Origin of the sequence: Kitasatospora sp. NPDC056651 (assembly GCF_042792155.1) — a bacterium.
GTDB lineage: Bacteria > Actinomycetota > Actinomycetes > Streptomycetales > Streptomycetaceae > Kitasatospora.
The window spans coordinates 1-50306 of the sequence record NZ_JBHTWX010000066.1 but is presented as its reverse complement, the minus strand read 5'-3'; the positions used below and the strand labels follow the sequence as shown (position 1 = coordinate 50306).

Here is a 50306-nt window from a genome sequence, read left to right as displayed (position 1 = left end):
GGCCCGCGCTTGCGGCGGGCCGGCCTTCCGCTATCCGGATCGGCTCAGAACTCCGTCGGGGTCCAGGCCTGGACCGGGGTGCGGAGCAGCAGGTCGGCCGCGGCTGCCGCGCCGGGGCGGAGTTCGGTGAGGAGGGCGGCCGAGGCGAGCTTCGACGCCGTCTCGGCGCCCAGGTAGAGGGAGCCCAACTGTGAGGCGTCGAGGGCGATGTCGGCGTCGTCGGTGGTGCGGACGCAGCGGCCGGTGCCGTCCTGGGCCGCCTCCAGGGCCCAACGGCCTGACGCGTAGCCGAGCTTGTCGTCGATCTCCAGCACCACCCGGCCGGGGGCGCCGTACGTCCGGGCGGCGAAGGCGGCCTCGACGTCGAGCACCCGGAGCCACAGCATGTCGGAGTTGTCCTCGTGCGGGGTGGCCGCGCGCGGGTCCTGGAGCAGCAGCGGCAGCGGGTCGCTCGGGCCGAGCTTGCGCACGTCGACCCGGGCCACCCAGTCGACCGACAGGACCAGGCGCCAGAGTTCGACGGCGGTGGGCAGGTCGAGGGCGATGAACTCGTCCACGGTGAGCGTGCAGTCGGGGTAGGCGTGGTCCCACTTGTTGGTGATCCGGTAGGTCACCAGGCCGGTGACCGTGCCGTCGGCGTCCCGGTGGACGGCGGCGAACGGTTCCTTGAACTCGTCGCCCGGTACCGGAATCTTCCCGACGTTGCGCTCCCACCGGACCGGGCTGCGGTTGATCGCGCCTGGCTGGGTGCGCCGCCAGCGCTCGTACAGGTCGGCGCCCAGCTCGCGCAGTTCCGCCATGGTCACGAAGTCGATCCGGCCGCCGGGGACGCCCGGCAGGCCGTCGCGCAGGCCCCGGCTACGGCGCAGGTCGATGTTCCAGCCGCCGCCCCGGGTGGCCGGGCCGAAGCCGAACCGGCCGTAGATGTTGTACTCGGCGGCGAGCAGGATGGCGACCGCGCTGCCGCGCCCGGCGGCGGCCGCGAGGTCCCGGCGCATCATCGCGCTGAGCAGGCCGCGGCGGCGGTGGGTGGCGCTCACCGTGACGTTGGTGATGGCATCGGCCGGCACGACGGCCCCGCCGGGGACGGTCAGCTCGGCGTCGAAGCTGCGGAAGGTGGCGATCTGGCGCTCGCCGTCGAATCCGGCCAGCATCCGGCCCGGCTCGAACAGTCGGTGGAGCAGCTCCGACGCGGGGCCCACATCGGGGCGCAGGAAGCCGAAGTTGAGCGCCCGGCTCCACTCCGCCACCTCGTCCGCCGAGACGGCCCGCACCTGGATGCCGCTCACGGTGTCGACGGTCGTGTGATCGATGCTGTTGCCCATGGGGCCACCGTACGGCGGCCGTTGGGAAGTGGCATCCGATTTATTCCGTGCCCGACCCGTGGTGCTCGCCCGGCGTCACCACCCAGTGGTTGACGTGCAGGACGCGGTCGGAGAAGTCCAGGTCCCGGTCGCCGAGCAGCCGGAAGCCCAGCGCCCGGCAGATCCCGTTGGACGGCCCGTTGGTGACCCCCGGGTTGGCGTGCACCTCGCCCCAGCGGCCGTCCTCGGCGGCGGCGTCCAGCACCAGGCGGACGGCCGCCTTGGCGAGGCCGCGCCCCTGGTGCTCGGGCAGCACCATCCAGCCGATCTCGGAGACCGTCTCGCCGTCCTCCTCGTCCGACCAGAGCGTGATCGTGCCCGCCGCCTCGTCGCCGTCGGCGCCGTCCGCGCCGTCCGGCACGATCATCCTGATCCAGGAGCTGTCGGCGGCCACCTCGGCCACGTCCTTGCGCAGCCGCGCCTCCACCGCCGCCTGGGGCAGCGGCCCGCCCAGCTCGGCCATCATCACCGGGTCGCAGCGCATCCGGACGTACGCCTCGACGTCCCCCGCCCGAACATCCCTCAGCCGCACGGTTCCTCCTCGGTGCCGGTCCGGGCGGCCACGCTAGCGCGGCCCACTGACATTGGCGTCCGGCGGCGCGGGCTGGCATCCTCGTGCCGGTTCAGGTACGGACGATTCCGTTTTGGGGGGAACCATGGAGACCGAGTACTCCCGGCAGCTGAAGGACGTCGAGGGCTGGTCCCTGGCCGCGAAGCTCGTCGGCGGGCTGACCGTCGCCGTCTGGCTCTTCGCGCTCTGGCAGGTCTTCGTCCCGGGCAACGGGACCTGTGACGCGCCGGCCTTCTACCAGCCGAAGAGCTTCCACCTGCAGGAGGTCTGCGACTCCGAGGCGATCGGCCGGATCGGCGGCGCGGTCGCGGCGGTCCTGGTGGCCCTGCCGCTCGCAGCGCTCTGGGGCTGGGCCTTCGTGCGGCTGCGTGCGAGCCGTGCGGCGCTGGACGCCATGAGCAACCGGTAGCGGGCGCTGACCGGCGGGCGCCGAACAGGCCGCGATCAACGCGGAGGTCCCCGGGGCGGAACGCCGCCCCGGGGACCTCGGCACAACCGGATCAGCCGTTCTGGTAGTAGCCGAAGACGTCCACGACCAGGTCGAGCGGCCCGTCGCTCTCGTTGAAGAAGTCGACGATGCCGTGGGCCGGCACCGCCTGGGCCATGTTCGGAACCGTCTCGCCACGACGCCAGTTGAGCGTCGAGACGTTCGGCGCCGTCTGCGGGTACGCCGTCCCGTTCTGGTAGGCCTCCCAGGTGTTCCCGTCCCCGCCGATCGACAGGTGCCCGGCGTCGCGGGTGTTGGTGACGGTGGCGTTGAAGACGAACGCCCGGATGTCGTCGCGGTTGGTCAGGTGCAGCGGGACGTAGTAGCGGCCGCCCAGCGGACCGCCGCGCCAGGTCGACGCGTCGCGGGTGTCCAGCAGCCGCTCCGGCTCGACCGGCATGTAGGCGGACCCGCCGTACGAGCCGTAGTAGCCGACCACGTCGACGATCACGTCGGCCGGGGCCCAGGCGCCGTTGTACACCTGGATCCTGCCGTCCGCGCCGACCGGGACGACGACCGCGTTGGCCACGGTCTGCCCGGCGGTGAAGTTGACGTTCGAGGCGGTGGGCAGCGCCTGTCCGCTCGGGTACACCGTCAGGTGGCCGTCGCTGCGCGGGTCGGTGACGGTGATGTTCAGCGCGACCGCGTTGACGCCGGAGTAGGGGATGCCGGGGGCCGAGTCGGCGATCTGCACCGGGATGGAGCGGTAGGCGCCGACCTGGCCGCGCGGCGCGCCGGTGCCGTCCCGGGTGTCGACCAGGCGCCGCGACCCGACCTCGAAGTAGCCGTTGGTGTTGGACTGGGTGAAGTAGCCGGTGATGTCGGCGATCAGGTCCACCGCGCCCCAGCCGCCGTTGTACAGGTCGACGTAGCCGTTCGCGCCGACCGGCACCGTCACCAGGTTCGGGACGGTCTGCCAGGCCTGGTAGTTGACGTTGGAGGTGGCCGGCCGGGTGCCGCCCTCCGGGTAGGCGTCGATGTGGCCCGCCGTCGCCGGGTTGGTGACGGTCACGTTCAGGACGGCCGCGGTGACGCCGGTGGGGATGCCGCCGCTGCCGCCGACCTTCACCCGTGCGGTGCCGCCGGCCGGGATCTTGGCGACGGTCGCGCCGGTGCCGTCGCGGGTGTCCAGCAGCCGCTTGGGCCCGTAGGGGGTGTACCGCGAGCCGAGGGTGCTGACGTTCACCGTGTTGCGGGCGGTGTTCCCGCTGCGGTCGTAGTCGGTGGCGGTGACGGTGTAGTCGCCCAGCTGCTGGTAGCGGTGGACCAGCGTCGACTTCACCGGCTTGTCGCCGGCGAAGTTCACGATGTCCGTGGCGCCGTCGCCCCAGGTGACGTACAGGTCCTGGGCCACCGGCTTGCTGGTCACGTCCACGGACAGCGTGACGCCGTACGCGCTGGTGTTCCGCGCGGTGAGGGCCATGGCCATGCCGGGGTTGGTGCTCAGGTACTTCACCGCGCCCCGGTCGGTCATCGGGCCGTTGCCGAAGAAGTCCGTGGTCAGCGCGCCGGGGGCGTTCGGGTTGGCCGCGCCGATCGCGGTGGAGCCGGGCTGCAGCGCGTAGGCCACGCCGTACTCGTAGCCGCTGCCGACCGTCGACGGGGCCACCGCCTCGACGGTGTCGTGGGCGCCCTGGGGCGTGGCGGCCCGGAACGCGGCGAGCGTCGGGTACGCGGTGCCGGCCCAGCGGTAGGGCCCGGCGCCGTTGGCGACGGCGGAGTAGAAGTCGTTGTAGTCGGTGGTGGTCCCCGCGGCCGACTCGGCGGCCACCGTCACGGCCGGCGCGCCGGAGTCGCAGGCGGCCGCGGTGGTGGACTCCACCAGCAGGTTGTTCTGGATCGACACCGCCGTGGCGGCGCCGTCCACGGCGACTGCCGGGCGGCAGCCGCGCTGGATGGAGTTGCCGGTGACCTTCAGCCCCTGCACCCCGGTGGCGGCGATGCCGGAGGAGGCCAGCAGGTTTCCGGCCAGGGTGACGTCCCGCGCACCGGCGTCGACGGTGATGGCCGTGCCGGCGACCATGATGTCGGGCGACACGTGGGTGCGGGTCACCGCGACCGCGCTGGAGGCGCCGTCGATGGCGATGCCGACGCTGGCGGCGCTGCCGGCCGAGACGTGGTTGGAGTCGAGGGTGATCCGGCTGGAGCCCTTGACCGCCACGGTGCCCGAGGTGACGTTGGCGCTCAGGTAGAGGTGGCTGATCGTCACGTCGCTGACGCCGTCCAGGGTCAGCGTGGGCTGGTTGCCCGCGGTGACGACCTGCGGGGTGTTGTCGCCGCCGACGATGGTCAGCCCGGAGGTCCGGACGACCACCGATTCCCTGGACTGGGCCGGGTTCCCGTACTCGATCTTGCCGGACACCTTGACGGTGTCGCCGGGCGCGGCCGCGTCGACGGCGTGCTGGAGGCTGCAGAACGGCGTGGCCTGGGCGCCGGTGCCGGTGTCGGTGGTGCAGGTCGAGGCGGTGATGGCGTAGATCGTCCGGCCGGCGGCGCGCGGGGCGGCCGCGGCCTTCGGGGCGGCCGCGGCCTGTGGGGCGGGCCGGTCCTGCACCCGGTAGGACTTGTCCGCCGGGCTGGTGAAGGTCCTGGGCGTGGACGGCCCGGTCCCGGTGAGGGCCGGGGCCTCCACGGCGGGCGGTACGGCGGGCTGGGCCGGGCCGGCGGCGAACGCCTGGCTCGGCAGGAAGGCGAATCCGGCGGCGATGGACGCGGCGGTCGCGATGAGACGGCGGTGGGACACCAACACCCTCTAGGTCTGAAAGTCTGATGATCGCCTTAATGGCCGCGTCAGATTACCGACCTGAGGTAGCGCCAACAAGCGGGATTTCTACGGTGATCGAACTTCGGGACGGACAGCCACCGGTCCTCACGGCCGGGCGTAGAAGTTCGGCGTGCCCATGATCCAGAGACTGGCCTGCTTGATCGGCTTGCCGGCCCGCGGCGCCTCGACCATCTGGTCGTCGCCGATGTACAGCCCGACGTGGAAGATGTCGGCGGCGCGCCCGGTGTCGCTCCAGAAGACCAGGTCGCCGGGGCGCAGGTCGCGGTAGCCGACCGGGGTGCTCTCGGCGTACTGGTCGGCGGCGAAGTGGTTGAGCCGCCGGCCGCCCTCGCGCCAGGCCATCATGGTCAGCCCGGAGCAGTCGTAGCCGCCCGGACCCTCGCCGCCCCAGACGTAGGGCAGGCCGATCTTGGACTTGGCGAAGGCGACGGCGGCGGCCGCGCCCTCGGCCGACCACGGGCGGGCGGGCGGCGGCGGCAGGGCCTGCGCGGCCTTGGCGGCGGCCTCCTCGGCCTCCCGGGCGGCCTGTTCGGCGGCGGCGCGGGCGGCCGCCTCGGCCTCACGGGCGGCGATCGCCTCCAGGGCCTCGCGGCGTTCACGCTCCAGCTCGACGGTGGTGTCCCGGGCGACGGCCAGCTCGGCGAGCAGCCGCTCGCGGCGCCGGTCGGCGGCGGCCACCTCGCCCTGCTGGGCGGCCAGCCGCTGCTCCGCCCGGAGCTTGGCCGCGCCGACCTCGGCGGCGGCCTTCCCGGCCGCCCCGGTGGCGGCCCGGGCGGCGGCGGAGGCGGTACGGGCGGCGGCGGCCGTGGAGGTGGCGGCGTCCAGGATCTGCCGGGTGCGCTCGCTGACCTGGCCGATCGCGACGACCCGGTCGCCCGCCTCGCGCGGGCCGTGGGCGCCGAGCAGCGCGTTGAGGGCGGACAGCTCGGCGCCCGCGCCCTGCCGGTACGTCTCGGCGGCGAGCCGGGCCGCGTCCTCGGCGGCGGCCGACCGCTCGGCCTCGGCGGCGGCGGCGCGCAGCGCGGCGGCGGCCTCCTCGGTACGGGCCCGGGCGAACGCGAGCTGGGCGCCGTTGTACGCCTCGACGGCCCGTTCGGTGGCGCGCCCGGCCCGGTCCAGCTCGGCCCGGGCGGCGGTGAGCGCGGCCTCCAGGGCGTCCACCGAGGACGCCTTGCCGTCGGCCTCGGCGCGGGCCCGGTCGATCTCCTCGGTGGTCGGGTACGGCTCCTCGCCGCCGGCCCGGCCCGCCGAGGAACCGGGGTCCGCCGGGGCCGGGTCCGCCGGGACGGCCCGGGCGGCGGGGAGCAGCCCGAGCACGGCGGTGAGGGACAGCAGGAGGGTCAGCAGGAGCCTGCGCGCCACGGGACATCCCCTTCTGACGGGTCCGGAGGGGACGGCGTCGGACGGTGCGGCCTCGGGGGGGTGCTCGGCGGACCGGCAGACGGCGGTGCCGGGAGGGGGTGACACCGGGAGGGGGTGGCACCAAGAAGGGGAGGCGGAAGTCCGATGAATCATCCCATCACGTGACAGAACGGTCACATGACGCTCATGTTCTCAATTCCGGCGGGCTTCACACCTGGAACATGCGCCGCCGGTCGAGTGACTGTCAGATCATCTGATGAATCGCCGGTTCCAGGAACCCCCGAACGGACCCCCCGAACGGACCCCCCGAACGGGCCCGCGTACTACCGGCCGATCCGGCGGGTGTGCGTCCGCAGCCGGGGGTTCCGCTCGGGGCGGCTCTCCAGCCCGGTCGGGCCGACCGCGACGGCCCGGCTGCGCCCGGCCCGGACGGTACGGCGGCGCTGCTGCGCCAGGCGGGAGCGGGCCTCGCCGGCGCCCCCGGCCGCCTGGTCCGCCGCGCCCGCAGGCCGCCCCTCCGCTCCGGCGGCGGCGGCGGCCGAGCGGCGGTCGGCCAGCCTGGCCCGCCGACGGGCCAGCGCCCGGGCGGCGTGCGCGTCCAGGTGGGCGGTGGCCCGGGCGGCCATCCGCTCGGCCACCCGGTGCGCGGCGGGGTGGTTGGCGGGCACCTTGTCGGGGGCCCCGGCGATCAGGTCGAAGAGCCAGGTGCGGGCCCGGTCCGCGCGCCGGTGCAGCAGGCGCTCGCGCCGCAGCGCGCGCGCCCGGCGGCGGGGGCGCTCGGCGTACCGCCAGCGGGCCCACGGACTGCTCGGCCGGGCCAGCCGGATCGCCCCGATCCAGGACAGGCCGGGGACCATGATCCCGAGCAGGCCGGTCCACACCTTGCCCTTGAACAGGGTGATCACCGAGGCCAGGGAGTTCACCGAGATGATCGTGATCAGGCCCCACCTGGTCTCCTCGCCGGGCACCACACCGAGCGGCACGTACCCGACCAGCAGCAGGGAGGTGAACAGGATGCCGAAGATCACCGCGTCCACCGACTTGCGGCCCTGCTCGCTCCAGTACACGTCGTCCAGGTGCAGGATCAGCGCGAACTCGTCCAGCACCAGGCCGCAGCCGATGCCGAAGGCCAGCCCGAACCAGTCCATCCACGGCTGCCCGCCGTAGGTGGCGAACACCCCGATGCCGCCGAGCAGCAGGAAGCCCAGGCCGAAGACCATGTGGTGGATGTGCAGGCCGCCGGGGGTCACGTTGCCGGGCCACCAGCGGACCTGGGCGCGGATCATCCGGACGCTGAACCGGATGAAGACGAAGGAGGTGATGAACCCGACCAGCAGCAGGAACAGCGGTTGCTTGTGCGTGTTGACGATGTGCTCGCGGTAGCTGTCCAGCAGGGTCGTCATGGGTCTTACCTTCGTTCCTGGTCCTGCGTGCTGGAGCCTGCGCGGCGCGGCCCGCGTGCGCGGCGGGCCGGCGCCCGGTCAGAACCCCCGAGTGCGCTTGGCCGCCCGGCGCGGCATCGCCGGGTAGAGCGACGGGCGCTCGCCGCCGACCGGCAGCTTCATGAACAGCCGGGCGATCTCCCCGCCGAGGTTCACCCCGACCGCCAGCGCCATCGCGATCGCCGCCGCCCGGAAGACCGACACCAGGCCGGCGCTGGAGTGCCCCTGGGCGAAGGCGAGCATCCCCAGGTAGAGCGCCGAACCGGGCATCAGCGGGCCGATCGCGGCGGTCACGTACGGCAGCGCCGAACCGTTTCGGTAGCGCGCCATCAGCTGGCCGAAGAGGCCGACCAGCCCGGCCGCCACACCGGTCGCCGCGATCGGGTTGACGCCCGCGTTGTACACCAGCGCGCCGTAGCTGGCCCAGCCGATGCCGCTGTTGACCGTGACCAGGGCCAGCGAGCGGCGGTCGGTCTGGAGCAGCGTCGCGAAGGCCAGGGTCAGCAGCATCGCGGCGGCCATCTGGACCGGCGGGTAGTTGACGCCCACCAGGCTCTCGTCGGGGCGCAGGTTCGCCTCGAAGCCGACCCCCAGGTAGAGGATCACCATCACCCCGATCACGATGCCCGCGACCAGGTAGACCACTTCCAGCAGCCGGGCCGCGGCGGTGATGTAGAAGCCGGTCAGGCCGTCCTGCACGGCGGCGACCAGGGCCCGCCCGGGCAGCAGGGCGAACAGTCCACCCGTGATCACGACCGAGCCGCGCAGGCCCCAGTCGTTGAGCGAGAGGATGATCCCGGAGGCGGCGGCCGGCATCGCGGCCGCCACGAACTGGTAGAACTCCGGCAGTCGGCGCTTGGCCAGCGCCGAGGCCAGCCGGTCGCCGAGGACGGCCGCGACGAAGGCGCTCACGAACACCAGCCAGCCCTTGTCGTCCGCCTTCCCGCCGACCAGGAAGGTCGCCGCGCCGGCCAGCAGGCCGGTGGTCAGGGCGAGGAACCAGGCCGGGTACGGGTGCCGGTTGCGGCGGATCAGGGCCAGCCGGCGGTAGGCGTCGTTGACCGACACCTTCTCCGCGGTGATGTCCGCGACCAGCTCGTACACCGCGTCGAGCCGGGTGTAGTCGGAGGTGCGGCGGCGCACCACCCGGTCGGCGGTGACCGGGGGCTCGACCAGCGAGGGCTGGTACGAGATGCCGATCAGGGTGAAGGTGACCTGCGGCTCGCAGCGGTCCAGGCGGTAGGCGTGCGCGATGCCGAGCATCGCCGCCTCGACGTCCTCGGCGGCCTCGCCGCTGGCCAGCAGCAGCTCGCCGATGCGCAGCGTCAGGTCGAGGATGCGCGGGACGTTGCGGGTGACGGCCGACGAGGGGTGCATCTCGCGGGCGGTGCGCTCGAAGGCGGGGCGCTCGGACATCGGGGTGCGCAGCAGCGTGCGCATCCGGTCCGGCCAGGGCGCCTCGCCGGGGGCGCCGACGGTCAGGTCCGGGATCGGGATGCCGGCGGGCGGGGTGTAGCCGGCCGCCCGCCACTCCTCGGGGGTGAGGGTGTCCTCGGCCACCGAGCGGCGGCGGACCGGGCGCTCGGCCTCGGGGCGGGCCGCCGGCTCGGGCTCGGGGGCCAGCAGGCCCCTGGTCTCCGGGACGGGCGGGGCGAGCGGGACGACGGTGGTGGGCTCGACCGGCGGCGCGGGGTGACCGAGCAGACCCTCGGTGGGCGGCGCGTCGGCGGGGTGCACCGGCTTCGGGAGCGCCTGCCGCGTCTGTCGTACCGCCCGGCCTCCCCTCGCCCGCTTGCCCGCACCCGGTCGGCCCCGCTTAGGCACTTCCGCTCCTTGCCGCCCCTGGTGGCCCTCGGCCACCGTTCGATCTCGGGTTACACCTTGCCTGATCAGGACGCCTGACGCACATGTACGCGACGTCCCGTGGAAGGTGCGGCGAGCGCCTACCCGGCGCGGTGGTCCGCGGCGGAGCGGCCGGCGCGGCGGGCCCGCAGCAGTTCGATCGCCACCGGGACCACCGAGACCAGCACGATGCCGACCAGGATGGCCTCGATGTTGTCCCGGACGAACGGGATCTGCCCCAGGAAGTAGCCGAGCACGGTGACGCCGCCGCCCCACAGCACGCCGCCGACCAGGTTGAACACCACGAAGCCGCGGTAGTTCATCCTGCTCACGCCGGCCACGACCGGGGTGAAGGTGCGGACGATCGGCACGAAGCGGGCCAGCACGATCGCCTTGGGGCCGTGCCGGTCGAAGAAGGCCGCGGCCTTCTCCACGTTCTCCTGCTTGAAGATCCGGGAGTCGGGGCGGCGGAAGAGGCTCGGGCCGACCTTGCGGCCGAAGAGGTAGCCGACCTGGTCCCCGGCCATGGCGGCGACCACGACCAGCGCGCAGACCAGCCAGAGCGGCTGGTGCAGGTAGGTGCCGCCGGCCACCAGCAGACCGGTGGTGAACAGCAGCGAGTCACCGGGCAGGAAGAAGCCGATCAGCAGGCCGGACTCGGCGAAGACGATGGCCAGGATGCCGATCAGGCCGAAGGTGGAGATCAGGGTGGTCGGATCGAGCCAGGAGGGGCCGAGGGCGAGGCTGGTCACGGTGCGGGCACTCCGGAAGGTCGAGTCTTGGCAATGGAAGGGTAAAGCATTGACAAAGACTCGACCGGGGGCCGTACGGTCGGGGCGCGCGGTCGAGGGCGCGCGGTCGGGGCCTCGCGGTCGGGGGCGGTCAGAGCCCGTAGCGTTCGACGATCTCCTCGTGCCGGTCGAGGTCCACGCCGGCCGCCTTGGCCAGGGCCGGCCAGGCGAGCGGGTGCGGCCAGTCGCCCGTCAGCCGGTGCAGCAGGGCGTCCGCCTCGGCCGCCGAGGCGGTCGGCGGGACGCCGAGGGCGGCGTAGACCCCGGGCAGGGTGTCGCCGTCCTCGGCCGGGTCGGTGATCCGGTACTGGTCCCCGCTGTACGCCCAGAGCGCGTAGCCCTCCTGGACGAGGTCCTCGCGCAGGCGGACCCAGGGATCGTCGCCGGGCCAGCCTCCGTCGATCCAGTACGTGGTGTACCCGGCCGGGTCGAGCAGGGTCAGGAACCCGAAGACCGGGCGCCAGCGCTCCCGCTCCTCCTCCGGGGCGTCCTCGCCGGGCGGGCTCTCCAGCAGGGCCGGGCCGAAGACCACCACGTCGCCGTGGTTGAGCGTCAGGTCCTCGCCGAGCACCGGCAGGATGCGGGCGGTGGCCGGGCCCGTCCGGACGGCGGGCAGGTCGGCCGTCGTGCCGTTGGTACGGGTGGCGCGGATGGTGACCAGCTGCCACCCCTCGTCCACCGGGCCCTCGGGCTCGTCGAACTCGATGTCGAGCAGCGCGCCGGTGGAGCGGACCACGGCCCAGTCCCGGTTGGCGGTGGCCGCGGTGATCAGGTGCCACAGGTCGGGCACCTGGACCGCCCGGTGGCCGCCGTCCTCGTCGGTTCCCTCGGCGGGGCCGCCGTCCTCGTCGGTGCCGTCGGCGGTGGCACCGAGGGGGGTCGCGCGCTCCAGCAGTTCCAGGTAGTACCGCTGCGCGGTGGCGTGGTCGCCCAGCTCGGTCGCGGCGTGGGCGGCGAGGCGGCGGGTGTTGAGCACCTCGTCGTCCAGCGCCAGGATCGCCCGGCACTGCTCCAGTGCCTCGGCCCAGCGGCCCTCGGCACCGGCCCAGCGGGCGCGTATCCAGTGCCCGTCGGCCGGGGCGGTCAGGGAGAGCAGGTCCGCGAGGCGGCGCACCCCCTCGCCGTCCCGGGCCTCGATCAGCATCTCGCCGAGCGCGCCCGTCAGCTCCTCGTCCCCCGGGGTGGCGTCCAGACCCCGCCACAGCAGGTCGGCGGCCGCGCGGGCGTGCCCGAGGCTGCCCAGCACGGTGGCCAGGAGCACCGTCAGGTCGGTGGCGCCGGCCTGCTCACCCCGGTACCGGTCCAGAGCGACGGAGAGCAGGTCGGCGCCGGTCTCGAAGGGCACCCGGGCCTCGGCCAGGTGCGCCGCCAGCTCGCCCGGCGGGACGGGCAGCTCGGGCCGCGGCAGCGCCTCGGCGGCCGTGCGCAGGGCCGCGACCTGCTCCGCCACGCCGTCCGTGCGCCGCAGCCGGGTGAGCTTGCGCTCCCCCGCCGCGGCGAGGGTCAGCGCCACCGTGCGGGCGCCGCGGGCGAGCGCGAGCCGGCCCGCCGTCAGCAGGAGGTCCACGCAGGGGCGGTGCGCGCCGACGTCGTCCAGGTAGCCGACCCAGCCGGCCAGCACGGCGCCCAGCTCGGTGTCGTTCTCCCAGGCGCCGGCCGCGACCAGCAGCTCGACCGTCTGCGTCCAGGCGCCGCGCAGGTCGGCGTGGAGCTCGGCCTCGGACCGCTCGGGCAGCAGGGCGAGCGCCTCCTCGGTGCGACCGAGCCCGGCGAACGCCCGGGCCCGCAGCAGGGCGCCCCAGCGCTCGTCGCGCTCGTCCAGCGGGCTGCCCTGCGCCTGCTCGGCCCGCTCGGCGGTGTCCAGCAGCTCCAGCACCTCCTGGTGCCGGCCCAGCAGGTGCAAGGTGCCGGCCCGGGCCTGCTGGAAGCGGAGCGAGACCTGCTGGCCGGCCGCCCGCATCCGGTTGGCCGCGGAGTCCAGGTAGTCCAGCGCCTCGGCCGCCCGGCCGTCGTCCTCCAGGGCGTCGGAGTACTCGCGGGAGAGGCAGTCGTAGCAGGCCCGGGCGGGCTCGATGCGCTCCAGCGTCTCGCCGACCACGGCGAGGCGCTCGGCGACGTACCCCGGCCCGTCGACCCGGGCGTGGCAGATCGCGAAGTCCTGCACCACGCAGACGGACTGCGGGCAGCTCGCCGTCTCCTCGCGGTGCGCGAAGTCCAGCAGGTCGACCGCCTCGGGCAGCACCGTCTCGCCCTGCTGGCGCTTGTTCAGCAGGTTCTGCATCCGCCAGTGCCGCAGGTAGACCTCGACCCAGGGCAGGCCGAGCGACCGGGCGGCGGCCACCGCCTCCGGGTAGAGCGCGTCCAGCTGCTCGTTGCGCCCCTGGGTGGCGTGCCCGGGCAGCTCCACGATGGCGTCGGCCAGCCGGTGGTGACCGGCCTCGGCCAGCTGCCGGTGGGCGTCCCGCACCCAGGCCCAGATGTCGGTGGTCATTCCCGTTCCCCCTGCGTCGTACTGATGAGTTGTCTACCGCACCCCACTGACAATCCGTCCGTCACGCCTCCTCCGAGAGGGCGCCGGGGCTGTCCGGGACGTCCGGCAGGCCGGCCGGCACGGCGGCGGTCAGGGCGGAGACCGCGGTGCCGATGCCGGCCAGCGCGGCGGTCAGGTCGCCCTCGGAGGGACCGGCCGAGGCCGCGGCCATGATCACCTTGAGCGAGCGGAGCAGCCCGGCCGCGGTCGCGCTGCCGGTGTGGCCGGCCCGGTAGGCGGTGAGCAGGTCCTGGACCGCCGGGCTGGCCAGGTTGAGGTAGAGCCGGGCCCGGACCTCGCCGTCGGTGCGGGCGGTGAAGGCCCGGGCCAGCCGCAGGGCGGCGGAGGGGATCCGGGCGTCCGCCTGGTCGTCCTCGATCCGGGCCTTCAGCTCGGCCTCGCGGTCCGGCACCAGCACCAGCGGCAGGCCGGGCGGGTCGAAGCGGGCCGGCACGAGCTGCTCGCCCCGGTCGGCGAGGGCGCCGGCCAGCCAGGCGGACTCGTGCTCCGGCAGCGGGCGCTCCGGGTCGCGGAACAGCTCGCGGTTGCCCTGCTCGCTGCCCAGTTCGACCAGCCGGCAGCCGCGCAGCTGGGCGTAGCGGCGCAGGAACGGCAGGACGGCGTAGCGGTCGCCGCGCGCGATCGGCACCCGCATCGCCCGGTACAGCATCTCCTCGAAGCCGCCGCCGCTGCCCAGCGCGACGTGCACCGCTCCCCCGCCGGCCGCGCGCAGCGCACCGGCCGTGAGGTCGCCCTGGGAGGTGGGCACCGGGACGTCGTCGGCGAGCAGGGTGAACAGCCGCTCGTCGCAGAGCGCGGCGCCGAGCAGGTCCTGGCCGTGCCGGGTGAGGACGCGGCGCCAGGCGGCGGGCCGCAGCCGGGCGGTCTCGTACAGGCCCTCGACGATGGCGTCGGTGAGGGCCCGCTGGAGCGCGCGGTAGTGCTCGTCGCGCTGGAGGTCCTCGCGGCTGGCGGTGGGGGTGAGCCGGCCTGACTCGACCACGCCGCCGATGAACCCGGCCCAGCCGGGCAGCAGGTCGCGGGCGTCCTCGGCGAGCAGCATGCCGCGCAGGTACACGGCGAGGTCGCGGTTGTCGCTGCTGCCGTAGGTGCCGCCGTCCTGGACCCAGAGCAGGCCGACCGCGTCGGTGGCGCCCTCGACCGGCTGGACCGGGAAGGCGGTGAGCGGCTCGAAGCGGCGGCCGAAGGCGGTGGCGAAGCGCATCCGGGCGTCGTACCGGTCGCCGTCGGAGGGGCGGCGCGACGCGTCCCTGCCGGGGGTGGCGGTGGGCGACGGGTCGGCCTGCCGCCAGGGCACCTCGACGGAGTTGACCGGCCGCTCGTCCTCGCCGACGAAGACCGGGATCGGCAGCAGCACGCAGTACCGGCCGAGCACGTCGCGCAGCACGTCCTCGTCGGCGAGGTGGCCGTGCTCGGTCTTGAGCGCCAGCTCGACCACCGTGCCCGGGGCGGGCCGGGCGGGCACCGGCTCGACCCGGTACTGCTCGCCGCCGCGGCTGCGGTAGCGGTGGCCGAGGTGCGGCTCGCGGTGCGAGGTGGTGGTGACGGTGACCTCGTCGGCGACCGAGAAGGCGGAGAGGAAGCCCAGGCCGAAGGCCCCGATCAGCTCCTGGTTGCCGGTCAGTTCGCGCAGCATCCGGGTGTAGCCGGTGCCGACGGTGGCCAGGTAGGAGTGGATCTCGGGTTCGGTGAGGCCGGCCCCGGTGTCCTCGATGGCGACGGTCCGGCGGACGGCGTCGGCGCGCACCCGGATCTGCGGGCGGTGGTCGCCGTCCGGGTCCTCCAGGAGCCGGCGGGTGTGCGAGTCGTGCGCGTTCTGGACCAGTTCGCGCAGGGCGACCAGCGGGGTGGAGTAGAGGTGGGTGGCGAGGACGTTCACCAGGCCGCCGAGATCGACCTCGGTCGTCCGCAGCTCCTCGGCGGGAATGGGCTCGGGCGGGACACCTTCAGACATGGGTCCTCAGTGTGCCAGTGCGACAATCGGGCGACCATTTCTTTCCTCTTATTGCCTACCCCAGGGCGACTTCCTGGGGAAATGACGGAATGCCGTCAACTCGAAATCGACCCGGTCTCCACCATCGGGCGAATTGCCACCCGTTCGGTGGAGTTCGTCCACATCGCCGGTGAATGCTGGGCGGGCGCCGTCAGGCCACGGCCCTCCGGAGCGGCCGCTCCGGGCGCCGCCACCATTCCCACGCCCAGCCAGGGAGACCAGCGTGTCCCGTCATCGCGCAGCCGCAGCCGTCACCGCCCTCGGGGCGTTCCTCCTGGTCGGCCTCGGCGCCGCCACCGCGCACGCCGGCACCGGTGCCGGCTCAGGTGCTGGTTCCGGCTCAGGTTCCGGTGCCGGTACGACCGCCGGCTCCGGGACGGCCGCCCCCGCCACCGGCAGCGCGGTGGACAACGCCGGCTCCGGCAACGTCCTCGGCCCCGTGCACGGCAACGTGGTCAACACCCAGCAGACGGCCACCGGTTCGGGCGCGAGCAACCAGCACAACGGACTCGCGGCCGTCGGCAACACCGGGAACGCCGGCGCCTTCCAGGGCCAGGGCGACATCGGCGTCCAGTTCCACTGACCGGGCGGGAGCGCGGGCGGAGCGCGGGCCCTCGGCGAGCATGGACAGCCGAAGCTACTCCCGATTAACTTGTGGAGCCATCACCAGGCACGTTCCGCCCCGGCCGGCCGTCCCGGCCGGAGCCGTCGAAGGGAGCCCGCCGTGCGCCGCACCGTGTTCACCGAGGACCACGAGGCCTTCCGGGAGACCATCCGGGACTTCATCGCCAACGAGGTCGTCCCGGTCTACGAGAGCTGGGAGGCCGAGGGCCACCCGCCGCGCGACTTCTACCGGCAGCTCGGCGCGCTCGGCGTCTACGGCATCGAGGTGCCGGAGGAGTACGGCGGCGCGGGCGAGAGCGGGTTCAAGTACCAGGCGGTGATCGCCGAGGAGACCGCCCGGGCGGGCGTGAGCTTCGGCTCCTCCGGTGTGCACACCGGCCTGGTCCTGCCGTACCTGCTGGAGTACGCGAACGAGGAGCAGAAGCGGCGCTGGCTGCCCGGCTTCGTCTCCGGCGACATCATGACCGCGATCGCGATGACCGAGCCCGGCGCCGGCTCCGACCTCGCGGGCATCACCACCACCGCCCGGCTCTCCGAGGACGGCACCCACTACGTCCTGAACGGCGCCAAGACCTTCATCACCGGCGGCGTGCTCGCCGACCTCGTCCTGGTGGTCTGCCGCACCGCCCCGCACGACCCGGAGAACCGCCGGGCCGGACTGTCCATCCTCTGCGTGGACACCGCCTCCGAGGGCTACACCGTCGGCCGCAAGCTCCAGAAGATCGGCCTGCGCACCTCGGACACCGCCGAGTTGGCGTTCAGCGACGTCCGGGTGCCGGTGGAGAACCTGCTCGGCGAGGAGGGCCGGGCCTTCTCCTACCTGACCCACAACCTGGTGCAGGAGCGGCTGGCGATCGCCGTCGGCGCGTACGCGGCGGCCGCGGCGGCGGTGCGGTTCGCGGTGCGGTACGTCAAGGACCGCAAGGTGTTCGGCAAGGCCGTGGCCGAGTTCCAGAACACCAAGTTCAGCCTGGCCGACTGCGAGGCCCAGGTGGTGGCGCAGCAGTCGATGGTGGACCGGGCGCTGGAGCTGTACCAGAAGGGCGAGCTGACCGTCGCGGACGCGGCCGCGACGAAGCTGTTCTGCACCGAGTCGGCCTCCACCGTGATCGACAAGTGCCTCCAGCTGCACGGTGGTTACGGCTACATCCTGGAGTACCCGATCGCCCGGCTCTACACCGACAACCGGGTGTTCCGGATCTACGGCGGCACCAGCGAGGTCATGCGCAGCATCATCGCCAAGTCGCTCGGACTGTAGGGGCGTTCGGGCCACCGGGCGTTCGGTCCCGCCGGGGCGTTCGGTCCCGCCGGGTCGTCGACTGGCGGGCCCGGAGGCTCAGTTGGGCGATCCGTGCTCGGCCCGCCAGGCCTCCCAGCCGGCCGTGGACGCCACCCGCGCCTCGCGCAGGGCCCGTTGGGCGAGGGCGGTCGGCGCGGTCTCCAGGCCGCGCACCCAGCTGCGGCCCGCGGTGACCAGCGCCACGCAGACCATCGTGGCCCCGGCCGCGCTGAGCACGGTGCCGATCGCGGTGAGCAGCGCGCCGCCGGTCAGCACCGCGCGGTTGACCTGGAACCCGCTGAAGACTCTCTGGTTGGTCGCCATGCCTCCACGATGCGGGCAGTCGGCGGGGGCCGCACCCCGGACTGCTCCAGGTTGCTCCGGGTGCGGGGCGCCGCCGCGTCCGCGACCCTGGGCACACGGAGCGCTCCCGGAGCGCCCCCGGAGCGAGGAGGAGGCGCGCGGTGCCCGATCTCGAACAGCTCGCCGTGGAGCACGCCGCCCGGGCGGCCGAGAGCCCGCACGGGCGCAGCGCCCATCTGGTCCTGCACGACGGGATCCTGCGGCAGACCGTGATCGCGCTGACCGCGGGCACCGCGCTGGACGAGCACAACCCGCCCACCGCGGGCAGTGTCCAGGTGCTGCGCGGCCGGGTCTCGCTGACCATCGCCGGACGGCGGCTGGAACTCCCGGCCGGACGGCTGGAGCCCGTCCCGCAGGAGCGGCACGGGCTGCTGGCGCACGTCGACTCGGTGGTGCTGCTGACCGCCGTCACGGCGTGAACCGCCCCTGGACTAAGCCGAGTCGAACACGCCTTCGCCGACCAGCCGCAGCCCGCGCAGGAAGTCCTGTCCGCTGGGGGTGAGTTCGGGCGCGGCCAGCCACTGGGCGCAGTAGCCGGTCAGCAGCGCCTGGTAGAAGGCCCCGCGGGCGATGTTCTCCTCGGTCTCCGGCACCTCCGGCAGCCCGCGGAACACCGCGGCCAGGCCGAGCCGGCCGTCCTTCTGCGCCCCCGCGAAGGCGTCCGCCAGTTCGGGGGCGTGCCCGGCCAGGGCGAGTGCCTCGAACTGGGCCGCCCAGAGCCCCCGGTGCTTGACGAAGACGTCCCGCAGGCCGTCCCAGACGGCCGCGAAGCGCGCCGCCGGGTCGTCCGACACCTGGTTGGCGGCGATCACCACCTCGCCCATGGCCTCGCCCATGTCCCCGATCGCCTCGATCATCGCGGCGTTGAGCAGCGCGTCCTTCGAGCCGAAGTGGTAGCCGATCGCGGCCAGGCTGACGCCGGAGGCGGTGGCGATGTCGCGGGCGGTGGTGCGCCCGTAGCCCTTCTCGTACAGGCAGCGCTTGGCACCGGCCATCAGGTCTTCGCGGTTTCCCATGCCCCGATCCTACGGAACTACTGGACGAACGTCTCGAACGTCCGTCTTGCACATCTGTACTAGACAAGCGTCTGACACACCCGTACCGTCTTCCCCATGACCGCAACCACCGGCCGCGCGGGCCGTCGTGAATGGATCGGCCTGGCCGTCCTCCTGCTCCCGACCCTCGTCCTCACCATGGACATGGGCGTGCTCTTCTTCGCCGTCCCGTACATCTCCGCCACGCTGGCGCCGAGCGGCACCCAGCAGCTGTGGATCCTGGACATGTACTCGTTCCTGCTGGCCGGGCTGCTGCTCACGATGGGCGCGCTGGGCGACCGGATCGGCCGCCGCCGGCTGCTGATGATCGGCGCCGCCGGCTTCGCGGGCGCCTCGCTGCTGGCCGCCTGGTCGCAGGACGCCGGCCAGCTGATCGCGGCCCGCGCGGTGCTCGGCGCCACCGGGGCCACCCTGATGCCCTCGACCCTCGCGCTGATCCGCAACATGTTCCACGACGCCAAGCAGCGGCAGCTCGCGCTCGGCCTCTGGGGCGGCGTCCTCACCGCCGGGGCCACCCTCGGCCCGGTCGCCGGCGGCCTGCTGCTGGAGCACTACTGGTGGGGCTCGGCCTTCCTGCCGGCCGTCCCGGTGATGGCCCTGGTCCTGCTGGCCGCGCCCTTCCTGCTCCCCGAGTACCGCTCCGGCAGGCGCACCGGCCGCTTCGACCTGCTCGGCGCCGCGCTCTCGCTGGGCGCGATCCTGCCGCTGGTCTACGGCGTCAAGACCGTCGCCGTCGAGGGCTGGAGCCCGCTGCCCGGGCTCGCGATCGCGGCCGGGCTGCTGATGGCCGCCGCCTTCGTGTGGCGCCAGCGCACCGCCGCCGCCCCGCTGCTCGACCTGAGCCTGTTCCGGATCCGCACCTTCAGCGGCGCGATCAGCGTCAACACCATCGCGATGTTCGCGATGATGGGCTTCTCCCTCTTCACCTCGCAGTACCTCCAGCTGGTCAAGGGCATGAGCCCGCTGACCGCCTCGCTCTGGTCGCTGGTGCCGAGCGTCGGCGTCGGCGCCTCCGTCGGGATCAGCTCGGCGCTGGCCGGCAAGGTCCGCCCGGCGGTGCTGATGGCCGGCGGGTTCCTGATCGGCTCGGCGGGCTTCGCGATGATGACGCAGGTCGGCGCGCACTCCCCGCTGGCGCTCGTCCTCACCGCGGCCGGCGTCCTGGCCGCCGGAACGGTCGGCACCATGACGATGACCGCCGAGATGGTCGTCTCCGCCGCCCCGCCCGAGCAGGCCGGCTCCGCCTCCGCCACCTCCGAGACCGCGGTCGAGCTCGGCAGCTCGCTCGGCATCGCCCTGCTCGGCGCGGCCGGCGCCGCGGTCTACCGCCACCAGCTGGACGGCGCCCTCCCGGCGGGCGTCGAGGGCGAGACCGCCCGGGCCGCCCAGGACACCCTCGGCGGCGCGGTCACCGTCGCCGCCCACCTGCCCGACCGGCTCGGCGCCGAGCTGCTGGAGACCGCCCGCACCGCCTTCACCGACGGCCTGCACGTCGCCGCCGTGGTCGGCCTGATCTTCGCCCTGGGTGCCGCGGCCCTGGCCTACCGCCTGATGCGCCACCTCCCGGCCGCCGCCCCGGCGCCCGCGCCCGCGCCCGAGTCGGAGGACGCGCCGGAGTCGGAGTCGGAGTCCGCGCCCGAGTCCGCGCCCGAGTCCACGCCCGCCGCCGTCTGACCCCGCCCGGCCGGTCCCCGCGCGTCATCGAGAGCCCCCGCCCACCCGGGCGGGGGCTCTCCGCCGTCCCGGGCTCTCCGCCATCCGGGCCCGGGCCCCGACGGCTCCACCCCGGGGTGGAAAGCAGTCGGTCCACCTCCGGGTGGGTGCGGCGGGAGCCCGGTGGGCGGACCGTGGAGGCGTACCCCTCGGATCCGACCGCCGGGAGCCCCAGATGTCCCTGCCCGCCCTCCTCTCCCTCCTCGGCCTGCTCTGCTGGATCGCCTACGAGCTGCTGCTGCGCCGGCGCGAGGACTCCTCCGCCGGGACCTGGCACGCCGACCGCCGCGACCGCGGGTCGACCCGGCTGCTGATCGGCTGCTACCTCGCCTCGGCCCTGGCCGTGGTGCTGTTCGACAGCGCCTCGATCGGCGAACTGCCCGGCTGGGCGCGCTGGTTCGGGGTCGCGGCGGTGGTCGCCGGGCTGGCGCTGCGGGCCTGGGGCATGCGCACCCTGGGCCGCTACTACACCCGCACCCTGCGCACCGTGGACACCCAGCGGCTGGTCCGCACCGGCCCGTACCGGCTGATCCGCCACCCCGGCTACGCCGGCAGCCTGCTGGTCTGGGTGGGCTACGCGCTCGGCACCGGCAGCTGGGCGGCCGCCCTGGTGGTCGCGGCGCTGCTGCTCGCCGCGTACGGCTGGCGGATCTCCGCCGAGGAACGGCTGCTGCTGGACGCCTTCGACGGTGAGTACGAGGAGTACCGCCGGGTGTCGAAGCGCCTGGTGCCGTTCGTCTACTGATCACATCGGCGCGCGGCGGATGTGAACTTCGGCACCCGCATCCGGCCAGGTGAGCGCCCCTTCCCCCGACCGGGCCCCCCACCGCGTCCTCGCGCCCCACTCGAACGGCACCTGGTTTTTGGCCAGCGTTTCCCAGCTGGTGTATCCGTTCGCCGTCAGGTCCAGGCATACTGGCGAGCACGGGCGCTAGCGCCCGCCATGCCTCTAGACAAGAAGGGACCGGTGGCCAGGGATGCTGCGTAACGGTCTTGAGCCCTGGCACATTCTCGTGGTGCTGGCGGTCGTAGTCCTGCTGTTCGGATCGAAGAAGCTGCCGGAGATGGCCCGCGGCCTGGGCAAGTCCATGCGCATCCTGAAGGCCGAGACCAAGGCCATGCGCGAGGACGACACCCCGGCGGACGCCGGCACCGCGCAGAGCACCGCCCAGAGCACCGACCGCCCGGCCGTCACGCCGACCAACGTGACCAAGGCCACCGACGGCACCGACGCCAAGCGGCCCGAGACGGCCGCCTGAGTCACCCCGTTCCTCCGGAGAGCCCCTGGTGAACCACCAGGGGCTCTCCGCTGTTCCGGCCCACTCCGCCGGCGGTGCGTTCGACTGGCCGTCCGATCTGATCCGTTGTCTCCTGGTACGCACCCACCGGAGGAACGGAGTCCCGGCATGCCGACCGACCAGCCCGCCGGCGAGCGTCCTGGCGAGCGTCAAGGCGGGGCGGACGACGAAATCGCCGAGCTGCGGGCCCGGCTGGACGCCGTCGAGGACCAGGAGACGCGACTCGCCCGCCAGTTGGCGGCCGGGCCGGCACAAGAGCCGCCGGGCCCGCCCCGCCGCCGGGTGCGCTCCTTCCTCGCCGCGCTGCTGATCGTGCTCGCCTGTGTGCTCACCCCGCTGAGCGCCCTCGCCCTCTGGGCGAGGGCCGAGATCAGCGACACCGACCGCTACCTGGCGACGATGGCCCCGCTCGCCCGGGACCCCCGGGTCAAGACGGCCGTCACCGACCGGGTGACCGCCGAGATCATGAAGAAGCTCCCCGTCGACTCCCTGTTCGGCGGCACCCCCCTGGGTGGCATCGGCCAGGCCCTCGACGAGGGGCTCACCGGGTTCGTCCACGGCCAGGTCGAGCGGTTCGTGGACAGCGACGCCTTCGCCGCCGTCTGGACGGACGTCAACCGGAGCGCGCACGGCGCGGTCGAGAAGATGGTGACCGGGCAGGGCGGCGGCGCCGTCGAGGTGCGGGACGACACCGTGCTGCTCGACCTCGCCCCGGTGATCGCCCGGGTGAAGGCCGCGCTGGTCGAGCAGGGGATCCCGCTGGCCTCCCGGATCCCGGAGATCCACACCTCCTACCCGCTGGTGCACTCCGACGCCCTCCCCGAGGTCCGCACCACCCTGCGGGTCCTGGACCTGGCCGGCTTCTGGGTGCCGGTGCTGGCCGGCGCCTGCGCGCTCGGCGGGGTGCTGCTCGCCCGGCGGCGGCGCCGGGCGGTCGTGGCCGCGGCCCTGGGCATGGCGGGCGGGGCGCTGCTGCTGGGCATCGGGCTGAGCGTGTTCCGGGCCCTGTACCTGGACGGACTCCCGGCCGACGTGGACCAGCCGGCCGCCCAGGCGGTGTACGACGCCCTGGTGCGCTACCTGCACTCCGCCGTCCGGGTGGTGGTCACGCTCGGCCTGCTGGTCGCGCTCGGCGCCTGGATCAGCGGCGACGGACGGTGGGCGCGCACCCTCCGGGGCGGCTGGCGCGCCGGGCTGGGCGCGGTGCGGCGGGTGGCGGAACGGGCCGGGCTGCGACTCGGACCGGTCGGCCGGTTCGTCCACCGCCGGAAGGCCGTACTGGGCTGGCTGGCGGTCGCGCTCACGGCGCTGGCCTTCGTGCTGTGGAGCCACCCGACGGTGCTGGTGACGCTCTGTCTGGCGCTCGGGCTGGTCGCCGTCCTGGCGGTGCTGGAGCTGCTGGACGAACCGGGGCGGGATGAGGAAGCAGGGCGGCCTGAAGGAGGAGCCCGGGTCTCGCCCTGAAGGACGATCACGCGGGCCCCCGGGGCTTCTGGGGTCGGCGGGGTGTGGGGAACGACGTGGAGGGGCGCGCGGCTGCTGCGGCCCGCGCTGATCGCCTCCGGGCTGGGGTACCTGCTGCTGGCGGGCCGTCCGGAGACGCTGACGGCGGCGGAGTGGGCCGTCGCCGCGGCCGCGCTGCTGCTGGCCGCGCTCGGCGGGCGCCGGCCGCTCGCGGTGGCGCCCGGGCAGTGCGCGCTGACCGTGCCCGCCGTGGCGCACACCGTCGAGGTGGAGGTGAAGGTCGGGGTGGCGGCGGCCTTCTTCGACCTGGCCGTACGGCGGTGGGGCGGGGCGGTTCACCGGGCGGGAGAGCGAGGTGCTGCGGCACCTCGCGGACGGGCTGTCGAACGCGGAGATCGCCGGGCGGATGCACCTGGGGGTGACCGCGGTGAAGACCCATGTGTCCAACCTGATGACCAAGACCGGCAGCCCCAACCGGGTACGGCTCGCGGTGCTGGCCATCCAGCGGGGGCTGGCCTGACTCCGCCGACCGGAGCAGGCGGGCGGGCAGGCGGGGCCACCGTGGAACAGGCTGGACGGGATGTCCGAGAACCCGCCGCCGCCGCCCGCCGACCTGCGGGCCTGGCTCTGGCTGCTGGGCGCCTCCACGCTGCTGATGGCCGGGTACTTCACCCTGCCGCTGAAGTGGCTGGGCGAGCGCCCGCCGCTGGTGGGCTGGACGGTGTTCGTGGTGGCACTGGCCGGGCTGACCTGGCTGCTGCTGGCCAAGATCATCGGGGTGATGCGGGGAACGGCCAGGCGACCGGTCGTCTGGCTGGCCTTCCACATCTTCCTGGCGCTGACCATCTTCGCGGGGACGTACTACGTGCTGGGCGCGCACAAGGCGGAGTTCGCCGGGTTGGAGACCCGGCTGGACGCGCTGTACTTCACGGTGGTGACGATGGCGACGGTCGGGTACGGCGACATCACCCCGGCGGGGCAGACCGCGCGGCTCGTGGTGGTGCTCCAGATCGGGTACAACTTCGTGTTCCTCGCGTCGGCGGCCGGAACGGCGTCCCGGGCGATCCGGGGGAACGTGGAACGGAGGATTCGGGGCGGCCAGGGCTGACCCGGGCTTCCCGGCCGGCATGGCGGGCCTGTGCACGCGACCCGCCGCGCGGTGCCGGTCGCCGGTCGTCGGTCGTCGGTCAGGCGGTGTCCCGCTCGATGTCGAGGAGGAGGACGAGGAGGTTGAGGAGGGTCGACGCGGGCGCGGTGTTGAAGCGGACGAGGACGCGGCCGTCGATGGTCTGGTCGGTGGTGGCGGAGGGGAAGATCAGACCGTACTTCCGTCCGCGCTCCAGGACTTCGGCGAGCAGCGTGCGGATGTGGTCGTCGGTGTAGTTCCGGATGCGGGGATCGGTCGGCAGCATCGGGAAGCGGCTGCTGGTCATCGGCGGGCCGCTCCGTCCAGCTCGAACCAGACGGATTTGGCCTGGTCATGGGGGTCGACGCCCCAACGGTGGGTGAGGCCGGCGACGAGCTGGAGGCCCCGGCCGGACTCGGCGAGGAGGGACAGCGGTGGGGTGGCGGGGAGGACCGGGCTCTGGTCCGTGACGGAGACCCGGAGGTTGCCGTTGTCGGAGATGATGCCGACGAGTGGGGCCGGGGTGTCCGCGTGGCGCCAGGCGTTGACCAGGAGTTCGACGAGGGCGAGCTGCGCGTCGGAGATGACGGCGGGCGGCCAGCCGATGCGGGTCATGGTGTGGTGGAGGGTCTGCCGCGCGATGGCGATGGTGGGGGTGTTGATGTGACGCATGGGAGTTCTCCCGAGGCGTGAGGTGGGGAGGATCCGGCGGAACACGTGTCGCCGTGAGCCAGGCCAGTGAAAGAGGACATGGCTGCTCTGCGGTGCTTGCCAGCAAGCGTTACTGACGATCCGTCGGATCGATGTGAGATCGACCATAGCGCAGGAACTACTTAATTTTAGGTTGTTCTGCCGAAGTTCCCCCTCCCGAGGGACAGATGGCCCCGTCGAGCGCCGGCAAGGCAGACTGGCACCATGCCTGGTCGCCAGAACCCAACTCTTCGTCAGCGCCGCCTCGGTGCCGAACTTCGGAAGATGCGCGAGCAAGCCGGCCTCGGAGGCAGCCAACTCGCTCGCGCACTCGGAGTGAGCCCTGCCCAGGTGACGCAGATGGAGAGCGGAAAGACCAGCGTCAACGGGGACCGGCTCCGGTCCTTCGCGGCAGCCTGCAAGTGCATGAATCAGCCCTTGATCGAGGCCCTGGAGGCCATGGTCCGGGACCGCTCCAAGGGCTGGTGGGAGAAGTATCGAGGCACTGTCCCGGACGGCGTCCTTGAGAACGCCGAGTTTGAGAAGACCTCCCGCGAACTCATGCTGTGGCTTCTCACTCACATGCCTGGCCCGTGCCAGACCCTCGACTACGCCTCCGCCGTCTTCGGGCGCGTGTTCCCTCCACTGCCTCAACACGAGCTGGATGCCCGTACCGAGTTCAGGATGCAGCGCAAGGCCGATCTGCGTCGCAACCCAAAGCCCCTGACCTTCTTCATCTACGAATCCGTGCTGTGGACGCGGTTCGGTGGCACGCCAATCCTCAAGGAGCAGCTCGCATCCCTGCTCGAAGACTCCGAGCTGCCGTGGATGACCATCCGAGTAGTGCCATTCGACATCGAGACCTTCCCCGGGCCTGCCGAGAACCTCACGTACGCGTTCGGCGCGGTTCCTGAACTCGACACCGTTGAACGGGAGTCTTCCCACGGTCCCGAATACCTTGATGCCGTCAGCGAGCTGACCAGCTACAGAGCCATCTTCGAGCGCACCGAAGCATCAGCGCTGAGCGAGGATGACTCCCGCGACGTGATTCGCAAAATCGCGCGAAACTTGTGAAAGGGCCCGACATGACCAGCACCGAGTGGCAGAAGTCATCATTCAGCGGCAACGTCGAGAACTGCGTGGAGATCCGCACGGCCGACAGCTCGGTCGAACTCCGCGAGTCCGACGAAGGCCACCTCACCCTCCGCACCACCCCCGCCACCCTCGCCTCGCTCCTCCACGGCGTCAAGGCCGGTGAATTCGACCACCACGCCTGAACCCCGCCTAGGAAGTCGGCCCGCCCGACTTCCTAGGCAGACCAAAACCCGAAGGGCCCCACATGGCAAACACCGAGTGGCAGAAGTCATCCTTCAGCGGCAACGGCAACGAGTGCGTGGAGATCCGCACGGCCGACAGCCTGCTCGAACTCCGGGAGTCCGACGAAGGCCACCTCACCCTCCGCACCACCCCCGCCACCCTCGCCTCGCTCCTCCACGGCGTCAAGGCCGGCGAGTTCGACCACCACGCCTGAACCCCCAGCAGTCCCTCGCGCAGAAAGTCGGGCCGCCCGACTTCCTGCGCGGACGGCACCCCGCCTTGTCGGCCTGGAGTTCAACTCCCCTGTCGGCGCTCCTGGTCGCCCGTCGGCCCGATTCCCTTGATCCTGTCCGGAGTTCCGTCCGGAGTGAACGCGTGCTGGAACGTGAAGGCGTGCGGTGCGGCGCCGTGCTCGCGGAGGTGTTCCAGCCTGGAGACCCCGTCCTGCCAGGTGGGTATCACGCCTTCGTTGACCCACCAGAACACGTGGAGCGGCTGCCCTGTCCTCTCGAACCAGTCGTAGCGCCTGTTCAGCGCCTCCCGGTGCAGACCGGTGTAGACGGCGTCGAAGGCGGAACTCAGGTCGGTCCAGAGCGAGAGGGTCGCGGCCAGGGCGGTGGTGTCCGCCGTACGGCCCTTGTCGTACCAGGCCGGTACGGCGAACTTGCCCCACACTCCCCAGTCCAGCTCGAAGTGGCTGCCCCGGGCGCCCTCTGCCGCTTCGGCATGAGCGAGGTACCCGGGGTGTCGGCTGATCTTCCGGTAAATCGGCTCGCCGCTCTCGTGGAGTTCACGCGTGAGAGGTGCGGGATCGGCGAGAGGTGACTTCAGGACGCCGAACGTGTACAGCGCGAGATGGGGCATGCGTCTCTCCCTGGTTCGGGGCATAACCGGGCCACCCCGTCATGGGCGGGCGGCTCAGCCTGAAGGAAATCCCTGTGCGACCGTTGCCGATCGCCGAAGACCAGGTGAAGGTAACCGCCTCCGCAGGCCTTGTCGAAGTTGCAATTCCCCCGCCCACATGGCCTCTTGCGCAGACCCGGCCGCCAGATGCGCGAGAAGTCGGCCCGCCCGACTTCTCGCGCGAGAACACCACCTCACTCCCCCGGGCTCTCGCTTCCGGCTCCGGCGCGAGGGGCCACGGCCTTGAGCCTGCATGGATTTCATCTCTCGGACAGCACAACCGGTTTGATGCGCTATCGACTTCTTCTTGATCTTTCATTCGATACGGGAATGCTTCCGTTCCTTCCCGGACAGCCGCATACCGGCTCTCCGGAACCGCTCGACTCCACAACCTCCCTCTCGCCAGCCAACACGGTTACTCCGCTAAGGTGCGACTGTGGAAGAAGTCCCCTGGTTCGAGCACGACAAGGACGATCTGACCTCCGCGCAGCAGGAGTTCGCGACTGTGCTCTCTGCGCGTGCGAGTTTCTGGTCGGTGGACCCGCTCGACACAGTTCTGCTGCCCGCTCGCCACACCTGGTTCGGCGAGCTGCTGGCCTATCTGGACATCGGTGACCCGGAGCGCCACCAAGGCGTGCTGACCATCGGAGCCCACTATGACGGCACCACCGTGCGCGCGGACAAGCTCCACAACCAGAACTTCAGTCGCCCCGACGCACCGACCGAGTTCACCTTCACCGCGACCGGCAACCCCACGGAGGCGGCGACCCAGACGGCCATATGGTTCGAGGCAGTACTCGCGCGGCCCCTGGTCCGCTGCGAGTGGCTGCACGAAGGGAGGGTCTACGCCGTCCGCTACGAGTACGCCGACAATGGGCGAGGCCTCAGCGAGGGCTTCGAGACGCCGCTCGCCCCACCTGAGCTGCAAGAACACTCCGCAGATGAGGATATCGACCGCGACCGCGGCCGGATCAACCGCGCCGACCTGGGCGAGCCCGACCGGGTGATCCACGTCCGAGGCGTGAAGTCCGCACCATAGCTTGGGATCGACGAGGACGCTCAGCCGCCTCAGGAGAATATTCGAGAATCCGCGCTCACTCCGCGTGGCTCTCCGGGCATTCTGAGTCAACCTGGCTGTGAGGGGAGCGGCTATGAGCCGACGACTGCGGTACATCGGAAGCAACTCGGGACACAACGGTTGCCCGACGCTCTACGAGGACATGGAGACCGGGAATGTCGTCGTGCAGGGCGACCTCGTGACCGACCCCGACGAGATCGCCCAGTTCCGCGACATCAAGCCCGGCGAAGGGTTCGTGACTGTGCCGCGCGTGCTACTCACGGACTTCGCGCCGCGAGACGTGAACCGAGAACGCGTGCTGATCAGCTGGGACGAGTTCGAGGAGATGTTCACGACCTGCCAGCACACGGCGTTCCGGCTGGAGACCCGCCGCCAGTACCGCTCCGACGAAGAATCCGAGGACTACCGCCGGTTCGTGGCCGGGTTGGACCCCCAATGGGACCTGGACCACCCGTGGTGCCGCACGCGCCGCGAGCATTCGGCTCTGGGCAAGCGGTTCGAGCGCGTGCGGATCATGGACAACCCGCCCACCATGGGTCAGCGCTACCTGCTCCAGAACGCCGAGCGGAACGGCAAGGTCGGCGAGGACATCCGCTACCTCTGGCGTTCCGACGCCGATCGGTTGGGCCTCCCGGCAGAGGACGCCTGGCTGTTCGACTCGCGCGTGATCGCCCTTCTGCACTTCGACGCCGAGGACAACGTCACCGAGATCGAGGTGATCACCGACCCGGTGAAGGTGGCCCGCGCCTGCCAGGAGCGGGACGCTGCCTGGCACTACGCCGTCCCGCACGGCGAATTCCGCGCTGGGGTACCGTCCGGCATGTGAGCACCGACTTCCAGCAAGCCAGAATCGCCCTCGGCCTGCGGCTCCGTGAGCTGCGCGCCGAGGGCGGTTTCACAGGCCGGCAACTGGCCGACCGGCTGGGCTGGACGCAATCCAAGGTCAGCAAGCTGGAGACCGGCCGGCAGACGGCCACCCATGACGACCTCAAAGCATGGGCCGATGGTGTAGGCCAGCCCCAAGCGGCGGCCGAACTGTCGGCCAGACTACGCGCCTTCGAGTCAGGAACCCGATCCTGGCGACGCCAATTGGCCGCCGGACACAAGCCGGTACAGGACACGCTGACCGCCGAACACGACCGCACAAGGGTCATGCGTGCGTGGGAGGGTGCCATGATCGTCGGCATACTCCAGACACCCGACTACGCCCGGCACATCTTCAGCGCTTATGTTGACCTTCACCAGTCGCCGCGCGACATAGAGGATGCCGTTCGAGCCCGCATCCAGCGGCAGGAGAGCCTGTACCGACCGGGCAAGAAGTACCACGTCGTCATGGGGGAATCCGCCCTGCGCGCCCTGGTGTGCCCGCCCGCCGTGATGGCCGCGCAACTCGACCGGCTGAGCGGTGCGATCGGGCTGGACACCGTTTCCCTCGGCATCGTGCCGTTTGAGGCGTCGCTCAAGTTGCCGCCCGCCAACGGCTTCTGGATCCACGACGACCGGCTCGTCATCGTGGAGGACTGGCACGCCGAGCTGTGGCTCGACCAGCCGGACAACGTCGCGTTGTACCAGCGCGTGTGGGACACCCTTGCCGACACCGCCGTCTACGGCGCGGACGCCCACCGGGTCATCACACGCTGCCGCAGGGCTCTCGGCGACGTCTGAGGAATCTCCGCGAACCACGCTCCCGGCGGCTCGAATAGTCGAGAATCGCGCGCGCTCCGGCACCGCCGGCTCCCCTAGCGTCCTTCTCGGCAAGCGAGTTGACCACCAAGCGAAGGGGAACACACATGCCCATGCTCGACAGCGGCAAGCACGGCGGCGGCCAGGGCGACGGCAAGGGTGGCGGCCAGCAGGACGACTCCAACAGCGGCAACAAGCACGGTGGCGGCGGCAGTGACGAGGGCGGGAACTCCTCGGACGGCCGTGGGCCGGCGGACGGCCGCTGACGGATGAGCGAGCAGCACGAAGCGGAGGTCGGCCGGGCCCGGCTGGCCTCCGCGCTCCGCGCGAACGGGGCCCTCACCTCCGAGTGGGAGGAGGCCTACCAGGCTGTTCCGCGCCACTGGTTCGTCCCGGACCTCATCTGGCCGGGGCGGGCGGACGGGGTGCGGCAGGGTGAGTCCGTGCACCGGTTGGCCGATCCGGCGTTGTGGTGGGAGGCCGTCCACTCGGACGTGCCGCTCACCACGCAGTGGGACGACGGGGAGCACAGCGGGGATGGCAGAGGCATCGCGCCGACTTCGTCCAACTCGATGCCGACGATGGTGTTCTCGATGCTCGCGGCGCTGGATCCGCGACCCGGCCACCGGGTGTTGGAGATCGGCACGGGGACGGGGTGGAATGCCGCCCTGTTGGCGAATCGCGTCGGCGCGGGGGCCGTCGTCACGGTGGAGGTCGACGAGGAGAGCGCGGCTGCCGCACGCATCCGGCTCGCGCGGGCCGGATGCGAGCCTCGGCTCGTGGTGGGCGACGGGGCGAAGGGCTGTCCCGACGCCGCGCCGTTCGATCGCGTCATCGCCACCTGTTCGGTGCGCCGGGTGCCGTACGAGTGGGTGGCCCAGTCGCGGCCGGGGGCCGTGATCGTCGCACCCTGGGCGCCGGAGTACGGCGGGGAGGCGGTGGTCCGGCTCACGGTCGGCGAGGACGGGACGGCCAGCGGGCGGTTCGTCGGGTCGTCGGCGTTCATGCGACTGCGACGGCAGCGGGTCGAGCGGCCGGACAGTCTGGCGTACCTGTCCGGGCCGTGGCCGGCGGACGGGTCGAAGTCGTCGACGTCCCTGTCCCCGGAGGACATCGCCGGTTGGCTGCCCATGTTCGCCGTCGGCACCCGGGTGCCGGACGCGTTCCCGCTGGTCGAGCGGTACACCGACGGCTCGTACACGCTGTGGCTGCACGACACGGCCGTCACGTCCTGGGCCACCGTCGACTGGGAGCCCGGCCGGAAGTCCTACGAGGTGGTGCAGTCAGGCCCGCGCAGCCTGTGGGACGAGGTGGCCGCCGCGTACCGCTGGTGGCGCGGCCAGGGGCACCCCGGGTTCGACCGGTTCGGGCTCACCGTGACGCCCGGGGGCGAGACGGTCTGGCTGGACAGCCCGCCGAAGTGACCCGTCGACGTGAGCGGAGCAGGAAGTCGGGCGGGCAGACTTCCTGCTCCGGGCAGGTCACCGCGAGCGGACTCGGCGGACGGCGGCTTCCAGGACGGCCCACGGGTCGGCGGGGTCCAGCTCGCCCTCCGCGGCGCGGTCGAGGAGTTCGGTGAAGCAGGCCTGGTAGAGGAGTTCGCGGTCCAGAGTGCCGGTGTCCTTCTCCAGGCGGCGGATCACGCCCTGCTGGAGGCCGCCGCCGTGGTGGACGGCGATCTTCCTGCGCCAGGCGATGGCTTCGGGCACCCGGGTGCCCATCGCCGTGCGCAGATGGTGCTTCTCGCGGCCGTCGCGGACCTTGCACTCCGGCGCCGTGTCCAGGGCCACCCGCATCACCGGCCAGGCCCAGAAGGGGTGGTGGGTGGCGGTGCCGTAGGCGAGCGGCATCCGGTTGGAGAGCTCGTTGCTGCGGCGGGTGCGGTCGACGGCGGTGAGGCACTGGTCGATCAGGTCGTCGCGGTGGTCGAAGGGGCGGTAGAGGCCCGCGTTGATCAGGTCGCTGCCGTAGCCGGTGAGCAGCACCTTCTCGGGGGCGACGGCGCCCAGGCGCTGCACGGAGGTGGCGGTCAGGGCGACTTCGACCACCTCCGGGTCGGTGACGCCCAGCCAGCGGACGGCCTCCGGTATGGAGGCGATGATGTCGTCCTCGGTGAGCCGGACGGGCTGGAGGGCGATGCCCAGTTCGGCGCAGAGTTCGGCCGCGTCGGCGAGTTCGTCGCCCCAGGGGGTGGCCACGCTGTACGGGGTGACGGGCAGGCCGGCCCGGGCGGCGAGGTAGGTGACGGTGCCGGAGTCGATGCCGCCCGAGAGGAGGGTGGCGTAGCCGGTGCCCTCGGGGGCGGCCGCGGCGATCCGGCGGATCTCCTCGGTCAGCGCCTCGATCTGGGCCTCGCCGGCGGCGAGCGGGTCGTCGCGGCGCGGGTCGCGGAACGAGGCGAGCGGGTCGTGCTCGTCGCGGACCTCCGTCAGCCAGACGCCCCCGGTGCGGTGGGTGCGGGCGTGGATGCCGTGGGGCAGCCGCCGCACCCCCTCCACGGCGCCCCCGGCGACCACCACGGGCAGGTCGAGGGCGGCCAGCACGAGGGGCGCGAGCAGCAGGTCGGTGAAGTAGGCGAACCGGCCGCGCAGCCGGTTGACGGCGTAGTAGACCGGGTCCTCGTTGAACGGGGAGACGTGCAGGGTGACGGCGTCCGGCTCGATGCCCAGCACGGTGGCGGCGGTGCCCGGCACGGTCGACGCGGCGCCGTCCAGGCCGTCCGGGCCCCCCGGGGACACGGTCAGGGTGCGCACGTCGACGGTGAACGGCGTGGTCGCGGGGAGCGCGGCGTCGGCGGGCCCCCGGTAGTGGACGTGCAGGCCGCCGAGGTCGGCGTGCCGGGCCAGGTCGGCCAGCCCCGGGACGGGGGCGTTGGTGACGACGCACCACTTGCTGCTGGGGGTTGCCTGAGCGGTCACGCTGATCACGCCTTTCCGATGATCCGGCGCATGCGCTGCTGCGCCTCGCCGGCCGAGAACGCGGTGCGGTGGGACCTCTTGCCCTCGTCGCGGACCCGGCGCAGGCCCTCCACGAAGGGGCCGTTGACCCGGGCGCGGGTGGACTGCACGGCGGCGGCGGTGTACGAGGCGATCCGCCGGGCGTGCGCGAGGGCGGTGTCCAGCAGTTCCTCCGGGTCGGTGACCTCCTGGAGGAGGCCGTCCGTGAGGGCGCGGCCGGCGGACCACTCGGCGCAGGTGTAGAGCATCTGCTGCATGACGCTGCGGCCCACCGCCGCCTCCAGCAGGTAGCCGCCGAAGTTGCAGGCGATGCCGACCCGGAACTCGGGCATCACCAGCTTGGAGACGTAGCTGCCGATCCGGAGGTCGCAGCAGAGGGCGATCTGGAGGCCGACGCCGATCGCGTAGCCGTCGATGGCGGCGATGACGGGCTTGGTGATGCCCGCGACGGTGCCGTACAGGTCGGTGATGTCGTCGATCCAGTCGTCGACCTCGTCGCCGCCGGAGAACTCCGAGACCTCGTGGAAGTCGCCGCCGGCGCCGAAGGACCGGCCGGGGCCGCCGTACAGGACGACGCAGCGGACCCGGTCGTCGGCGTCGAGGTCGGTCAGCAGCCGGGTCAGCTCGCGCATCCGCGCCCTGCTGAACGGGTTCTGTTCGTGGGCCTGCGAGAACTCCACCAGGGCGACGCCCTCGGAAAGCACCTCGCTGGTCATGGTCGCTGTCGTGGTGTCAATCGGCGACACGGACCCTCACTCTCCATCAGATGGCATATTTATGCAGGAAGCTTCGTGCGCCGTTGCACGATGGCCGGTGGCTGGGTGGAAACGCCCAAGGTCGTTGCCGCCCAAGTTGCTTGAATGTACGGTGGTCGGAATGTTCATTCACCGAGAAGGAATGTGAACCATGGCGATCACGGCCCCCAGGGGATTTCGCAGCGTGACCAAGAACATGGGGCTCAAGGACGTCGAGGACGACTTCGCGGTCGTCGTCTCCGAGGTGCCCGCCCGCTCCGCCGCCGTGTTCACCCGCTCGCGCTTCGCGGGGTCGAGCGTCGTCCTCAGCCGTGAGGCGGCGCCCCGGCAGCAGAGCCGCGGCATGGTCGTGCTCTCCCGGAACGCCAACGTGGCCACCGGCAAGGAGGGCGCGGACAACGCCGCCGAGGTCCGCCGCAGGGTCGCCGAGATCGTCGGCATCGACCCCGAGGAGCTGGTCATCGGTTCGACCGGCGTGATCGGCCGCCCGTACCCGATGGAGAGCATCCGGGCCGGGCTCGCCGAGCTGTCCTGGCCGTTCCCCGAGGCGGACTGCCCGGCGGCGGCCGCGGCCATCATGACGACCGACACCCGCCCGAAGCACCTCAGCGTGCGGGTCGGCGACGCGGTCCTCACCGGCATCGCCAAGGGCGTCGGCATGATCGAGCCGAACATGGCCACCCTGCTGACCTTCTTCTTCACCGACGCCGACGTCCCGGCCGCCGAACTCGACGCCCTGTTCCGGCGCGTGATGGACCGGACGTTCAACGCCCTGAGCATCGACACCGACACCTCCACCAGCGACACCGCCGCGATCTTCGCCAACGGCCTGGCCGGCCCCGTCGACCTCGCCGAGTTCGAGCAGGCGCTGCACACCGTCGCGCTGCACCTGGTCCGCGACATCGCCTCGGACGGCGAGGGCGCCAGCAAGCTCATCGAGGTTCAGGTCACCGGGGCCCGCGACGACGCCCAGGCCAAGCGGGTCGGCAAGAGCGTGGTCAACTCGCCGCTGGTGAAGACGGCCGTGCACGGGGCCGACCCGAACTGGGGCCGGATCGCGATGGCCGTCGGCAAGCTGGAGGACGAGACCGACATCGAGCCGCCCCGCGTCCGGATCTCCTTCGACGACCTCCCGATGCACCCGGAGGAGCCGAGCGACGCCCTGCTGGAGCGGGCCGCCCGGTACCTGGCGGGCGACGAGGTGGTCATCCGGGTGGACCTCGGCATCGGCGAGGGCGCGTTCACCGTCTACGGCTGCGACCTCACCGAGGGCTACGTGAAGATCAACGCCGACTACACCAGCTGAGCCGGCCGCGGCGCGGCACGGTCCGGGCGGACCGTGCCGCAGGGCCGCGCTCGTCCCGTGCCCGTGCCGCGGGGCCGCGCTCATCCCGTGCCCGCGCCGCGGCGGGAGCCGCTCACAGCTCGCCCCGCGCGGGGTAGTCGTTCTCGTTGATCCAGCGGACCGTCTCCACCACCTCGTCCAGGTGCGGCCGCAGGAACGGCATGCTGGTCTGCACGGCCGCGTAGAGGGTGCCGTCCGGACGGACCAGGAACAGGCCGGGCTCGCCGAACTCGTTCGGCTGGCCCTCCTTGATGGCCTTGGACACGTACAGACCCCACTCCCGCATGGCGGCGAGCGGCAGGCCGTAGCCGACCGGCACCCGGCTGATCCCCCACTCCTCGACGGCACGCCGGGCGCGGCCCTCGTCGTCCCCGCTGACCGCCACCACGGAGTCCACCCCGACGGCGGCGAACTCGTCGATCAGGCCGTCGAGTTCGGTGACGTGGGCGCGGCACATCGGGCAGTGCCCGCCCCGGTAGAAGACCACCATGCTGAAGCGGTCGGGTCGCTGGTCGGCGAGGACCCAGCGGCCGCCGCCGACCAGCGGGACGTCGAGGGCGGGAACGGGCTGACGGGGCTTGGGCGGCACGGGGACTCCAGACATGGCGACTCCAGGCACGGGGACTCCAGGGGTGGTGGAAGGGGCGGGCGGCCGGGCACGGCTCAGGCCGCGTCCGGCAGGGTCAGCTGGCCCCGGAACAGCAGCCGGGTGCCGTCCGGGCCGATGGCCGTACGGCCGTGCAGGGTCCGCTGGTTGTCGATGATCAGCAGGTCCCCGACCTGCCAGCGGTGGGTGTAGGCGTACCGCTCGGAGCGCAGGAAGGCGTCCAGCTCGGTGAAGAACCGGTCGGACAGCTCGGGGGCCATCCCCCTGACCCTGACCTCCCAGGAGCGCGGGGTGACGCCGGGGGGAAAGGCCGTCGCCAGGTTCAGCGACCTCACCCGGCCGTAGTCCCTGGTCGCCGGGATGGCGTACCAGTCCTCGGGGACCGTCGGGAAGTAGCCGCGCTCGGTGACCAGGTACTCGATCTCGTACTCGTCGAGGACCCGGCGCAGGTGCTCGGGCATCTCCGCCCAGGCGGTGAGCTGGTCGCTGACGTAGGTCTCTCCGGAGCCCGGGGCGTCGGAGAACTCGGCGGCGTACAGGATGATCAGGTCGACGCGCTCGCCGACCAGCAGGCCGTCCGTGTGGATCGGCAACGGGCCCCGTCCGGTGACGACCTTCCCCTCGTCGCGCGAGGCGTTGAGCTTGAGGAGGTCGGCGCCGCCCTCGCCGAACTTGTGGTCGACCGTCTCCCCGAGCGAGCGGACCAGCAGCTTGAAGTCCCCTTCCGCCAAGGCGAGTCCGCGGACCAGGGCGCACCCGCTGCCCAGCGCGGCCCGCTTGGTCCGCTGGGCCAGCTCCTCGACGGGCCGGCCGGGGCTCCAGGGGATGACCGCGCCCATGCCGGACGGAGTCAGCCGCTGGTAGCCGTCGTTCGCTGCGTCGGACATGCCGATTCCCCTCCCAAAGTGGTTGTCTGCCAGTGGTGTTGCGCGCGGTGGTGTTGCGCGCGACGGTGTCACGCCCGGGTGCCGCGCTCGATCTCCGCCGCCAGCCGGGCCGCCGTCACGGGCTCCGAGAACAGGAGCTCCAGGTCGAGGTCGATCCCGAAGGCGTCCTCCAGCGCGGACAGGACCTGGATCAGCGTCACCGAGTTGACGCCGAGGCCGATCAGGTCCGCGTCGTCCTGCTCCGGGGACAGCCGGTGGCCGCGGGAGGCGAACTCCTCGCGGACGGCACCGGGTACGTCTGTTCCACTCGTCGTCATCGCCTGCTTGTCCTTCCGACCGTTCCGTTGTCCTCGGTGACGGCGTCCGCGACCCGCCGGGCGTTGTCCGGCCCGAACACGTCGAAGTGGCCGCCGGCCAGCACCGCCGCACCGGCGGTGCGCGCCACCCGCCCCCAGGCGCCGGCGTCCGGCTCGGCCGGCCGCTCGGCGGCCCGGAACTCCACCACGGGCAGCGCGGCGGGCTCCGGGCTCCAGGCGGCCAGCGCCGCGATGTTCTGCCGGTACACCTCGTACCGGGTGCGCAGGGTCGGGTCGTCGGCGACGTCCGCCCGGTCGACGTCCGCCCCGCTGGTCTCCCGGATGTCCCGGAGGAACCCGTCCAGCAGGCCGTCGTCACCCGGACCGGGAAGCCGGGAGGCGGCGGAGACCGGGGTGTCGACCACCACGACCCGGGCCACCGGCGCCTCGCAGGCCCGGGCCGCCTCGAAGGCCAGCGCGCCGCCGAAGGACCACCCGGCGAAGACCAGCGGCCCGCCGCCGGACAGCACCTCGGCGGGCAGCTCCCGCAGGCAGCCCCGGGCGAGCCCGGCCACCGAGGCCACCGAGGCCGGCGAGGCCGGCGAGGCCGGCGAGGCCGCCGGGCCGGACTCCGACTCCGGCACCGACTCCAGCACCGGCACCGGCACCGGCACCGGGGCGTCGAAGCCCGCCACATGGACGTCGACGTCCCCCGGCAGCTCCCGGATCAGCCCGGCGTAGCAGGAGACCCCGCCGCCCACCGGCGGGAACAGCACCAGCCGCAGCCGCGGGCTCGTGGTGGCGCGCGGACGGTACGTCCAGATGCCGGAGCCGTGTTCGCCCCGCTCCCGGCGGCACAGCGCGACCAGGCCGGCCGGCGTGGGATCGGCCATGAAGTCGCCGAACGACACCTGGTGGCCGAGCCGGGAGCGCACCAGCGAGAGCAGCCGGATCGCGTCGTAGGAGCTGCCGCCGGCCTCGAAGAGGCTCCGCCGGCCCGGGAGTTCACCCAGCACCTCGCGCCAGCAGCCGGCGATCTCCTGGCCGGCCAGGCCGGCCAGGCCGCCCGCCGAGCCGCCCTCGGACGTCTCCGGTTCCGGACCGCGTCCGTCCTCGGGCAGCGGCAACGCCTGGAGCCGGCGCCGGTCCACCTTGCCGTTGCCGGTCAGCGGGATCGCGTCGAGGCCGACCAGCGCGTCCGGGACCATGTAGTGCGGCAAGGCCTTGCCGAGCGCGGCGTACGCCGCCCGCCGCCAGTCCCGCGGCGCGTCCTCGGCGAGGGTGACGAACCCGACGAGGTGCTTGCGCCGCCCCTCGCCCCGGACGCAGACGGCACTGGTGCGGATGCCCGGCGAGCGGTCCAACAGGTGCTCGACCTCGCCCAGTTCCACCCGGTGCCCGTTGAGCTTGACCTGGGTGTCGGTGCGGCCGAGGAACTCCACCACCCCGTCCGGGTGCCGGCGGCCCCGGTCGCCGGTGCGGTAGAGCCGCCCGAACACCGGGTCCTCGACGAACGCCGCCGCCGTCCGCACCGGGTCGTCGGCGTAGCCGTCGGCCACCCCGGCGCCGCCGATGCAGATCTCCCCGATGTGCCAGTCCGGGCACAACTGCCGTTCCTGGTCCAGCACATGGATGTCCTGCCCGGGCAGGGCGCGGCCGTACGGAATGGACCGGCGGCGGCAGTCGGCCTCGGTGACCAGGTGCCGGATGGACCAGATCGCGCCCTCGGTCGCGCCGCCCAGGCTCATCACCCGCGCGGCCGGCGCGAGGCGCCGCAGGGCGGCCGGGAGCGTCAGCGGGATCCAGTCGCCGCTGAGCATGAAGGTCCGCACGGTCGGGACGGTGGCGCCCTCCTCGGCCAGCAGGGAGGCCAGCGCGGGGGCCGAGTTCCAGACCGTCACGCCGTACCGGCCGATCAGGCCGGCCCAGGCGGCGGGGTCGCGGGCGGAGTCCGGGGAGAGCATCACCACGGCGCCGCCGCGCAGCAGCGGCCCGAAGACGTCGTAGACGGACAGGTCGAAGCCGATCGAGGAGACCGACAGGACGCGGTCCCCGGGGCCGACACCGAGTTCGTCGTTGACGGCGTCGATCGTGGTGAGGGCGGCGGCGTGCGAGATCACCACGCCCTTCGGCTCTCCGGTCGAGCCGGAGGTGAAGATGATGTAGGCCGTGGGCGTCCGGTCCGTGGCGGGAGGGAGCACGGACCCGCCCGGCTCCGGCAGCCCCAGGGGCCGCGCCCCGCGCCCGGCCCAGCCCTCGTCCGTCTCCGGCCGGCCGTCGGTGAACGCGAAGCGGACCCCGCCGCGCCGGGCGATGCTGTCGAGCCGGCCGCCCGGGACGCCGTGGTCCAGCGGGACGTAGACGCAGCCGGCCAGCAGGGCGCCGAGGACGGCGACCACCTGGCCGCGCCCGCGCGGCAGGTGCACGGCGGCCTTGTCCCCGGGGCGGGCCCCGGCCGCGCGCAGCGCCGCCGCGGCCGCCGACGCGCGGGCGACCAGTTCCGCGTAGCCGAGGGTGCCCCGCTCGTCGTGCACGGCCGGGGCGTCGGGCGTCTCGGCGGCGCGGCGCAGCACCCGGCCGTGCAGGGTGTCCCCCGCGGCGGCGGGCGGCCGGGCGGTGACCGGAGCCGGGGCGGTGACTAGGGCCGGGGCGGTGACCGGAGCCAGGGCAGTGACCGGAGCCGGGGTGCGGTGCGGCAGCCGTGCCCAGTGGTCGCGGGACTTGGCGAGCTCCCCGACCAGGTCGGCGTACTGGCCGACGAAGTCCTCGACGAAGCCGGGGTCGAAGGCGTCCGTCCGCCAGTCGAAGCCCAGCCGGACGCTGCCGTCGGCCTCCAGCACCACCTGGTGGTCGAGCAGCACCTGGGGCACCCGCAGCCGCACCTCGTCCCAGCGGCGGCGGAACCCGAGGTCCGCCTCGCGGCGGCCGTCGGCCGTCAGCGCGGTGAAGGCGAACGGGTACGGCAGCCGGCGCGGGTCGCCGCCCGGGTCGGCCAGCCGGGCGATCTCCGCGCCGCCGAGGGAGCCGTGCAGGGCCTGGGCCAGGTAGCGGCGCTGGACCGTCCGGGCGGTCTCGGCGAAGCCCTGCCCGGTGGCCGCCGGCACCTCCAGCGGCATGGTGGTGCCGTGGTTGCCGAGCTCGTCGGGGGCCGGCGGCCGCCCGGCGCGCCGGGAGTACAGCACGGTGAGGGTGTGCGGGACGCCGCCGCCGAGACGGCCCAGGGCGACACCGTAGACGGCGAGGTAGACCATCGGGGCGGTCAGGCCGTGTTCCCGCGCCGTCCCGGCGAGGGCGCGCGCGGTGGCCGCGTCGACGGTCAGCACGCGGTGGCCGACGCCCGGTCCGGCCCGCCGCCAGTCGGGGCACAGCGGCAGCTCCGCCGGGCCGGGCAGGGCGGCGGCGCGCTCGCTCCAGAACCGCCGGTCGCGGGCGGAGCGGTCCCGGCCGCCGGACTCCACCGGGCCCGCGGTCGACGAGGCGGGCGCCCGGTCCGACACCAGGGCGGCGAGGAAGACCTCCAGCGAGGCCGCGTCCATCAGCCACAGGGCGTAGACCAGGTGCAGCCGCGCCCGGCGGTCGGAGCGGACGGCGACGACGCGCAGCAGCGGCCCGTCGCCGAAGGCGAAGCCGTCCGCGGTGCAGGCCTCACGCACGGCGGCGTCGGCGGCGTCGAACCCGCCGTCGGTGACCTCGCGGACCTCGACGTCGACCGCGTCGGCGGCCGCCTCGGGCAGCACCGGCAGCGAGAGGTCCTCGGCCACGCCGGCGCGCAGCACGGCGTTGGCGCGCACCAGCCGGCGCAGCCGGTCCCCGAGCCCGGGGACGCGCGCCGGGTCGAGGTCGCAGCCCAGGTAGTACCGGGCGGGCCCGCGCAGTTCCATGCCCGGCTGCTCGCCGACGAGGTAGGCGCGCTGGATGGGGCTCAGGGCCTCGGGCGGCAGGACGGCCGTCACGCCGTCGGTCGTGGCACCGCCCATCAGAGGACGATCTCCCTGGCCTGGTCGCGGCTGAGGAAGCCGCTGGGGCTGAACGTCGGCCCGTAGGCGCCCACGCCGAGGAACACCAGCGTGTCGCCGACCGCCACCGGGGGCAGCGGCACGTCCTCGGCGAGCACGTCGAGTTGGGAGCAGAGCGGCCCGGTCACCCAGGCGCGCTCCGGGGCGTCCCCGGGCTGCGCGGCGTCCTGGGGCGCCCCGTCCTGGGGCGCCCCGACCGCCCGGACCAGCGGCTCGCCCCGGCTGCCGCCGGCCACCAGCCGGCCGGCGATGAACAGGTGGTTCACGCCCGCGTCGACGGCCACGTAGCGCCGGTCGCCGACGGTCTTCACGTCCAGCACGGTGGTGAGCAGCACCCCGGCCGGGCCGGCGATCGAGCGGCCGTACTCGCAGACCACCGTCCGGCCCCCGCCTCCCCAGGGCAGCGGCTCGCCGCCCGCCGCTTCGAGCCCGGCCCAGTCCACCTCCGGGTCCGCGTCGCACCACGGCAGGGCGATGCCGCCGCCGACGGAGACCATCCCGAGCCTCAGCCCGAACCGCTCCTCGACGTCCCGGGCCCGCTCCAGGGCGGCCCGCCGGGCCGCGTCGACGACGGCCGCGTCGGCGTACTGGGAGCCGAAGAACAGGTGCAGGCCGTCGACCGTCAGGGCGGAGCCCCGCAGGACGCCGACGACCTCGTCGAGGTCCTCGGCCGCCACCCCGAACTGGTTGGGGGACGGCGCGCCGCCCGGAGCGCGGGACGGGTAGGGCGTGTTCAGCCGTACGACGGCCCGGCCGGCGACCCCGAGCAGCTCCGCCACCTCGGCGAACAGCCGTGCCTGGCCCGGGGATTCGACGGTCACCGCGACCCCGGCGGCCAGCGCGGCGGCCGCCTCGGGGCGGCTCTTCGCCGGGCCGGTGAACAGCACCTTCGCGGCGGGCATCCCGGCGTTCAGCGCCGTCTCCAGCTCGGCGGTGGAGCAGACGTCGAAGCCGTCCACCAGGGACGCCAGGGCGGTGACGACGCCGGGGTGCGGGTTGGCCTTCAGGGAGTAGTAGAGCTCGGCGCCGGGGACGGACGCGGTCCGGACCCGGTCGACGGCGGCGCGCAGGGCGGCGCGGCTGTAGACGAACGCCGGGGTCGCGCCGGCGCGGTGCAGCAGGAGTCGGGCCTCGGCTGCGGTGGGCGTCCAGAACCCGGCCCGGTCGGAAGGCGTGTCAGTCCGCACAGCGGGTTCCCCCGGTCTGACAGAGCGCTTCGATGACGCGGCCGTGGAGGCGGTCGACGAGGCCGGTGAGGTCGGTTCCGCGCATGGCGATCCCCTGTCGGTAGTAGTACGTCAGCACCATCTCGGCGGCCGACATCTGCAGTTCGCCCTGGAGCTGGTAGCGCAGCGAGCGGCCCAGCGGGCGGGGCTCCCAGGAGCCGAGGTCGCGGGCCCGCAGGCCGCGGGCCTTGGGGTGCTGGTTGAACAGCACGGTGGAGAACGGGAAGCGGTCGCCGCCGTCGAGGCCGTGCTCGGCGGCGCGCTGGTCGAACTCCCAGGCGCCGTGGGCGAGGCCGGCCGCCAGCTGCCGGGCGTACTCCCGGGACCTGTCCCGGAGCGGGGCGGGGCCGCCGCCGCGCAGCACGAGCTGGCTCATGAACAGGCCCGCCACCGTGCCCGGCACGCCCTCGCGGGCCTGGACCGGGACGACGACGTTCAGCGCGCCGAGGCCGAAGGTCCGGCAGACGGCCCGGTCGTACGCGGCGAGGACGACCGAGAAGACCGAGACCCCGGTCTCCGCCGCGAGCCGGTGGGCGGCGCGCACCGCCCGGACGCCGAACGGCCGGGAGAGCAGCATCCCGTCGCGCGCGCCGGCGCCGGTCTCCTCGGGCAGTTCGGTCTGCCCGGCGCCCTTCAGCGCCCGCCGCCAGTACTCCGCGTCCGGCGACGGCTCGACGGGGCGGCGGGTCGCCTCGCAGTAGGCGCGGAAGCCGTCCGGCGGCGGGGCGTCGCCGAGCGGCTCGCCGAGCAGCAGCGCGCGCAGTTCGCGGGCGACCAGGTCCATGCTCAGCCCGTCCAGGAACAGGTGGTGGGCGACGGCGAGGACGGAGGTGCCGCCCTCGACCGGGACCAGGGCGGCCCGCAGCGGCGGCGCCGTCGTCGGGTCGATCAGCGGTGTCACCGCCTCGACCCGGGCCTCCTGCACCGTGCGGGAGCCGGCCTCGTGGACGGTGAGCGGGCAGCGCACCCCGGCGGCCCCGGTGTGGACCTGTCCGTCCCACCGCGGGGTGAGGGCGAGCCGCAGCACGTCGTGCCGGGCCACCAGGGTGTCCAGCGCGGCGCGCAGCTCGGCCTCGGTCACCGGCCGCTCGACGCGGATCTCGCGGGAGAGGTTGCACCAGTTGGCGTTGCCGTCCGCCATGCAGGTCGCCAGGTAGGCGAGTTGGCGGGTGGAGAGGGGGTGGACGGCCGGTTCGCCGGTTCCGGGCGCGCTCGGCCCGGGCGGCACGGGTACGGGTGCCCCGGTACGGACCAGGCGCTCGATCGCCGCGGCGAGGGAGGCGAGGTCGCGGTGGCCGAAGCAGTCCTGGGCGGAGAGTTCCAGCCCGAAGTGCCGGTTGACCCGGGCGACGAAGGTGATCATGTCGAGCGAGCCGAGGCCCGCCTCGACGAACGCGGTCGAGGCCGCCGGTTCCTGGTCCTGGTCGAGGAGTTGACGCAGGACGTCCACCGTGGTCGCCCCGGCGCGGCCCGGCCCGCCGGGCGCGGACGCCTCCTCGGCGGAGAGGGAGGCCGCCAGCGCCACCCGGTCGACCTTCCCGCTGCGCAGCAGCGGAAGCTCCCGACGCAGCCGGACGCCCGGCACGGGCAGCTCCAGCCGCGCCGCCACCGCGCGCACCCGCTCGCGCAGCGCGCCCTCCTCCCGGGGCGGCAGGTCCGGTGCGGCGACGAAGGCGTGCGGGGCCTGGCGGTCGACCACCACGCACTGGGCCACCCCCGCCAGCTCCTCGACCTCGGTGACGAACCGGTGGTACGAGACGCGCCGCCCCGACACCTTCAGGTCGTCGCCCGCGCGACCGGCGATCACCAGGTCCCCGCCGGCCCGGAAACCGATGTCGCCGGTGCGCAGCGGGGAGGGCATCGGCTCGATGCGGAAGGTGCCCGGGGCCGCGCCGGGGCCGTCCGCGAGGACGCCCAGGGCCGGTGCGGCGGAGGTGACGAGCACCTCGCCGCGGCCGTCCCGGTCCGGCTCGGCGAGCGTGACCGTCACCCCGGGGCGGGGCCGCCCGACCGGCAGCCCGAAGGCCCCGGCCGCGTCCTCGGCCCGCACCGCGCGCCGGAACAGCTGGGCGAGGGTGCCCTCGGTCATGCCGTACAGGTTCACGATCTCGGCGCCGGGGGCGAGGCCCGCCCACTGCCGCACCACGCGTGCGGGCAGCACCTCCCCGGCGAAGAAGGCCAGCCGCAGCGAGTCGAGCGGGGTGGACCGCTCGGTCAGGACGTCCGCGACGCGCCGGGCGAGGGACGGGACGAGGAAGGCGAGGGTCGGCCTGCTCCCGGCGAGGTGGCGGCCGAGCGCGGCCAGGTCCAGCTGGGCGTCCACGGGCGGCAGGCACAGTCGGCCGCCGGCCGTGAGCACCGCCAGCAGCTCGCGGAGCGAGGGGTCGAAGTTGACCCGGGTGAGGGCGGCGCAGGTGTCCCGCGGACCGAGGCCGAACTCCTCGACGAACCAGGTCAGGAAGGTGTACAGGCCCGTCCGGCTGCCGACGACCGCCTTCGGCGCGCCGGTCGAGCCGGAGGTCGGGACGAGGTAGCCCGCGTCGCCGTCCGGATGCCGCCGGGCGCTGTCGGGACATCGGCGGCCCGCGGTGTCGAGGACGACCCGGCCGGTGGCCGCGTCCACGACCAGCTCGCCGACGTCCCCGGAGGTGTCGCCGCGGAACTGCGCCACCGGGGAGACGTCGCTGCTCAGCAGCACCGACGGCCGGGTGATCCGCTCGGTCCACGCGTACTGCCCGGGCGTCATCCCGGCGTCCACCGGCACCGGGACGGCGCCGCTGCGCAGCGCGGCCAGCAGCCCGACGACGTAGCCGGGGGTCAGCGGGCCGAGCAGCAGCACGTGGGTGCGGGCCGCGCCCGCCCCGGCCAGCCGGTCGGCCAGCTCGTCGACGGCCTCGCCGAGCCGTTCGTACGACAGCGTGTGCCCGCACCACTCGACGGCCGGGCGGTCCGTCCGGCCGAGGTCGAGCAGCCGGCCCAGGGAGTCCGGTGTCCGCATCGCGGCGCTCACGCGGTCCCGGCGGTGGGCGGGTCCAGGACCAGCCGGGCGAGTTCCCGCCGGACGGTGTCGTCGCTCGCGGCGAGCACCTCGGCCAGGCGGTCGGAGTCGGCCTTGCGCTGGTTCAGCCGGAAGCAGGAGGAGATCCGCAGGTCGTGCAGGCGGTAGCCGACGATGTTGCGGAGGTAGCCCTCGGTGAGCTCGGGCGGCATCTCGTCCAGGGACCAGGTGGACCCCTCGACGGTCTGTCCCTGGAGCCGGTCGATCAGGTCGACGACGTCGGCGCGGGTGCGGGCCGGGTCGCTGACCTCCAGCCGGCCGGAGATCTCCACCGCGCAGTAGATCCAGGTGGGGATGCGGCCCCGGGTGCCGAACCACTCGGCGGGCACGTAGCTGTCCGGGCCCATCACGGTGACGGTGGCCGGCGCGCCCGCCTCGAAGGCCGCCGTCATGCCGTTGGCGCGGGCGACGTGCCCGGCGACGAACAGCCCGGCCTCCTCGCTGCCGCGCAGGTCCACCGGCAGCGGCGAGGTGTGCACGGTGCCGTCGTGGTAGGTGGCGAGGACGCCGAAGGACCTGGCCCGGACGAAGTCGACCATGGCGGGCAGCGGCAGGGTGAAGGGCTCTCGGGTGTACATGGTCAGCGACGGTCCTTCGACTCGGCGTCCAGCGGTTCCAGGCCGATGCCCTCCCGGGCGCCGCGCTGCGGCGGGTGGAAGGCGATGGCGTTCAGAGCTCCGGCGAGCAGGGTGAAGAAGCCGGTGCGGGCGAAGGTGCCGCCGCCGGCCGCGCGCAGCAGCAGGCCGCCGAGCGCGCCGATCCCGTCCTCGACGCCGTCGCGGGCGCGGACGGCCGCGTTGAGCTGTTCGCCGTCCGGCCGGTCCTCGTCGACCGCGCGGGCCGCTTCGGTCACCCGCGCCTCCAGGCGGCGCAGTTCGTCGAACGCCTCGGTCCACCGCCCCGAACCGGCCCGCCGCCCGGGCGGGGTGGCGGTGGCCAGGCAGCGGGCGACGCCCAGGTAGGAGGCGCTGATCAGCAGCTGGAACCAGGTGTAGCAGTCGGTGGCGAAGCGCCGGCCGGTCTCGCCGCGCAGCGGGAAGACCCGGTCGTCCGGGACCCGCACCCCGGTCAGCCGGACGGCGTGGCTCTCGGCGGCGTGGAACACCGGGCTGGTCCAGAACGGTTCGCGCTCCAGGCCCTCGGACCCGGCCGGGACGAAGACCTGCGCGTAGCCCTCGGGGGTGCCGTCGGGCGCGCGCAGTTCGGCCATCAGGGACAGCACGTCCATGCTGGTGGACAGCGAGCACGGCCGCTTCAGGCCGGTGACCAGCCGGTCGGCGCCGTCGCGGACGGCCCGGCTGCCGAGCGTGCGCAGGTCGCGGCCGGGCGTCGACTCGGCGCCGCCGGAGGCGAGCAGCCGCGCGCCGGTGCCGAGGTCCTTGAGGATCGCCGAGGCCCGCTCGTCGCCGGAGCGCGCCACCCGGGCGAGCGCCGCGATCTTGTAGTGGTGCATGGTCGTGGCGACGGCCACGGCCGGGGCCAGGGTGCCGACCGCGATCTGGAAGCGCACGGCGTCCACCGCCGACGCCCCGGCGCCCGCGCACTCCCGGGGGACCAGCAGGGTCGTGGCCCTGGTCCGCTTCAGCGCCGCGAACGCGGGCCCGGCGTCCTGTTCGTGCTGCTCGGCCGGCCGGGCGGAGAGGTCCGCGAAGAGCCCCTCGGCCATCGCGTCCAGTACGGCCCGGGCGTCGGCGACGACGTCGTCCTCGATCTCACCACCGGTCACGGGGTGCTGCCCTCCTGAGCGTGCATCAGCCGCCGCACGGCGGCGTAGTCGGTCTTTCCGAGCGGGGTGCGCGGGATCGCCGGGACGGTCTCGTACCGCTGGGGCAGCTGGTACGACAGCAGCCGCTCGCCGAGCAGCCGCCGCACCTCGGCGAGGTCGAACCGGTCGTCGGTGACGAGCAGCGCGGCGACCCGCTCGGTCTGCTCCGCGTCCGCGACGCCGACCACGGCGCTGTCCAGCACCCCGGGGCAGCCGCGCAGCGCCGCCTCGACCTGGAGCGGGCCGACCTTGTTCCCGGCGACGTTGATGAAGCCGGACAGCCGGCCCCGCACGTACCAGCCGTCGTGGTCGGCGCGGACCAGGTCGCGGGTGCGCAGCCAGCCGTCCTCGAACATCTCGGCACTCGACTCCGGGTCGCGGTAGTAGCCGCGGGCGAGCGCGGGGCCGCGCACGTACAGCTCGTGCAGCGGTTCCTGCCCGGCACCGCCGCCGGGCGCGGGCTCCAGCCGCCACTCCACGCCGGAGACGGGGGTGCCGATGGAGCCGTGGCCCGCGTACCGCTCGTCGAAGCAGATGACGCCGATCTCGGACAGGCCGTACACCTGGCGCAGCGGCACCCCGAACCGTTCGTGGAAGCGCTGCTGGGTGTCGAGGCCCAGGGGTGCGCTGCCGGAGATCACGGTGCGCAGCGAATCCGCCCAGGACGGCGGCAACCGCTCCGCCTGGGTGAGCAGTTGGTAGAGCACCGGCAGGCCGCTCAGCAGCGTGACGCGGTGGCGCTCGATCTGCCGGGCCAGGCCCCGGCCGGTCAGCCGGCCGGGGCGGGCGAACACCACGGTGGCGCCGGCGAGCAGGGCCGGGAGGGTGAGGACGTCGATGCCGTGGCAGTGGGCCAGCGGCAGCGGACAGAGGACCACGTCCCGCGCGGTCAGCTCCAGGTCGCCGCCCCAGAGCCGGACCCGGGCGGCGATGGCCGGCCGGCTCATCACGATGCCCTTGGGCTCGCCGGTGGAGCCCGAGGTGCAGTGCACCACCCAGTCGCCGGGCTCGTAGCCGGCGGCCGCCCGGGCCCGGTGCCGTTCGGCGTCGGCGACCTCGCGCAGCCCGTAACCGCCCCGGCCGGGTGCCGGCTCCTCGTCCAGGGCCAGCCGGGTGACGTCGAAGCGGGCCGCGTGGTGGTCGCGCTCCGGTACGGACAGGCGGCTGTCCAGCAGGACGGTGACGATGCCGAGGCGGGCGGCGGCGAGGTAGAGGGAGAGGAAGGTGAAGGGCTCGTCGACGGCCAGCCCCAGCACCTCGCCCGGGCCGAGCCGGGTGGCCAGGTCGCGGGCGGCGGTGTCGACGGCGGCGAGCAGTGCGGCGTACGTCGACTCGGTGCCGTCGTAGCCGACCACCGCCCTGGCGCCGGGTGCGGCGAGCGCCACTTCGCGGAACGCCCCGTACAACTCACCGGCCGGTACGGCCGTTTCGGCAGGGATGCCGTCCGGCATGGTGGACCTCCCCCTTGGCTGCCACCGTGATCATGAGCGGTGATGAACCGTCAGGACCACTTCGTTCGTGAGGAATCGTTACATCGCTGAACCGGAACGCGATCCCACCACAGCACCTTTCTGTCACACAAGATCCGCCCGAATCCCGAGATTCCTGAAACACCGTCAAAAATGGTCAGATGAGCGATCGCCCCCCACCCCTCGCGGCGACCGGAGGGAATCCCTCCGGCACCGCGGCTCCCCCCTCTGGCCAGCACGAAGAACGGCGCTGTCCACAGGCTGTGGACAGCGCCGCTCGGGCGGGAACACCTCGACGGGCCCCGGCCTGGTCAATCCCAAATCGTGGCGCAGGTCACGGCGGAGAGGGCGGTGGCGACGGGCACGAACCGTCCGGCCGTCAGTCGTCCTGGAGATCCGCGGTGGTGTGCAGGGTCGCGTACAGGGCCGAGAGGCGGGCGTTCCAGTTGGCGTACGTCGGGGCGTCGACGGCGTGCTTCTTGCCCAGGTCCTTGATCACCTTCTGGGCGTTCCTGAGCTCCTGCGAGGCCGCGTCCGGGTCCCCCTCGTTGAGGCGGGCGGAGCTGGTGTCGAGGATCTTCAGCAGGTCCATCTGCCGGTCCCGCTCCTTGCCGACGTGGGCCTGGGCCACCGCCTGCCGGAAGGACTGGAGCTGGAGCGCCGCCGGCTGGTTGCGCGGGACGGGCTGGGCCGAGGCCGGGGGCGCCGACGGGGTGGTCGGGGCCGCGGAGGGCGTGGTGGCGGCCGGCGCCGGCGTGGTGGGGGCCTGGGTGGGAGGCGCCGCCGGGGCGGTGGCCGCGGCCGGCTTGGCGGCGGGCGTGCCGTCGGCCGGCTCGTCGAAGGCCGTGAGGGCCAGCGCGGCGACACCGGCCAGGCCCGCCACGCCCAACGCGCCGAGCACCAGCGGCTTCCGGCGGCCGGGCCGGACGGGAGCGGAGGCGGCGGCCGGGGCGGGACGGCCCGTCGGGACGGGGATCGGCGCCATCACCGAGGTGGCGGCCGGGGGCTGAGGCGGCAACAGGGTGGTGTGCTGCTGGTTCGGCGAAGGGGCGTAGGGAACCGGCTGGTTCGGCGAAGGCGCGTAGGACACCGGCTGGTTCGGCGAGGGCGCATGGGGAACCGGCGGGAGGAGCTGGGTGGCCGCCCCGGCGGTGGTCGCGAGCAGCTCCGCCGTCGGGTCGCCGACCATCAGCCCGGGCACCGTGCCGAGCAGTTCGGCCCGGGCGGCGGCCGCGTCGGCCGGGCGGCCCGCCGGGTTCTTGGCCAGCAGCCGCAGCACCGCCGCGTCCAGCGCCGGCGGCAGGCCCGGACGCCGGGCGGAGGGCGGCGGCGGCAGCTCGCTGACGTGCTTGAAGGCGATCGCCACCGGGGTCTCGGCGGTGAACGGGGTCGCGCCGGTGAGCATCTCGGTCAGCACGCAGCCGACCGCGTACAGGTCGGTCCGCCCGTCCAGCGCCGAGGCGGTGGCCTGCTCGGGCGAGAGGTAGGCGGCCGTGCCGAGCACGCTCGCGGTCTGGGTCAGGTTGCTGGAGGAGCCGGCCCGGGCGATGCCGAAGTCGACGACCTTCACCCCGCCGTCGTCGGTGATCATGATGTTCCCGGGCTTGATGTCCCGGTGCACCAGCCCCGCCGCGTGGGCGACGGCCAGCGCCTCGCAGACCGCCGCCGCGATGCCGACCGCGCGCTCCACCGGCAGCGTCTGCCGCTCCGCCAGCAGGGCGGCCAGCGAACGGCCGCTGACCAGCTCCATGACGATGAACGGGGTGCCCTGGTCCACGCCCGAGTCGAAGACCATGACGATCCTCGGGTGCACCAGCATGGCCGCGTGCTGGGCCTCCCGGCTGAAGCGCTCGGCGAAGCGGGGGTCGTCGGCGAGGCCGCCGTTGAGCACCTTGACGGCCACCTGACGGCCCAGCACCCGGTCCACCCCGCGCCAGACGGTCGCCATGCCGCCGACGCCGAGTATCCCGACGAGTTCGTAACGCCCGTTCAGCGCCCGTCCGATCACCTGGAGCTCCCCTCACGTGCCCTGCCCGGGGTCCCGGGCCGCCTCGTGCACCCGTGCACGATAGCCGCACCTCCGGGCGGGTCCCGACGCGTCCGCCGGGGGCGGAAGGTGGCGGCCGGGGGACCGGGCAGCGGTC

44 protein-coding genes and 1 pseudogene are annotated in these 50306 nt (G+C 73.6%); 19 read left to right on the top strand and 26 right to left on the bottom strand.

Going from position 1 to position 50306, the window contains the following annotated elements:
• Positions 1-44 precede the first annotated feature (44 nt).
• Together ACFRAR_RS24280 and ACFRAR_RS24275 are read right to left on the bottom strand one after the other, a co-directional pair.
• Positions 45-1325 carry a GNAT family N-acetyltransferase gene (locus ACFRAR_RS24280; RefSeq protein WP_380700273.1) on the bottom strand — a complete coding sequence of 427 codons (1281 nt, stop codon included), beginning with the start codon at positions 1323-1325 and terminating at the stop codon, positions 45-47.
• Positions 1326-1365: 40 nt separating this feature from the next.
• Complete coding sequence (locus tag ACFRAR_RS24275; protein WP_380700272.1) at positions 1366-1896, bottom strand: GNAT family N-acetyltransferase; 531 nt, start codon at positions 1894-1896, stop codon at positions 1366-1368.
• 124 nt (positions 1897-2020) lie between these two features.
• On the opposite strand from ACFRAR_RS24275, the gene ACFRAR_RS24270 reads away from it, so the two are divergent.
• Complete coding sequence (locus ACFRAR_RS24270) at positions 2021-2344, top strand: hypothetical protein (protein WP_380700271.1); 324 nt, start codon at positions 2021-2023, stop codon at positions 2342-2344.
• Positions 2345-2435: 91 nt separating this feature from the next.
• Here the strand turns inward: ACFRAR_RS24270 and ACFRAR_RS24265 are convergent, their stop codons facing one another.
• The 7 genes from ACFRAR_RS24265 to ACFRAR_RS24235 all read right to left on the bottom strand — a co-directional run bounded on the left by ACFRAR_RS24265 (position 2436) and on the right by ACFRAR_RS24235 (position 15149).
• Positions 2436-5165: a hypothetical protein gene (locus tag ACFRAR_RS24265; RefSeq protein WP_380700270.1), complete on the bottom strand. Its 2730-nt coding sequence runs from the start codon at positions 5163-5165 to the stop codon at positions 2436-2438.
• 126 nt (positions 5166-5291) lie between these two features.
• The gene (locus tag ACFRAR_RS24260; RefSeq protein WP_380700269.1) at positions 5292-6569 is read right to left on the bottom strand and encodes a C40 family peptidase; all 1278 of its coding nucleotides are present in this window, start codon (positions 6567-6569) and stop codon (positions 5292-5294) included.
• 323 nt (positions 6570-6892) lie between these two features.
• Positions 6893-7972 (bottom strand): hypothetical protein, encoded by a 1080-nt coding sequence (locus tag ACFRAR_RS24255; protein WP_380700268.1) that lies wholly within the window; start codon positions 7970-7972, stop codon positions 6893-6895.
• 78 nt (positions 7973-8050) lie between these two features.
• Entirely contained in the window at positions 8051-9835 is a 1785-nt protein-coding gene (locus tag ACFRAR_RS24250; protein WP_380700267.1) for a threonine/serine exporter family protein, read from the bottom strand.
• A 119-nt stretch (positions 9836-9954) separates the two neighbouring features.
• On the bottom strand, positions 9955-10605 hold the full coding sequence (locus ACFRAR_RS24245; protein WP_380700266.1) for a DedA family protein: 651 nt from the start codon (positions 10603-10605) through the stop codon (positions 9955-9957).
• Between the two features lie 130 nt (positions 10606-10735).
• Positions 10736-13135, bottom strand: coding sequence for a hypothetical protein (locus ACFRAR_RS24240; protein WP_380700265.1), 2400 nt, complete (start codon positions 13133-13135; stop codon positions 10736-10738).
• A 61-nt stretch (positions 13136-13196) separates the two neighbouring features.
• The gene (locus ACFRAR_RS24235) at positions 13197-15149 is read right to left on the bottom strand and encodes an ATP-binding protein (protein WP_380700264.1); all 1953 of its coding nucleotides are present in this window, start codon (positions 15147-15149) and stop codon (positions 13197-13199) included.
• 262 nt (positions 15150-15411) lie between these two features.
• Between ACFRAR_RS24235 and ACFRAR_RS24230 the strand changes: the two genes are divergently transcribed.
• Entirely contained in the window at positions 15412-15771 is a 360-nt protein-coding gene (locus ACFRAR_RS24230) for a hypothetical protein (RefSeq protein WP_380700263.1), read from the top strand.
• Between the two features lie 141 nt (positions 15772-15912).
• Positions 15913-17070 carry an acyl-CoA dehydrogenase family protein gene (locus ACFRAR_RS24225; protein ID WP_380700262.1) on the top strand — a complete coding sequence of 386 codons (1158 nt, stop codon included), beginning with the start codon at positions 15913-15915 and terminating at the stop codon, positions 17068-17070.
• A 78-nt stretch (positions 17071-17148) separates the two neighbouring features.
• On the opposite strand, the gene ACFRAR_RS24220 is transcribed toward ACFRAR_RS24225, so the two are convergent.
• Complete coding sequence (locus ACFRAR_RS24220) at positions 17149-17415, bottom strand: hypothetical protein (RefSeq protein ID WP_380700261.1); 267 nt, start codon at positions 17413-17415, stop codon at positions 17149-17151.
• Between the two features lie 140 nt (positions 17416-17555).
• Here ACFRAR_RS24220 and ACFRAR_RS24215 point away from each other — a divergent pair, with 140 nt between their 5' ends.
• Positions 17556-17873 carry a cupin gene (locus tag ACFRAR_RS24215; protein WP_380700260.1) on the top strand — a complete coding sequence of 106 codons (318 nt, stop codon included), beginning with the start codon at positions 17556-17558 and terminating at the stop codon, positions 17871-17873.
• A gap of 12 nt (positions 17874-17885) precedes the next feature.
• On the opposite strand, the gene ACFRAR_RS24210 is transcribed toward ACFRAR_RS24215, so the two are convergent.
• Positions 17886-18470 (bottom strand): TetR/AcrR family transcriptional regulator, encoded by a 585-nt coding sequence (locus ACFRAR_RS24210; protein ID WP_380700259.1) that lies wholly within the window; start codon positions 18468-18470, stop codon positions 17886-17888.
• A 96-nt stretch (positions 18471-18566) separates the two neighbouring features.
• Between ACFRAR_RS24210 and ACFRAR_RS24205 the strand changes: the two genes are divergently transcribed.
• From ACFRAR_RS24205 to ACFRAR_RS24180, 6 genes and pseudogenes are all read left to right on the top strand, one after another.
• The gene (locus tag ACFRAR_RS24205; protein ID WP_380700258.1) at positions 18567-20183 is read left to right on the top strand and encodes an MFS transporter; all 1617 of its coding nucleotides are present in this window, start codon (positions 18567-18569) and stop codon (positions 20181-20183) included.
• Positions 20184-20397: 214 nt separating this feature from the next.
• Positions 20398-20967: a methyltransferase family protein gene (locus tag ACFRAR_RS24200; protein ID WP_380700256.1), complete on the top strand. Its 570-nt coding sequence runs from the start codon at positions 20398-20400 to the stop codon at positions 20965-20967.
• Positions 20968-21199: 232 nt separating this feature from the next.
• Positions 21200-21481 carry a Sec-independent protein translocase subunit TatA gene (gene tatA, locus ACFRAR_RS24195; protein ID WP_380700255.1) on the top strand — a complete coding sequence of 94 codons (282 nt, stop codon included), beginning with the start codon at positions 21200-21202 and terminating at the stop codon, positions 21479-21481.
• Between the two features lie 147 nt (positions 21482-21628).
• Complete coding sequence (locus tag ACFRAR_RS24190; RefSeq protein ID WP_380700254.1) at positions 21629-22984, top strand: hypothetical protein; 1356 nt, start codon at positions 21629-21631, stop codon at positions 22982-22984.
• Positions 22985-23330: 346 nt separating this feature from the next.
• Positions 23331-23504 (top strand): annotated as a pseudogene (locus tag ACFRAR_RS24185) (response regulator transcription factor); the annotation flags it as partial.
• A 60-nt stretch (positions 23505-23564) separates the two neighbouring features.
• Positions 23565-24092, top strand: a complete 528-nt coding sequence (locus tag ACFRAR_RS24180) for an ion channel (RefSeq protein ID WP_380700253.1) — start codon at positions 23565-23567, stop codon at positions 24090-24092.
• Between the two features lie 79 nt (positions 24093-24171).
• Here the strand turns inward: ACFRAR_RS24180 and ACFRAR_RS24175 are convergent, their stop codons facing one another.
• Both ACFRAR_RS24175 and ACFRAR_RS24170 read right to left on the bottom strand, forming a co-directional pair.
• Positions 24172-24417 carry a hypothetical protein gene (locus ACFRAR_RS24175; RefSeq protein ID WP_380700252.1) on the bottom strand — a complete coding sequence of 82 codons (246 nt, stop codon included), beginning with the start codon at positions 24415-24417 and terminating at the stop codon, positions 24172-24174.
• Complete coding sequence (locus tag ACFRAR_RS24170; RefSeq protein ID WP_380700251.1) at positions 24414-24782, bottom strand: ATP-binding protein; 369 nt, start codon at positions 24780-24782, stop codon at positions 24414-24416. The genes ACFRAR_RS24175 and ACFRAR_RS24170 overlap by 4 nt, the downstream gene beginning before the upstream one ends.
• A gap of 243 nt (positions 24783-25025) precedes the next feature.
• Between ACFRAR_RS24170 and ACFRAR_RS24165 the strand changes: the two genes are divergently transcribed.
• From ACFRAR_RS24165 to ACFRAR_RS24155, 3 genes are all read left to right on the top strand, one after another.
• Positions 25026-25874 carry a helix-turn-helix domain-containing protein gene (locus ACFRAR_RS24165; protein ID WP_380700250.1) on the top strand — a complete coding sequence of 283 codons (849 nt, stop codon included), beginning with the start codon at positions 25026-25028 and terminating at the stop codon, positions 25872-25874.
• Between the two features lie 11 nt (positions 25875-25885).
• On the top strand, positions 25886-26077 hold the full coding sequence (locus ACFRAR_RS24160) for a DUF397 domain-containing protein (protein WP_380700249.1): 192 nt from the start codon (positions 25886-25888) through the stop codon (positions 26075-26077).
• 62 nt (positions 26078-26139) lie between these two features.
• Positions 26140-26331: a DUF397 domain-containing protein gene (locus ACFRAR_RS24155; RefSeq protein ID WP_380700248.1), complete on the top strand. Its 192-nt coding sequence runs from the start codon at positions 26140-26142 to the stop codon at positions 26329-26331.
• An 80-nt stretch (positions 26332-26411) separates the two neighbouring features.
• Here ACFRAR_RS24155 and ACFRAR_RS24150 read toward each other — a convergent pair whose 3' ends face one another.
• Positions 26412-26981: a DUF3291 domain-containing protein gene (locus tag ACFRAR_RS24150; protein ID WP_380700247.1), complete on the bottom strand. Its 570-nt coding sequence runs from the start codon at positions 26979-26981 to the stop codon at positions 26412-26414.
• A 475-nt stretch (positions 26982-27456) separates the two neighbouring features.
• Here ACFRAR_RS24150 and ACFRAR_RS24145 point away from each other — a divergent pair, with 475 nt between their 5' ends.
• The 5 genes from ACFRAR_RS24145 (at position 27457) to ACFRAR_RS24125 (ending at position 31205) form a co-directional block, all read left to right on the top strand.
• A complete protein-coding gene (locus ACFRAR_RS24145) occupies positions 27457-28059 on the top strand; it encodes a hypothetical protein (RefSeq protein ID WP_380700246.1) in 603 nt (200 codons plus the stop codon).
• Between the two features lie 112 nt (positions 28060-28171).
• Complete coding sequence (locus tag ACFRAR_RS24140) at positions 28172-28924, top strand: DUF6879 family protein (protein ID WP_380700245.1); 753 nt, start codon at positions 28172-28174, stop codon at positions 28922-28924.
• Positions 28921-29763 (top strand): helix-turn-helix domain-containing protein, encoded by an 843-nt coding sequence (locus ACFRAR_RS24135; protein WP_380700244.1) that lies wholly within the window; start codon positions 28921-28923, stop codon positions 29761-29763. Before ACFRAR_RS24140 ends, ACFRAR_RS24135 begins: the two co-directional genes overlap by 4 nt.
• 125 nt (positions 29764-29888) lie before the next feature.
• Entirely contained in the window at positions 29889-30047 is a 159-nt protein-coding gene (locus tag ACFRAR_RS24130; protein ID WP_380700243.1) for a hypothetical protein, read from the top strand.
• Between the two features lie 3 nt (positions 30048-30050).
• On the top strand, positions 30051-31205 hold the full coding sequence (locus tag ACFRAR_RS24125; protein ID WP_380700242.1) for a methyltransferase domain-containing protein: 1155 nt from the start codon (positions 30051-30053) through the stop codon (positions 31203-31205).
• 57 nt (positions 31206-31262) lie between these two features.
• Here ACFRAR_RS24125 and ACFRAR_RS24120 read toward each other — a convergent pair whose 3' ends face one another.
• A complete protein-coding gene (locus ACFRAR_RS24120) occupies positions 31263-32699 on the bottom strand; it encodes an asparagine synthase-related protein (protein WP_380700241.1) in 1437 nt (478 codons plus the stop codon).
• A 5-nt stretch (positions 32700-32704) separates the two neighbouring features.
• On the bottom strand, positions 32705-33454 hold the full coding sequence (locus ACFRAR_RS24115) for an enoyl-CoA hydratase/isomerase family protein (RefSeq protein ID WP_380700240.1): 750 nt from the start codon (positions 33452-33454) through the stop codon (positions 32705-32707).
• Between the two features lie 190 nt (positions 33455-33644).
• On the opposite strand from ACFRAR_RS24115, the gene argJ reads away from it, so the two are divergent.
• A complete protein-coding gene (argJ, locus tag ACFRAR_RS24110; RefSeq protein ID WP_380700239.1) occupies positions 33645-34799 on the top strand; it encodes a bifunctional glutamate N-acetyltransferase/amino-acid acetyltransferase ArgJ in 1155 nt (384 codons plus the stop codon).
• A gap of 112 nt (positions 34800-34911) precedes the next feature.
• Here the strand turns inward: argJ and ACFRAR_RS24105 are convergent, their stop codons facing one another.
• The 10 genes from ACFRAR_RS24105 to ACFRAR_RS24060 form a co-directional block, all read right to left on the bottom strand.
• A complete protein-coding gene (locus ACFRAR_RS24105; RefSeq protein ID WP_380700238.1) occupies positions 34912-35442 on the bottom strand; it encodes a peroxiredoxin-like family protein in 531 nt (176 codons plus the stop codon).
• A gap of 59 nt (positions 35443-35501) precedes the next feature.
• Positions 35502-36332: a TauD/TfdA family dioxygenase gene (locus ACFRAR_RS24100; RefSeq protein WP_380700237.1), complete on the bottom strand. Its 831-nt coding sequence runs from the start codon at positions 36330-36332 to the stop codon at positions 35502-35504.
• A gap of 68 nt (positions 36333-36400) precedes the next feature.
• Positions 36401-36649, bottom strand: coding sequence for an acyl carrier protein (locus ACFRAR_RS24095; RefSeq protein WP_380700236.1), 249 nt, complete (start codon positions 36647-36649; stop codon positions 36401-36403).
• A complete protein-coding gene (locus ACFRAR_RS24090) occupies positions 36646-40605 on the bottom strand; it encodes an amino acid adenylation domain-containing protein (protein WP_380700235.1) in 3960 nt (1319 codons plus the stop codon). Before ACFRAR_RS24090 ends, ACFRAR_RS24095 begins: the two co-directional genes overlap by 4 nt.
• Positions 40605-41831: an alanine racemase gene (locus ACFRAR_RS24085; protein WP_380700234.1), complete on the bottom strand. Its 1227-nt coding sequence runs from the start codon at positions 41829-41831 to the stop codon at positions 40605-40607. Before ACFRAR_RS24085 ends, ACFRAR_RS24090 begins: the two co-directional genes overlap by 1 nt.
• On the bottom strand, positions 41821-44880 hold the full coding sequence (locus tag ACFRAR_RS24080; protein ID WP_380700233.1) for an AMP-binding protein: 3060 nt from the start codon (positions 44878-44880) through the stop codon (positions 41821-41823). The genes ACFRAR_RS24085 and ACFRAR_RS24080 overlap by 11 nt, the downstream gene beginning before the upstream one ends.
• On the bottom strand, positions 44877-45506 hold the full coding sequence (locus ACFRAR_RS24075; RefSeq protein WP_380700232.1) for an FMN-binding negative transcriptional regulator: 630 nt from the start codon (positions 45504-45506) through the stop codon (positions 44877-44879). The genes ACFRAR_RS24080 and ACFRAR_RS24075 overlap by 4 nt, the downstream gene beginning before the upstream one ends.
• A 2-nt stretch (positions 45507-45508) precedes the next feature.
• The gene (locus ACFRAR_RS24070) at positions 45509-46654 is read right to left on the bottom strand and encodes a hypothetical protein (RefSeq protein WP_380700231.1); all 1146 of its coding nucleotides are present in this window, start codon (positions 46652-46654) and stop codon (positions 45509-45511) included.
• Complete coding sequence (locus tag ACFRAR_RS24065) at positions 46651-48144, bottom strand: class I adenylate-forming enzyme family protein (RefSeq protein WP_380700230.1); 1494 nt, start codon at positions 48142-48144, stop codon at positions 46651-46653. Before ACFRAR_RS24065 ends, ACFRAR_RS24070 begins: the two co-directional genes overlap by 4 nt.
• A 397-nt stretch (positions 48145-48541) precedes the next feature.
• Positions 48542-50170 carry a protein kinase gene (locus tag ACFRAR_RS24060; RefSeq protein WP_380700229.1) on the bottom strand — a complete coding sequence of 543 codons (1629 nt, stop codon included), beginning with the start codon at positions 50168-50170 and terminating at the stop codon, positions 48542-48544.
• Between the last annotated feature and the right edge of the window lie 136 nt (positions 50171-50306).

Coding starts and splice junctions, on each gene's coding strand:
- ACFRAR_RS24280 (WP_380700273.1), bottom strand. CDS start 1,325: ATGGGCAACAGCATCGATCACACGACCGTCGACACCGTGAGCGGCATC.
- ACFRAR_RS24270 (WP_380700271.1), top strand. CDS start 2,021: ATGGAGACCGAGTACTCCCGGCAGCTGAAGGACGTCGAGGGCTGGTCC.
- ACFRAR_RS24255 (WP_380700268.1), bottom strand. CDS start 7,972: ATGACGACCCTGCTGGACAGCTACCGCGAGCACATCGTCAACACGCAC.
- ACFRAR_RS24240 (WP_380700265.1), bottom strand. CDS start 13,135: ATGACCACCGACATCTGGGCCTGGGTGCGGGACGCCCACCGGCAGCTG.
- ACFRAR_RS24235 (WP_380700264.1), bottom strand. CDS start 15,149: ATGTCTGAAGGTGTCCCGCCCGAGCCCATTCCCGCCGAGGAGCTGCGG.
- ACFRAR_RS24220 (WP_380700261.1), bottom strand. CDS start 17,415: ATGGCGACCAACCAGAGAGTCTTCAGCGGGTTCCAGGTCAACCGCGCG.
- ACFRAR_RS24210 (WP_380700259.1), bottom strand. CDS start 18,470: ATGGGAAACCGCGAAGACCTGATGGCCGGTGCCAAGCGCTGCCTGTAC.
- ACFRAR_RS24205 (WP_380700258.1), top strand. CDS start 18,567: ATGACCGCAACCACCGGCCGCGCGGGCCGTCGTGAATGGATCGGCCTG.
- ACFRAR_RS24200 (WP_380700256.1), top strand. CDS start 20,398: ATGTCCCTGCCCGCCCTCCTCTCCCTCCTCGGCCTGCTCTGCTGGATC.
- tatA (WP_380700255.1), top strand. CDS start 21,200: ATGCTGCGTAACGGTCTTGAGCCCTGGCACATTCTCGTGGTGCTGGCG.
- ACFRAR_RS24190 (WP_380700254.1), top strand. CDS start 21,629: ATGCCGACCGACCAGCCCGCCGGCGAGCGTCCTGGCGAGCGTCAAGGC.
- ACFRAR_RS24180 (WP_380700253.1), top strand. CDS start 23,565: ATGTCCGAGAACCCGCCGCCGCCGCCCGCCGACCTGCGGGCCTGGCTC.
- ACFRAR_RS24175 (WP_380700252.1), bottom strand. CDS start 24,417: ATGACCAGCAGCCGCTTCCCGATGCTGCCGACCGATCCCCGCATCCGG.
- ACFRAR_RS24170 (WP_380700251.1), bottom strand. CDS start 24,782: ATGCGTCACATCAACACCCCCACCATCGCCATCGCGCGGCAGACCCTC.
- ACFRAR_RS24165 (WP_380700250.1), top strand. CDS start 25,026: ATGCCTGGTCGCCAGAACCCAACTCTTCGTCAGCGCCGCCTCGGTGCC.
- ACFRAR_RS24160 (WP_380700249.1), top strand. CDS start 25,886: ATGACCAGCACCGAGTGGCAGAAGTCATCATTCAGCGGCAACGTCGAG.
- ACFRAR_RS24155 (WP_380700248.1), top strand. CDS start 26,140: ATGGCAAACACCGAGTGGCAGAAGTCATCCTTCAGCGGCAACGGCAAC.
- ACFRAR_RS24150 (WP_380700247.1), bottom strand. CDS start 26,981: ATGCCCCATCTCGCGCTGTACACGTTCGGCGTCCTGAAGTCACCTCTC.
- ACFRAR_RS24140 (WP_380700245.1), top strand. CDS start 28,172: ATGAGCCGACGACTGCGGTACATCGGAAGCAACTCGGGACACAACGGT.
- ACFRAR_RS24130 (WP_380700243.1), top strand. CDS start 29,889: ATGCCCATGCTCGACAGCGGCAAGCACGGCGGCGGCCAGGGCGACGGC.
- ACFRAR_RS24125 (WP_380700242.1), top strand. CDS start 30,051: ATGAGCGAGCAGCACGAAGCGGAGGTCGGCCGGGCCCGGCTGGCCTCC.
- ACFRAR_RS24115 (WP_380700240.1), bottom strand. CDS start 33,454: ATGACCAGCGAGGTGCTTTCCGAGGGCGTCGCCCTGGTGGAGTTCTCG.
- argJ (WP_380700239.1), top strand. CDS start 33,645: ATGGCGATCACGGCCCCCAGGGGATTTCGCAGCGTGACCAAGAACATG.
- ACFRAR_RS24105 (WP_380700238.1), bottom strand. CDS start 35,442: ATGTCTGGAGTCCCCGTGCCGCCCAAGCCCCGTCAGCCCGTTCCCGCC.
- ACFRAR_RS24100 (WP_380700237.1), bottom strand. CDS start 36,332: ATGTCCGACGCAGCGAACGACGGCTACCAGCGGCTGACTCCGTCCGGC.
- ACFRAR_RS24095 (WP_380700236.1), bottom strand. CDS start 36,649: ATGACGACGAGTGGAACAGACGTACCCGGTGCCGTCCGCGAGGAGTTC.
- ACFRAR_RS24090 (WP_380700235.1), bottom strand. CDS start 40,605: ATGGGCGGTGCCACGACCGACGGCGTGACGGCCGTCCTGCCGCCCGAG.
- ACFRAR_RS24075 (WP_380700232.1), bottom strand. CDS start 45,506: ATGTACACCCGAGAGCCCTTCACCCTGCCGCTGCCCGCCATGGTCGAC.
- ACFRAR_RS24065 (WP_380700230.1), bottom strand. CDS start 48,144: ATGCCGGACGGCATCCCTGCCGAAACGGCCGTACCGGCCGGTGAGTTG.